This is a genomic window from Endomicrobiales bacterium (assembly GCA_023228045.1).
Classification (GTDB): domain Bacteria; phylum Elusimicrobiota; class Endomicrobiia; order Endomicrobiales; family JALOBY01; genus JALOBY01.
This window is the reverse complement of record JALOBY010000001.1, coordinates 1-57517: the sequence shown is the minus strand read 5'-3', so window position 1 is coordinate 57517 and position 57517 is coordinate 1. Positions and strand designations below refer to the sequence as shown.

At 37.9% G+C, this 57517-nt stretch carries 60 protein-coding genes, 1 tRNA gene and 2 pseudogenes (1 of these 63 cut by a window edge); all 63 read left to right on the top strand.

The features are described from left to right. Nucleotides 1–2305, top strand: partial view of a translation initiation factor IF-2 gene (gene infB / locus M0Q46_00315; GenBank protein ID MCK9582062.1) — the 3' portion only. It extends 41 nt beyond the left edge of the window; the window shows 2305 of its 2346 coding nt (coding positions 42–2346); its start codon lies off the left edge, out of view; its stop codon occupies nucleotides 2303–2305. A gap of 5 nt (nucleotides 2306–2310) precedes the next feature. Further along, complete coding sequence (gene rbfA, locus M0Q46_00310) at nucleotides 2311–2706, top strand: 30S ribosome-binding factor RbfA (GenBank protein ID MCK9582061.1); 396 nt, start codon at nucleotides 2311–2313, stop codon at nucleotides 2704–2706. Then, nucleotides 2699–3118, top strand: a pseudogene (locus M0Q46_00305) (DHH family phosphoesterase). Before rbfA ends, M0Q46_00305 begins: the two are co-directional and overlap by 8 nt. Before the next feature lie 393 nt (nucleotides 3119–3511). Then, a pseudogene (locus tag M0Q46_00300) lies at nucleotides 3512–3607 on the top strand (DHHA1 domain-containing protein). 58 nt (nucleotides 3608–3665) lie between these two features. Beyond that, nucleotides 3666–4379 (top strand): tRNA pseudouridine(55) synthase TruB, encoded by a 714-nt coding sequence (truB, locus tag M0Q46_00295; protein ID MCK9582060.1) that lies wholly within the window; start codon nucleotides 3666–3668, stop codon nucleotides 4377–4379. Continuing rightward, nucleotides 4372–5271, top strand: a complete 900-nt coding sequence (ribF, locus tag M0Q46_00290; protein MCK9582059.1) for a riboflavin biosynthesis protein RibF — start codon at nucleotides 4372–4374, stop codon at nucleotides 5269–5271. The genes truB and ribF overlap by 8 nt, the downstream gene beginning before the upstream one ends. A 75-nt stretch (nucleotides 5272–5346) precedes the next feature. After that, on the top strand, nucleotides 5347–5604 hold the full coding sequence (gene rpsO, locus M0Q46_00285; protein MCK9582058.1) for a 30S ribosomal protein S15: 258 nt from the start codon (nucleotides 5347–5349) through the stop codon (nucleotides 5602–5604). A gap of 117 nt (nucleotides 5605–5721) precedes the next feature. Continuing rightward, nucleotides 5722–7815, top strand: coding sequence for a polyribonucleotide nucleotidyltransferase (locus M0Q46_00280; GenBank protein MCK9582057.1), 2094 nt, complete (start codon nucleotides 5722–5724; stop codon nucleotides 7813–7815). A 22-nt stretch (nucleotides 7816–7837) separates the two neighbouring features. Further along, nucleotides 7838–8278, top strand: coding sequence for a hypothetical protein (locus M0Q46_00275; protein ID MCK9582056.1), 441 nt, complete (start codon nucleotides 7838–7840; stop codon nucleotides 8276–8278). Between the two features lie 219 nt (nucleotides 8279–8497). Continuing rightward, on the top strand, nucleotides 8498–9259 hold the full coding sequence (locus tag M0Q46_00270; protein MCK9582055.1) for an undecaprenyl-diphosphate phosphatase: 762 nt from the start codon (nucleotides 8498–8500) through the stop codon (nucleotides 9257–9259). A 43-nt stretch (nucleotides 9260–9302) separates the two neighbouring features. After that, nucleotides 9303–11594: a DNA translocase FtsK gene (locus M0Q46_00265; protein MCK9582054.1), complete on the top strand. Its 2292-nt coding sequence runs from the start codon at nucleotides 9303–9305 to the stop codon at nucleotides 11592–11594. Beyond that, complete coding sequence (locus tag M0Q46_00260; GenBank protein MCK9582053.1) at nucleotides 11584–12291, top strand: hypothetical protein; 708 nt, start codon at nucleotides 11584–11586, stop codon at nucleotides 12289–12291. The genes M0Q46_00265 and M0Q46_00260 overlap by 11 nt, the downstream gene beginning before the upstream one ends. 290 nt (nucleotides 12292–12581) lie before the next feature. Further along, entirely contained in the window at nucleotides 12582–13514 is a 933-nt protein-coding gene (locus M0Q46_00255; GenBank protein MCK9582052.1) for a DUF4115 domain-containing protein, read from the top strand. Continuing rightward, complete coding sequence (gene rimO / locus M0Q46_00250; protein MCK9582051.1) at nucleotides 13504–14844, top strand: 30S ribosomal protein S12 methylthiotransferase RimO; 1341 nt, start codon at nucleotides 13504–13506, stop codon at nucleotides 14842–14844. The genes M0Q46_00255 and rimO overlap by 11 nt, the downstream gene beginning before the upstream one ends. Further along, nucleotides 14837–15463, top strand: a complete 627-nt coding sequence (pgsA, locus tag M0Q46_00245) for a CDP-diacylglycerol--glycerol-3-phosphate 3-phosphatidyltransferase (GenBank protein MCK9582050.1) — start codon at nucleotides 14837–14839, stop codon at nucleotides 15461–15463. The genes rimO and pgsA overlap by 8 nt, the downstream gene beginning before the upstream one ends. Next, the gene (locus tag M0Q46_00240; GenBank protein ID MCK9582049.1) at nucleotides 15460–15918 is read left to right on the top strand and encodes a phosphatidylglycerophosphatase A; all 459 of its coding nucleotides are present in this window, start codon (nucleotides 15460–15462) and stop codon (nucleotides 15916–15918) included. Before pgsA ends, M0Q46_00240 begins: the two co-directional genes overlap by 4 nt. 6 nt (nucleotides 15919–15924) lie before the next feature. Further along, complete coding sequence (locus M0Q46_00235) at nucleotides 15925–16548, top strand: MBL fold metallo-hydrolase (GenBank protein MCK9582048.1); 624 nt, start codon at nucleotides 15925–15927, stop codon at nucleotides 16546–16548. A gap of 77 nt (nucleotides 16549–16625) precedes the next feature. Next, the gene (gene xerD / locus M0Q46_00230) at nucleotides 16626–17507 is read left to right on the top strand and encodes a site-specific tyrosine recombinase XerD (GenBank protein ID MCK9582047.1); all 882 of its coding nucleotides are present in this window, start codon (nucleotides 16626–16628) and stop codon (nucleotides 17505–17507) included. 136 nt (nucleotides 17508–17643) lie between these two features. After that, nucleotides 17644–18345, top strand: a complete 702-nt coding sequence (locus M0Q46_00225) for a CpXC domain-containing protein (GenBank protein MCK9582046.1) — start codon at nucleotides 17644–17646, stop codon at nucleotides 18343–18345. Between the two features lie 98 nt (nucleotides 18346–18443). Further along, nucleotides 18444–18593 carry a hypothetical protein gene (locus M0Q46_00220; protein MCK9582045.1) on the top strand — a complete coding sequence of 50 codons (150 nt, stop codon included), beginning with the start codon at nucleotides 18444–18446 and terminating at the stop codon, nucleotides 18591–18593. A 78-nt stretch (nucleotides 18594–18671) separates the two neighbouring features. Beyond that, nucleotides 18672–18995, top strand: coding sequence for a hypothetical protein (locus M0Q46_00215; protein MCK9582044.1), 324 nt, complete (start codon nucleotides 18672–18674; stop codon nucleotides 18993–18995). Then, a complete protein-coding gene (locus M0Q46_00210; GenBank protein MCK9582043.1) occupies nucleotides 18985–20013 on the top strand; it encodes a hypothetical protein in 1029 nt (342 codons plus the stop codon). The genes M0Q46_00215 and M0Q46_00210 overlap by 11 nt, the downstream gene beginning before the upstream one ends. Before the next feature lie 123 nt (nucleotides 20014–20136). Beyond that, nucleotides 20137–20775 carry a site-2 protease family protein gene (locus tag M0Q46_00205; GenBank protein MCK9582042.1) on the top strand — a complete coding sequence of 213 codons (639 nt, stop codon included), beginning with the start codon at nucleotides 20137–20139 and terminating at the stop codon, nucleotides 20773–20775. Further along, on the top strand, nucleotides 20772–21752 hold the full coding sequence (gene trpS, locus M0Q46_00200; GenBank protein MCK9582041.1) for a tryptophan--tRNA ligase: 981 nt from the start codon (nucleotides 20772–20774) through the stop codon (nucleotides 21750–21752). The genes M0Q46_00205 and trpS overlap by 4 nt, the downstream gene beginning before the upstream one ends. 3 nt (nucleotides 21753–21755) lie before the next feature. Further along, nucleotides 21756–22547 carry a segregation/condensation protein A gene (locus M0Q46_00195; protein MCK9582040.1) on the top strand — a complete coding sequence of 264 codons (792 nt, stop codon included), beginning with the start codon at nucleotides 21756–21758 and terminating at the stop codon, nucleotides 22545–22547. Between the two features lie 3 nt (nucleotides 22548–22550). Further along, the gene (gene scpB, locus M0Q46_00190; GenBank protein ID MCK9582039.1) at nucleotides 22551–23153 is read left to right on the top strand and encodes an SMC-Scp complex subunit ScpB; all 603 of its coding nucleotides are present in this window, start codon (nucleotides 22551–22553) and stop codon (nucleotides 23151–23153) included. Beyond that, nucleotides 23150–24067, top strand: a complete 918-nt coding sequence (locus M0Q46_00185) for a sugar phosphate isomerase/epimerase (protein MCK9582038.1) — start codon at nucleotides 23150–23152, stop codon at nucleotides 24065–24067. The genes scpB and M0Q46_00185 overlap by 4 nt, the downstream gene beginning before the upstream one ends. Nucleotides 24068–24146: 79 nt before the next feature. Beyond that, a complete protein-coding gene (galT, locus tag M0Q46_00180; protein ID MCK9582037.1) occupies nucleotides 24147–25142 on the top strand; it encodes a galactose-1-phosphate uridylyltransferase in 996 nt (331 codons plus the stop codon). 39 nt (nucleotides 25143–25181) lie between these two features. Next, nucleotides 25182–26645, top strand: coding sequence for a glycogen synthase GlgA (glgA, locus tag M0Q46_00175; GenBank protein MCK9582036.1), 1464 nt, complete (start codon nucleotides 25182–25184; stop codon nucleotides 26643–26645). Between the two features lie 53 nt (nucleotides 26646–26698). After that, nucleotides 26699–27412: a permease-like cell division protein FtsX gene (locus M0Q46_00170; protein ID MCK9582035.1), complete on the top strand. Its 714-nt coding sequence runs from the start codon at nucleotides 26699–26701 to the stop codon at nucleotides 27410–27412. Beyond that, on the top strand, nucleotides 27412–28554 hold the full coding sequence (locus tag M0Q46_00165; protein MCK9582034.1) for a peptidoglycan DD-metalloendopeptidase family protein: 1143 nt from the start codon (nucleotides 27412–27414) through the stop codon (nucleotides 28552–28554). Before M0Q46_00170 ends, M0Q46_00165 begins: the two co-directional genes overlap by 1 nt. 363 nt (nucleotides 28555–28917) lie before the next feature. Then, nucleotides 28918–30180: a S41 family peptidase gene (locus M0Q46_00160; protein ID MCK9582033.1), complete on the top strand. Its 1263-nt coding sequence runs from the start codon at nucleotides 28918–28920 to the stop codon at nucleotides 30178–30180. A gap of 3 nt (nucleotides 30181–30183) precedes the next feature. Then, nucleotides 30184–30651, top strand: coding sequence for a hypothetical protein (locus tag M0Q46_00155; GenBank protein ID MCK9582032.1), 468 nt, complete (start codon nucleotides 30184–30186; stop codon nucleotides 30649–30651). A gap of 15 nt (nucleotides 30652–30666) precedes the next feature. After that, the gene (gene tsaD, locus M0Q46_00150; GenBank protein MCK9582031.1) at nucleotides 30667–31686 is read left to right on the top strand and encodes a tRNA (adenosine(37)-N6)-threonylcarbamoyltransferase complex transferase subunit TsaD; all 1020 of its coding nucleotides are present in this window, start codon (nucleotides 30667–30669) and stop codon (nucleotides 31684–31686) included. Then, the gene (gene dusB / locus M0Q46_00145; GenBank protein ID MCK9582030.1) at nucleotides 31687–32694 is read left to right on the top strand and encodes a tRNA dihydrouridine synthase DusB; all 1008 of its coding nucleotides are present in this window, start codon (nucleotides 31687–31689) and stop codon (nucleotides 32692–32694) included. It begins immediately after the preceding gene. Further along, nucleotides 32678–33331 (top strand): nickel pincer cofactor biosynthesis protein LarB, encoded by a 654-nt coding sequence (gene larB, locus M0Q46_00140; protein ID MCK9582029.1) that lies wholly within the window; start codon nucleotides 32678–32680, stop codon nucleotides 33329–33331. Before dusB ends, larB begins: the two co-directional genes overlap by 17 nt. Nucleotides 33332–33338: 7 nt before the next feature. Beyond that, nucleotides 33339–34436, top strand: a complete 1098-nt coding sequence (locus M0Q46_00135) for a LarC family nickel insertion protein (GenBank protein MCK9582028.1) — start codon at nucleotides 33339–33341, stop codon at nucleotides 34434–34436. Beyond that, nucleotides 34436–34885: a ribosomal protein S18-alanine N-acetyltransferase gene (rimI, locus tag M0Q46_00130; protein ID MCK9582027.1), complete on the top strand. Its 450-nt coding sequence runs from the start codon at nucleotides 34436–34438 to the stop codon at nucleotides 34883–34885. Before M0Q46_00135 ends, rimI begins: the two co-directional genes overlap by 1 nt. Continuing rightward, nucleotides 34872–36308 (top strand): hypothetical protein, encoded by a 1437-nt coding sequence (locus tag M0Q46_00125; protein MCK9582026.1) that lies wholly within the window; start codon nucleotides 34872–34874, stop codon nucleotides 36306–36308. Before rimI ends, M0Q46_00125 begins: the two co-directional genes overlap by 14 nt. A 76-nt stretch (nucleotides 36309–36384) precedes the next feature. Then, on the top strand, nucleotides 36385–37239 hold the full coding sequence (ispE, locus tag M0Q46_00120; GenBank protein MCK9582025.1) for a 4-(cytidine 5'-diphospho)-2-C-methyl-D-erythritol kinase: 855 nt from the start codon (nucleotides 36385–36387) through the stop codon (nucleotides 37237–37239). A gap of 32 nt (nucleotides 37240–37271) precedes the next feature. Then, on the top strand, nucleotides 37272–37550 hold the full coding sequence (locus tag M0Q46_00115) for a SpoVG family protein (GenBank protein ID MCK9582024.1): 279 nt from the start codon (nucleotides 37272–37274) through the stop codon (nucleotides 37548–37550). A 24-nt stretch (nucleotides 37551–37574) separates the two neighbouring features. Then, nucleotides 37575–37645, top strand: a tRNA-Gln gene (locus M0Q46_00110). An 84-nt stretch (nucleotides 37646–37729) separates the two neighbouring features. Continuing rightward, complete coding sequence (glmU, locus tag M0Q46_00105) at nucleotides 37730–39097, top strand: bifunctional UDP-N-acetylglucosamine diphosphorylase/glucosamine-1-phosphate N-acetyltransferase GlmU (GenBank protein MCK9582023.1); 1368 nt, start codon at nucleotides 37730–37732, stop codon at nucleotides 39095–39097. Between the two features lie 171 nt (nucleotides 39098–39268). Beyond that, nucleotides 39269–40216 (top strand): ribose-phosphate pyrophosphokinase, encoded by a 948-nt coding sequence (locus M0Q46_00100; protein ID MCK9582022.1) that lies wholly within the window; start codon nucleotides 39269–39271, stop codon nucleotides 40214–40216. 27 nt (nucleotides 40217–40243) lie between these two features. Next, nucleotides 40244–40945 carry a 50S ribosomal protein L25 gene (locus tag M0Q46_00095; GenBank protein MCK9582021.1) on the top strand — a complete coding sequence of 234 codons (702 nt, stop codon included), beginning with the start codon at nucleotides 40244–40246 and terminating at the stop codon, nucleotides 40943–40945. Nucleotides 40946–40953: 8 nt separating this feature from the next. Further along, nucleotides 40954–41544, top strand: a complete 591-nt coding sequence (gene pth / locus M0Q46_00090; GenBank protein MCK9582020.1) for an aminoacyl-tRNA hydrolase — start codon at nucleotides 40954–40956, stop codon at nucleotides 41542–41544. Then, nucleotides 41516–42160, top strand: a complete 645-nt coding sequence (locus M0Q46_00085; protein MCK9582019.1) for a methylenetetrahydrofolate reductase C-terminal domain-containing protein — start codon at nucleotides 41516–41518, stop codon at nucleotides 42158–42160. Before pth ends, M0Q46_00085 begins: the two co-directional genes overlap by 29 nt. A gap of 2 nt (nucleotides 42161–42162) precedes the next feature. Continuing rightward, nucleotides 42163–43029, top strand: a complete 867-nt coding sequence (locus M0Q46_00080; protein ID MCK9582018.1) for a methylenetetrahydrofolate reductase — start codon at nucleotides 42163–42165, stop codon at nucleotides 43027–43029. Between the two features lie 14 nt (nucleotides 43030–43043). Beyond that, complete coding sequence (locus M0Q46_00075) at nucleotides 43044–44090, top strand: DUF1646 domain-containing protein (GenBank protein MCK9582017.1); 1047 nt, start codon at nucleotides 43044–43046, stop codon at nucleotides 44088–44090. Between the two features lie 89 nt (nucleotides 44091–44179). Continuing rightward, a complete protein-coding gene (gene dnaE, locus M0Q46_00070; protein MCK9582016.1) occupies nucleotides 44180–46822 on the top strand; it encodes a DNA polymerase III subunit alpha in 2643 nt (880 codons plus the stop codon). Then, complete coding sequence (locus M0Q46_00065; protein MCK9582015.1) at nucleotides 46819–47700, top strand: OB-fold nucleic acid binding domain-containing protein; 882 nt, start codon at nucleotides 46819–46821, stop codon at nucleotides 47698–47700. The genes dnaE and M0Q46_00065 overlap by 4 nt, the downstream gene beginning before the upstream one ends. Nucleotides 47701–47796: 96 nt before the next feature. Continuing rightward, a complete protein-coding gene (locus M0Q46_00060; protein ID MCK9582014.1) occupies nucleotides 47797–48492 on the top strand; it encodes a hypothetical protein in 696 nt (231 codons plus the stop codon). Between the two features lie 2 nt (nucleotides 48493–48494). After that, nucleotides 48495–49484, top strand: coding sequence for an acetyl-CoA carboxylase carboxyltransferase subunit alpha (locus M0Q46_00055; GenBank protein ID MCK9582013.1), 990 nt, complete (start codon nucleotides 48495–48497; stop codon nucleotides 49482–49484). Between the two features lie 54 nt (nucleotides 49485–49538). Next, the gene (locus M0Q46_00050; GenBank protein ID MCK9582012.1) at nucleotides 49539–50531 is read left to right on the top strand and encodes a ketose-bisphosphate aldolase; all 993 of its coding nucleotides are present in this window, start codon (nucleotides 49539–49541) and stop codon (nucleotides 50529–50531) included. A 13-nt stretch (nucleotides 50532–50544) separates the two neighbouring features. After that, nucleotides 50545–50964 (top strand): acyl-CoA thioesterase, encoded by a 420-nt coding sequence (locus M0Q46_00045; GenBank protein ID MCK9582011.1) that lies wholly within the window; start codon nucleotides 50545–50547, stop codon nucleotides 50962–50964. Next, nucleotides 50945–51169 carry a NifU family protein gene (locus M0Q46_00040; GenBank protein MCK9582010.1) on the top strand — a complete coding sequence of 75 codons (225 nt, stop codon included), beginning with the start codon at nucleotides 50945–50947 and terminating at the stop codon, nucleotides 51167–51169. Before M0Q46_00045 ends, M0Q46_00040 begins: the two co-directional genes overlap by 20 nt. Before the next feature lie 2 nt (nucleotides 51170–51171). Then, nucleotides 51172–51663 carry a metallophosphoesterase gene (locus tag M0Q46_00035; GenBank protein ID MCK9582009.1) on the top strand — a complete coding sequence of 164 codons (492 nt, stop codon included), beginning with the start codon at nucleotides 51172–51174 and terminating at the stop codon, nucleotides 51661–51663. Between the two features lie 240 nt (nucleotides 51664–51903). Then, on the top strand, nucleotides 51904–52485 hold the full coding sequence (locus M0Q46_00030) for a hypothetical protein (GenBank protein MCK9582008.1): 582 nt from the start codon (nucleotides 51904–51906) through the stop codon (nucleotides 52483–52485). A gap of 106 nt (nucleotides 52486–52591) precedes the next feature. Next, on the top strand, nucleotides 52592–53494 hold the full coding sequence (locus tag M0Q46_00025) for a transporter (GenBank protein MCK9582007.1): 903 nt from the start codon (nucleotides 52592–52594) through the stop codon (nucleotides 53492–53494). Nucleotides 53495–53513: 19 nt separating this feature from the next. Then, complete coding sequence (locus M0Q46_00020; GenBank protein MCK9582006.1) at nucleotides 53514–54431, top strand: hypothetical protein; 918 nt, start codon at nucleotides 53514–53516, stop codon at nucleotides 54429–54431. Between the two features lie 136 nt (nucleotides 54432–54567). After that, entirely contained in the window at nucleotides 54568–55902 is a 1335-nt protein-coding gene (locus M0Q46_00015; protein ID MCK9582005.1) for an NADP-dependent malic enzyme, read from the top strand. Continuing rightward, nucleotides 55899–56744: a fumarate hydratase gene (locus tag M0Q46_00010; protein MCK9582004.1), complete on the top strand. Its 846-nt coding sequence runs from the start codon at nucleotides 55899–55901 to the stop codon at nucleotides 56742–56744. The genes M0Q46_00015 and M0Q46_00010 overlap by 4 nt, the downstream gene beginning before the upstream one ends. Continuing rightward, a complete protein-coding gene (locus M0Q46_00005; protein MCK9582003.1) occupies nucleotides 56741–57265 on the top strand; it encodes a FumA C-terminus/TtdB family hydratase beta subunit in 525 nt (174 codons plus the stop codon). The genes M0Q46_00010 and M0Q46_00005 overlap by 4 nt, the downstream gene beginning before the upstream one ends. Nucleotides 57266–57517 lie beyond the last annotated feature (252 nt).

Genomic DNA, 57517 nt, shown 5'->3' with positions numbered 1-57517 from the left:
GAAAGTGACTGCGAAAGTTGCCGATACAGATAAAAAAACTGCAAAGCCCCCAAAAGCAGCTGTTGCAAAAGTTGGTGTGGCTGTTATTTCTGATGCTAAAAAAAAGGTTAAAAAAACTACCACCTCTTCAAAGGTTTCATCGGCCAAAGCAACTGTAGCTAAAAAAACAAAAGCGGCAGTGCAGCCAAAAAAAGAGCAAACCGGCGAGGTTATAAAAATATCTGCAGTTGAAAAAGTATCTGCTAAGAAAAAAGTTGCAGCGAAAAAGGAAGACCAAAGCGTAAAACCTGATGTGCCAAAACCACAAGAACCCAAAGAACAAAATAAAAAAGCACATAAAGGGAAAAAGATTGTTTTAAATATTCAAAAAGAGGTGGTTAGTAAACCCGTAAAGGCAGTTGTTGTAGATGTTGCAACACCAAAGCAAGAAACTAAAAAAGCAGTTCCAAGAACCGCGGAAGAAATTAACAAAGCGGTTGAAGAAAAACTTGCCGAATTGAATGCGCCAAAAAACCCAGCCGAACAAACTCAGAATGCCCCAGAGATAGAAGAAGAAAAAAAGATAAAGAAAATTTCAATAAACGAAACCATAACTGTGCGTATTCTTGCTGAGAAAATGAACCAAAAGCCCGTAGATGTTTTAAAGAAGCTTTTGACCATGGGTTCTCTTGCCACAATAAACCAAAAAATTGACACTGACACTGCAGAATTGCTTGCCACAGAGTTTGGCTACGAGGTTTCATTTGTTTCACTTTATGAAGATGAAGCTGAACACGAAGTTATTGAAAACCCCGCAAAGTTGTTGCCGCGCGCTCCGGTAGTTACAATTATGGGCCATGTTGACCATGGAAAAACCTCATTACTAGACGCGATTAGAAAAAGTAATATAGCAGGTGGTGAGGCGGGTGGTATTACACAGCACATTGGTGCTTACAAAGTAAAAACCGCAAAAGGTGAAATTGCGTTTTTAGACACTCCAGGCCATGAGGCATTCACGGCTATGCGCTCAAGGGGTGCAAAAGCAACCGACTTAGTAGTGCTTGTTGTTTCCGCAACAGACGGAGTTATGCCCCAAACAATTGAAGCAATCGACCATGCAAAAGCTGCCAATGTGCCGATTATAGTTGCTATAAATAAAATAGACCTTCCAGGTGCAAATCCCGAACAAATAAAGCAAGAGTTATCAAAATATAAGTTAGTCCCTGAAGATTGGGGCGGTGATACAATTACAATAAATGTTTCAGCTAAAAAAAGTATAAACATTGACCTGCTTCTTGAAATGATTTTGCTTAAAGCCGAGCTTATGGAGCTAAAGGCTGACCCAAACAGTAATGCTTCAGGAGTGGTGATTGAAGCAAAGTTAGATCCTCGGCGAGGGCAAGTTGCAACTGTTTTAATTCAAAGGGGAACTCTGAAAGTTGGCGATAATTTTGTTATCGGTAACACTTATGGCAAAGTACGCGCAATGCAAGATGAACATGGCATTAGAATGCAAAGTGCCTGCCCAAGCACACCTGTAGAAGTACTTGGTATAACTTCCACGCCACAATCTGGTGATAAGTTTGTGGTTGTTGAAAGTGAACGCATTGCAAGAGATATTGCACAAACCAGAGCATCAAAAATTCGTGAAAATCATCTTAGGCCGCTCCACCATCTGTCTTTGGAAGATGTAAGTGCAGGTAAAATAAAAGATTTGCGAATTGTTGTTAAAGGCGATGTACAGGGTTCAATAGAAGCTATACGTGACTCATTAGAGCGTTTTCCATCACAAGAAATAAATTTACGCATAATTCATTGTGGCGTTGGTAATGTAAATGAGTCCGATGTAATGCTTGCGGCCGCTTCAGATGCGTTGGTGATAGGTTTTAATGTAAAGTTAGAACCTGCGGCGGAAAGAATTGCTGAACACGAAGGTGTAAGCGTAAGAAATTATAAAATCATATATGATTTAATAGCCGATGTTAAGGCCGCTATGGAAGGTATGCTTGAACCTGAAATAAAAGAGGTTTTAGTAGGAAAAGCACAAGTTAGGCAGGTTTTTAAGGCATCTAAAATTGGAACCATAGCGGGAAGTATGGTTTTAGAAGGCAAAATAATTAGAGGCGCAACTGCCAGAGTTATGCGTGACGGTGTTATAATTCACGAAGGTTCTATAGTGTCGCTTAAAAGATTTAAAGATGATGCAAAAGAAGTTGAAAAGGGTTATGAGTGTGGTATTGGTATAAGCGATTTCATTGGAATGAAAGTAGACGATGTAATTGAAGTTTTTGAGCAGAAAAAAGTGGCAAGAAAACTTGCGGAGTAATTGAAATGCTGGCATATAAGCGTTCAACTAGAGTGGCTGAACTGATTTTACAAGAACTTTCTAAAATTATTTTGGAGTTTAATAAACCTGGACTTGGTTTTGTAACTGTTACTGGTGTAAAATTGACCGATGATTTATTAGATGCTCGTGTATTTTACTCAGTAATAGGAACGCCTGAGGTTGTTGAAAGTTCTAAAATAATACTTCAGAAATCCATAGGCCATTTGCGCCACGAATTGGCCAGCAGAGTAAATCTGCGCAGAACACCAACACTTTTTTTTCAGTACGATGACACTTCACAAAAAGCTCAAAAGATATTTGAATTGCTTCATAAAATTGAGCAGGAAAAAATAGAACCAAAAAAAACCCGCCGAAAAACAACCAAGAAAAAAAATGCTTGAAGAAAAAAACGAACCAACAGCCATTGCGCAAGTAATAAAACAAAGCCAGAGTGTTTTTATTGCAGGTCACTTAAAGCCAGATGGCGACACAATTGGCTCGGCGCTTGCTTTGGCGTCTTTATTAAAACGATTAGGTAAGTTGCCAAGTGTTTTTAGCAAAGACCCAATACCCGATTACCTGATGTTTCTCCCTGGCGCAAAAGACATTATAATTGCACCCAAAACAGAATCTTCCTATGATTTGGCAATTATTTTAGAGTGCTCCGACCTTGAGCGCATGGGCGCTATTATTTCTTCAAATCAGGCAAAGGTAATAATAAATATGGATCATCATATTAGTGCCGGCACATTTGGGCATATAAATTATGTAAATTCAAAAAGCTCTTCAACCGCCGAACTTGTGGCAGATGTTTTCTATGCCTTAAACGAAAAAATTCAAACCTCAGAAGCCGTTTGTTTGTATGTTGGTGTGCTTACCGACACAGGTAAATTTCAGCAGTCAAACACAAACTCCAACTCATTGCGTTTTGCCGCCAGAATGGTTGACTCAGGCGTAAGACCTGTGGAGCTTTATGAAAAAGTTTATGCAAGTATGTCGCTTTCAACATTAAAACTTTTTGGTGAGGCATTTAACTCGCTTAAAGTAGAGTGTGGTGGAAAATTTGCCTATATGGTTGTAACACCCGAAGTATTGGTTAATGCAGGGGCTAAAGACAGCCAAACTGAAGGGCTTATAAATTATACGCTTTTATTGCCGCAATGTGTTGTTGGGGCGCTGTTCCGTCAGGATGCGTCCGGTAAAGTCAAGGTAAGCTTTAGGTCAAAAGATTATTTTGATGTTAACGAAGTAGCAGGGCACTTTGGCGGCGGTGGGCACAAAAATGCAGCTGGGTGCAGTATTTTAGGCAGCATAGATGATGCAATTAAAGTCGTTAGCAGTTATTTAGTAGAGAAGTTTAATGTTTCCTGAAAGCGGCCTTTTAAACATTAATAAACCCAAAGGCATAACATCTTTTGCAGTTGTTCATCGTGTAAAAAAAGTAATTGGCGTAAAAAAAGTGGGGCACTGCGGCACATTAGACCCAATGGCGCAAGGTGTTCTTTTGGTAGTATTTGGAAAAGCAACAAAACTGCAAGACAAACTGATGCGGTGCGAAAAAACATACCTTGCTAAAATTCTCTTCGGTACAACTACAGACACAGACGATATTACAGGAACTATTATTGAACAAAAACCCTTTGAACCTTTTGGTGTTTCAGAGGTAAATATGGCACTTTCTACATTTGTAGGTGAGCTTGCTCAAATACCACCAATGTTTAGTGCAATTAAAGTGCAAGGCAAAAAACTTTATCAGCTGGCGCGTGCCGGTATAAGTATTGAGCGAAAAGAGCGGTTAGTAACTGTAAATAGTATTGAAACAATAGAGTGTGATGGCAAAAGTGTGCTATGCACAATAAAATGTTCAAGTGGAACTTATGTAAGAAGCATAGCACGAGACCTTGGGCAAAAGCTTGGTTGTGGGGCAACATTAGAGTTTTTACGCAGAGAAAGCTCAGGAGTTTTTAGTTATGCAGACTCCATTGATATGCAAGAAATAAATAAAGACAATATAGAAAATCTTATGCAAAAAGTAATTTCAATAGAAACTTTAATGAGTTTAACAAATGCATAAACCAAGTGCTGTGTCTATTGGCACATTTGACGGTTTCCATAGAGGGCATAAGTATCTTATAAGCCGTTTAATTTCTATAGCTCGCCAAAAAAAACTCAAAAGCGTTGTAATTGCTCTTAGCAAACCTGTAAGGTCGGTAAGCGGTTTACTTACACTTGCGGAGCAAAAACAAGAGCTTATTTCAAAGCTTTGCGTTGATGAGGTTATTTTTTTAGAGGTAGACCCAAGTATTATACAAATAACTCCGGATGAGTTTGTAAAAGAATTCTTAAGAAAAAAACTTAATATGCGTTACCTTGTTGTTGGCACCAACTTTGCACTTGGTTATGCGCGGCACGGAGATATAAACTGGCTTAAAAAAAATCTTGTAGTGTTTGGCTCAAAGCTGGTTGCCGTTAAACCGCTTGCATACAGGAATATGGCAATATCGTCTTCAAGAATACGCACTCTTATACACAATAGTCGTGTTTACTATGCCGCAAAACTACTTGGCAGGCCTTATGTTGTGACTGGTCTTGCATATAGAGACAGAGGGATGGGAACTAAGATAGGTTTTCCTACTATTAACATCAAAACGCACAATGAAATAATATTGCCACAAGGTATATTTAGTGGTTTTGTGCAACTTGCATCCGATATTGTACTGCGCAGAGCTGTGATTAGCGTGGGATACAGGCCAACTTTAATGTCAAATGGGTCTTTGTGTCTTGAGGCGCATCTGGTAGGTTTTAGCGGAAATTGGCCAAACAAGTTAACAAAAGTACATTTTTGCACTCATTTACGCTCTGAAAAAAAATTTAAAAGTATTTTGGAGTTAAAAGGTGCGATAGCCTCAGATATTGAGCGTGCCAATAAACTTGTAGAAAAAGATATAAAATTATTTACATTATGAGATATTTTTGTTAAAATCCCCAAAGGCAATAAAGCAGTAAATAAAATAAATTAAGTATAAAAATGAGGAGCGAAGATGCTTAACAAGAAGCCGATTGTTGAGAAGTACAAAGTACACCCCACAGACACAGGTTCGCCGGAAGTTCAGGTAGCGTTATTGACAGGCAGAATCAATCTTCTTACAGAACATTTTAAAAAGTTTCCTAAAGATTTTACTTCTCGTCATGGGTTCCTTAAACTTATTGGTCAGCGTCGTCGCCTGTTGGAATATCTTAAGAAAAACTCTAAAGAAAAATATCAAGAGTTAATTCAAAAATTAGAGTTGAGAAAATAAATAATAATAAAAACAGTCGTTCCCAAGATGCAAAGGATGCAAAAAGTTTCCTAATGGGGAGCGTTTTTGGATCTTTTGTGTCTTTGTTTTTGGGGCGTCTAAAAAGGGAAGGTAGTTATGAATGAAGTTATCGTAAGTAAGTTTGATGTTGCAGGAAAGACATACACGGTTGAAATTGGCCGCATGGCAAAACAGGCAAGTGGTGCTTGTCTTATAAGTGTTGGGGAAACAGCTGTATTGGTTAGCGCGGCTTCGGCATCAAAGCCAAAGGCTTTTATAGATGGCAATGTATTTCTTCCATTAACTGTCGATTACAAAGAAAGAACTTATGCCGCCGGTAAAATTCCTGGTGGGTTTTTTAAAAGAGAAGGTAGATCTCATGAAAGCGAAATTTTAACAAGCCGTTTAATTGATAGAAGCATCAGGCCAATGTTTCCGGAAGGTTGGGACAGAGAAACACAAATTAGTGCAATGGTTGTTTCCTCGGACGGAATTAACGACACTGATGTTATTTCAATGATAGGCACTTCAATTGCGTTAATGATATCCGATATTCCTTATGACACTCCAATTGGCGCCGTACGCATTGGTAAAATTGACGGCAAACTTGTTGTAAACCCAACAACTGAAGAGCAAAAATTATCATCACTTGACCTTGTGGTTGCAGGAACTATGGATTCACTTTCAATGGTAGAATCTGGGGCAAAAGAGCTTTCAGAAACAGAAATGATTGAAGCACTTTCTTTAGCGCAAAGTGAAGTTAAAAAAATATGTGAGTTTCAATTGTCATTGCCCAGAAAACAAAAGGTTGCAGTTTCTATTCCTCAAGTAAACAGTACCCTTGTTAATGATGTCTGTGAATATGCAAAGCCTTTTATGGGTGAAATAATAAGCCGTAAAGGAAAGTCGGAAAGAGATGAAGCATGGGGTGATTTTAAAAAAGAGACCATTGTAAAATTTTCAGAAAAATATCCTGAAAGCGCGGTTTATATAGTAGGCGCATTGGAAGATCTTTTTTATCAAAGTGCTAGAGCATTAGTGCTTGAAAAAAACATTCGTGCCGATGGTAGAAAATTAGATGAAATTAGACCGATTGAATGCTTGAGTAGCATTTTACCCAGAGCTCATGGAAGTGCGCTTTTTACTCGTGGGCAAACACAGGCATTAGCTGTTGTAACACTTGGCTCACCAGGAGATATGCAGATAATGGATGAGCTAAATGGAGAGTATAAAGAAAGATTTATGCTCCATTATAACTTCCCTGGTTTTGCAACCGGTGAACCAAAGCCTGAGCGTTCCCCAGGCAGAAGGGAAATTGGTCATGGTGCGTTAGCAAAAAGAGCCCTTTATCCTATTTTGCCATCACAAGATGTTTTCCCGTACACAATAAGAATTGTTTCAGATATACTTGAATCAAACGGTTCATCATCAATGGCCTCGGTCTGTGGTGGTTCACTTGCGCTTTTTGATGCCGGCGTAAATGTAAAAGCAAGCTGTGCCGGCATTGCCATGGGGCTTGTAAAAGAGGGTGATAAGTACGCAATTCTTTCTGATATTATGGGTATGGAAGACCATTTAGGCGATATGGACTTTAAGGTTGCTGGTAGCAGGAATGGTATTACCGCGCTTCAAATGGATATCAAAATCAAAGGTTTAACAGTTGAGATAATGGCAAAGGCTCTTGAGCAGGCAAGACAAGGCAGAATAAAAATTCTTGATATAATGGATGCGGCACTTGGTAAGCCCAAAAGTACAATGTCTGCTTATGCTCCAAAAATGGTTACAACTCAGATATCACCGTCTAAAATAGGTGCTCTTATTGGGCCTGGCGGCAAAAATATCAGACGCATTCAAGAAGAAACGGGTGTTAAAATTGATATTGAAGAAGATGGCCGTGTGTTTATATCAAGCACCGATTCTGCCGCAGTTGACAGTGCAAAAACCATGGTTGATTTTTTAACAGCAGAAATTGAGATTGGCAAGATTTACAAAGGCAGAGTTACAAAAATAATGAACTTTGGTGCTTTTGTAGAGGTCCTTCCGGGTAAAGAAGGTCTTGTTCACATCTCTCAGTTAGATAAAACACCTGTTAAAAATGTGTCGGATGTGGTTTCTGAGGGTGATGAGATAACAGTTAAGGCAATTGAAATTGACAGCCAAGGCCGTATAAATTTAAGCCGCAAGGCCGCACTTTTAGAAGGTCATAAATAACAAAATTATCGGAGAGTTTTGTATGACAAAGCAGAACGGAACATCAAACCCCATAAAAGAAAAAGTTGATGCTCTTTATAACCTCATGAAAAATGAAGGTATAGAGCGTTTAGAGTTGAAAGATGAAAACTTTCAAATTTCGCTTAAAAGAAAAACAAAAGAAAATAGAGTTGTTTATGTGCAAGAACAAAAGGAAACTGCTCCTGAGAGTTCTGCTGTCGTAGGTCATAGCATAAAATCGCCAATTATAGGTATGTTTTATAGATCGGCATCTCCATCATCTCCGGCTTTTGTTGAAGAGGGCGATGTGGTAGAAGTCGGTAAAACTCTTTGCATAGTTGAAGCTATGAAAGTTATGAATGAAATAAAAGCTGATGCTAGGGTAAAGATAGTTAAAATACTTGTAGAAAATGGTAAAGCAGTTAGTGTTGGTCAAGATATTTTTGTAATTGAAAAACTATAAATATGCACGATTTGATTGGTTTTTGCGGGAAAATAAAGTTTTAATTACAAACTCCGGCCCTGTGGTAACTGTAGCACTTAAGAAATAATTTGCAGTTTAATTTATCGGCTGGTGGTTTGCTCAAAATAATTTGGGCAGGCAAACGGCCGGCATTTTTATTTTGTGCAAATTCAGGGTTGAATACACTTTAACGTATAGTAATTTTGTTAAAGGATATATATGGCAGAAACATTAACTACGGCAATATTGGGTTTTGTTCAGGGGCTGACTGAGTTCCTGCCTGTATCATCCAGTGCGCATCTTGTATTTTTTCAACACTTTCTTGGCTGGAATAAGCCTGAACTTTTTTTTGACATAATGTTGCACTTGGCAACCGTTATAGCCGTTCTCATTTATTTCCGTAAAGATATCCCCGCGCTTTTTACAACTGATAAAAAAACACTTTACCTACTAATACTTGCATCGGTACCCACTGCCGTTATTGGTTTTGCCGGCAAAGATTATTTTGAACAGACATTTTCATCGGTAAGCTCAGTAGCTGTTTTTTTATTCTTTACCGGAATCATACTATTTACTGCCCAATTTTTTGGAAAAGAAAAAAAAGCGTTTAATAGCTTTGGCATAGGCGACGCTTTGCTAATTGGTATTGCTCAGGGTTTAGCCATAATGCCTGGCATTTCAAGGTCTGGTTCAACAATTGCTGTGGCAATGTTGTTAGGGTATAAGCGTTCCGATTCAGCCCGCTTTTCTTTTCTACTTTCTGTGCCTGCTGTGCTTGGCGCAGCTTTATTAGGTTTTAAAGATTTTTCTGGTGATATTGGCGTGTCTTATAGCTCTGTGGCAGTAGGTATGCTTGTTGCTGTTATAGCTGGCTTATTTGCAATCCATTACCTCATTAAACTTTTAAACAATAACAAACTTTATATTTTTGGGTTTTATTGTCTTGTTGTAAGTGTGTTGGTTTTTCTGTTTGCAAAGTAAGCTGTTTGTGTTTATGTAATTTAATAGGGCAATGTGCTTAATTATGAGAGAGAACTTTTACAGGTCTAAAGTTAAAACAAAACCAATAAATGAAGCCCTCCGCGGAAAATTAAAAGGTATATTTCTGCTTGTTTGCTCAATTGCTATTTTATACTGCATTTTATTTCCAGCTCAGTTTGGTGTTTTTAGCGGTGCGATAAGCTCAGTGGTTAATGGCTTGTTTGGCTGGGCGGCAATATTACTTCCTTTGCTAATTTGTTGGCAGGGGTATGTCTATCTTAAAAATGAGTTTAAATTACATTTGAGAATTGATCTCTTTCTATCGGCATTGTTGCTTTTGTTCGCAACAAGTTTTCTGGATTTGATTGGGGATATTAAATTTGGCAAAGATATAGAACAACTTGGCGGATGGATAGGCAATGCAAGCCCGTTTTTTTACAAGATATTACTTAACAATTATTATCTTTCACTTTCTGCTTTGTTTATTCTTTTTGTTTATTTTGGCGCAATGCTTATGCGTATTTCTATGCGGGAAGTATTAGAGGCATTTTGGAAAAACATAGTGTTAGATTATCATCAATGGGTAGAGGCAAGAGAAGAGCTTAAAAAGAATAACTCATCTGTGCCAAAAATATTTTTTCCAAATGAGCCACATAGTTCTAAAGAAGACACAAAAGCTCCTCAGATGATTCTGCCAAACATTCCACAGTTACAAAAGAAAGAGTTGCCAAGAATTATTTTAACTACAATAAAAACCTATGATATTTCTAAAAAGCGTGATGAAAAACCGAAAAATTTGCAAAATAAACCGGAAGCTGATGCAAAAGAACTTGAGTTGTTTTCTAACGGTTCTGCTGCAGATTATATATTGCCAAGTGTTGACTTGCTTTCTGAAGTAAAGCAAGATTTGATTGCGGGCAATTCTGCACAGGACTTTACAAAAAATGCCCAAATATTAGAAAAAACGCTTGAGAACTTTGGAATAAGCGCAAAGGTTAAAGATATTATTCCTGGTCCTGTAGTTACGCGTTATGATATGGAGCTTGCTCCGGGAACAAAAATTGAAACTGTTTCAGGCCTTAGTGAAAATATTGCGCTAAACATGAAAGCCGTTTCTGTGCGTATTGTTGCTGTGCCGGAAAAGTCCGCTGTTGGGGTAGAGGTTCCAAATGAAAAGCGTTGCATAGTTAGTTTCCGTGAGATTGTTGAAAGCCAAGATTTCCAAAATTCTAAATCTTTGCTAACTTTTGGCCTTGGTAAAACAACCGACGGTCGCCCATCCGTAACTGACATTAAAATAATGCCTCATTTGTTAATTGCGGGTGCTACAGGTTCAGGTAAAAGTGTTGGTATTCATAGCTTAATTCTATCAATGCTTTTTAAGGCAAAACCCGATGAAGTAAAGTTTTTGCTAATAGATCCAAAACGGGTTGAGCTGACATGCTACAGGGGCATACCTCACCTATACGACCCAAGTGTAAAATGCACAGATGCTGACATTATAACTCAGCCAAAAGAAGCTGCTGCAGCACTTAAAAAGCTTGTGCGTGTTATGGAAAAACGCTATGAAAAGTTTGCAAAAGAGTCGGTGCGCAATATTGAAAGTTATAATCAAAAAATGACAGAGACTGGTGGGTCAAAAGAGTTTTACATAGTTATAATAATTGACGAGCTTGCCGATCTTATGGTTGTGCAGAAAAAAGAAGTTGAAGATTCAATTCAGCGGCTCGCGCAAATGGCAAGAGCAGTTGGTATACACCTTATACTTGCCACACAAAGACCGTCGGTAGATGTTATAACAGGAATTATTAAATCAAATTTACCCGCGCGTATCGCATTTCAAACAACATCTCAGGTTGATTCTCGCGTTGTATTGGATACAATTGGTGCTGAAGATTTACTTGGACGTGGGGATATGCTTTTCCTGCCATCCGGTGCCTCAAGGCCTGATCGTCTTCAGGGCGCGTATGTGCCAGAAAGAGACCCGAACAAAGTAGTTGATTTTATTTTGAGTCAAAACATTAAGCCATTTTATGAAGATGTGCTTATTAGTGCTGCAACGGCAAATTCAAGTTTTGATGCAAACGATAATAAAGAAATTGAAGAGCTTGTACGCGCACTAAAGCTTATGCAGGAAAGAAAAAGGATCTCGCAAGATTTGCTTAAGGCTCACTTTGGTTCTTCATCTCGGGCAACAAACATTTTAAGTATACTTGAAATGAAGGGTTTTATAAATAAACCGGAGGGCACAAACCGCTGGTCAATAGATTTTACGCGTGTTGATGAGTACCTGAAAACATTTGGTAACATTGGCGACAACCCAAATGAAGAGTAAAAACTTATTTTTTGTTTTATTGGTATCGGTAACTTTATTTATAAACTATTCAACCTTAACCGCAGAAAATAATGCACGAGCCGCCAAGAATAAACTTTTTACACAATCTAAAGAAGCTGAAATCATTACAAGTTCAAGAGTATTGCTTTCAAAAATAAAAGATGTTTCTTTTGAATTTAAGCAATTTAGTAGCAACGAAAGTGCCACGAATTCAGATGCTATTGTGGGCTCTGTATTTTACTTGGCGCCTGAAAAATTTGTGATAAAACAAAAAAAAGGCGATTTAGAGCAGAGTTTTTATTGTAATGGAAAAACTTTGTTTGTTTATACACCATCGCAAAAACAGGCAATTACAGATAAACTTTCAAATTGGAACAAAAATTCGCCACTGCCTTTAGATTTATTTTCACTGGATAAGTTTTGGAATGTGCTTGATAGAGAATTTTTATTTAGCGCTAAAAGTTTAATTGGCGAAAACGCTTGCCTTGTAACATTTGCATCAAAGAAAAATAATGGCTATTTTATAGATGTATTAATTGATGCAAAAAGCTATTTGCCTGTTTTGATTAAAGTAAGGAACAGTTCGTTTGCTCAAAACACGCAATTTTCAAATTATAAAATAAACGCAGGTATTCCGAAGAGTAGTTTTGTTTTTAAGCCTGCTAAAGATGTTGATGTTATTGACCTATCAGAGTAAATGTTCTTTTGAGAGTGCCCTGGGCACTCGAAGTGGTTGATGAAGTGGTCAACCGTTGGTACCGAGCCAGAACAACGAAGTAAGTCCCGCCAGAGGCGGGGATGCGACATAGATGTTTTTTACAACTGGGGAAGGGTTCAGTGAGGCAAATCCCGCCGTTGGCGGGATGAGCCGAACGCCGAAGGGAAACAAGGTTTCCCTCGGGGAGCATTCTGGCGAGAGGACTCCCATCCGAGCCAGAACAACGAAGTAAGTCCCGCCAAAGGTGGGGATGCGACATAGGGGGAAGCATGAAAGATTTTGGTAAAAAACTTAAAAATGCAAGAGAAACCAAGGGTTTTTCCTTGGAGTTGGTTCATAGCCGTCTTAAAATTACGCCCTATCAATTAGACGCATTAGAAAACATGGAATCAGAAAAATTTCATGCTACGGTGTATTTTATTGGTTCTTTAAGAAGGTATGCGCTTTTTCTTGGAATAGATCCAAATGAAATAATAAACTCATATACTCAAAATTTAGAGAGTGTGGCACAAAAAAGTCAGTTAAACATAGCAAAGAAACAGCAAATAGTTTCAGAAAAAAAACAAAACAATAAAAAACCATCAAGTTCAATGACACTAATTGTAATTTTTGCACTTACAGCATTACTTGTTCTTAGTGTACCAGTTGCATTTTTTATTTTTGGTAAGATGAAACCATTAATTTTAAGCCATGATGCATTTACATCAGTTAAAACTTCAACATCAACTTTAACGCAAGTTTCTGAGGGTGTTCCTTCTTGTGACACAGTTAAAAATATTTCAGTATTTGATACGAAAGAAAATGAGGAAAATATAACAAAGAAAGCACCTTTGGACCCAGTGCAAGGTATCAAAGTAAACTTGCAAAATGCACTTTTAAAACGGCACAATCAAAAGAATTATTCGCTCAATCAAGGTTTTGGCATTGCAAAAGCTATGCAATTAAAAGTTGTAGGGTTAGATAACACTTGGGTAAGGGTAATATCAGATAAAAAGGCATTGTTTGAAGGGACTATTAACAAGGACACCCAAAGATTTTTTAACGCAAATGAGAAATTTTATCTTAAACTTGGAAATGAGTCAGGAGTTGAGGTTTACCTAAACGGGCACAAAATAGAGCTTGTTAGCGAAGGGGAAAAAATAGATGGTAAAGTTAGAGAGCTTGAATTAACACTTAAGGATATAAACGCAGGTGCAAAATAATAAGAAAGTTGCTTTTGTTGCGCTTGGGTGCCCAAAAAATGTTGTTGAAGGCGAAAGTATGGTGGCAATGTTGCTTGAGTTTGGATATGTTACAATCGATGATATTGACTCTGCAGACATTGTAATAATTCACACTTGTTCTTTTATTGAAGATGCAAAAACAGAGTCGGCTCAGTGGATAGCTTCTGTTTGCAAACAAAAAAAACAAAACCAGAAAATATTTGTTAGTGGCTGCTTAGTCCAGTCGGAAAAAGAAAAACTGCTCGGCAGATTTCCAAAAGTGGATGGTTTTGTTGGTACAGGCCACTTGGATAAAATAACAGAGCTGGTCACTGAGCGCAAAGCACTAAAAAGTAAACTGTTAGTTGGTGCACCTGGAGGCCTTTTAGAAACATCTCTTGAAAGGCCAATTTCGTGGACGTTTCCAAGTGCGTATTTGCGTGTTTCCGAAGGGTGTAACCATAAATGTTCATTTTGCATAATTCCAAAGCTTAGGGGAAAGTATAAAAGCAGAACTATCGAGTCGCTTGTTGCAGAAGCCGCCCGTCTTGCCAAAAAAGGCGTAAAAGAAATAATTTTAATTGGGCAAGATACAACAGCTTATGGTAAAGATATTTATGGCACATTTGCTATAAGTAAACTTATACAAGAAATTTCAAAAATTAAAGATATTCGTTGGATTAGAGTTCTTTACGCATTTCCCAACTCGGTAACTCAGGAGTTGCTAAAAGAGATTGCCACCAACAAAAAAGTTTGCAAGTATATTGATATTCCGCTACAGCACACAAGTGATAAAATTCTAAAACTTATGCTTCGCCCAAAAGGTGCACTTGGTGTTCTTAAAAAAATAAAATCCGAAGTGCCTGGCATATTCATTCGCTCAACACTAATTGTTGGTCTGCCAGGGGAAACTTCTGAGCAATTTGCAGAGCTTAGAAAAGTAGTTAAAGATGGGTGGTTTGACCATCTTGGGGTTTTTGAGTACTCAAATGTTGACGGTGCAAAAGCACAGAAAATACCAGGTAAAATTAGTGCAAAAACAAAAAAAGCTCGCAAAGATGAATTGATGCTGTTGCAAAAAAAAGTTATAAGTAAAAAAAATGCCATGCTAATTGGCAAAGTTTTTGAAGCAGTTGCCCATGAATCGTGTGAGTTTATAAATGTTGACGGTAAAAAAGTTAGGGGATGGAAAGGTAGAACTGTTTTTCAATCAATAGAAATAGATGGTTGTGTTTTTTTCAAAGGGCATGCGAGTGTTGGTGAATTTTTGAAAGTTAAAATTAACGGATATAAAGATTATGACTTATTAGGGGTTGTCATTAATGAGTAAAACAATGAACCTTGCAAACAAACTTACACTGCTTAGAATTTTTTTGGTGCCATTTTTAATTTTATTTCTTTATATAAACGATTTTACAACTCGTGTGTTGGCCTTATTTATTTTTTCAATTGCAACTATTACAGATATTTATGATGGAAGAATTGCCCGCAGGCAAAACACTGTAACCACTCTTGGCATATTTTTAGACCCGCTGGCAGATAAGTTAATAATTTCTGCCGCCTTAATATCTTTTGTTGGTATGAGGGATTTAAATGTTCCGGCATGGATGGTAATTCTTATAATTTCCAGAGAGTTTATTATAACAGGTTTGCGTTCAATCGCGGCCACGCAAAATATTATTATTCCGGCAAAAACATCTGGCAAGTTTAAAACCACATCGCAGGTTGTTTGCATAGTAACAATTATTGTCATTTTAATTATTAAATCAGCTCTTTGGGAATACTATCACATAATGCCGCAAGCTTTGTTTGCGCACTTTGGAATTGGCCCTATACTTGCATGGTTTTTATTGAAAGCCCCATATTGGATAACCTTTGTAACAACTGTTACAACAATAAGTTCCGGTGTTGCGTATATGTATGCCCACAAGGAACTGCTTAAGCAATGAAGAAATTAATTGATAATTTTATGCTTGTGTTAGGAACGGGGTTTGGTAGTGGTTATTTGCCGCGCTTGCCGGGCACTTCTGGCACAGTTGTGGCATTTTTTATTTGGTATTTCTTGTTTCCAACAAATAATATTTCATCGTTTTATCTAACTGTATTTGTTGCTTTGCTTGCAATAAGTGTTAGTTGGCACTGTGAAGCAATTTTTAAAATAAAAGATGACCAAAGAATAGTAATTGATGAGTTTGCCGGTTTTTTTGTAAGTGTTTTGTTTTTGCCAAAAAGTTTGTTTTTTGGTGTGTTGGCATTTGTAATGTTTAGGTTTTTTGATATAAAAAAACCTTTTGGTATAAAGAAACTGCAGACAATAAACGGTGGTGTTGGAGTAGTTGCTGATGATATTGCCGCAGGCATTTTAGTTTGTGCCATATTAAATATATGGCATTGGTTTTTTTAAGGTGCCATGAGCTATATTTTAAAAACAATAATTGTTGGATATTTAGAAACAAACTGTTACATTTTGGTTGATAAAGATACTAATCTTGCTTGCGTAATAGACCCTGGCGGCGAGGCCCAAAAAATTATTGCAGAAATAGATTCTTTAGGGGCAAAACCAATCTACATAATAAACACCCACTCGCACGGCGATCATATAGGTGCAAACACAATCATTGCACAAAAGTATAACGCGAAAATTTGCATACATAAATCAGAAGCACCGAATTTATTAGACCCGCAAAAAAACCTTTCAGCATCAATTGAAAACCCAATTGTTTCAATGCCGGCAGATATTTTGCTTTCTGATGGTGATATTTTAAATGTGGGAAACCTCTCGTTAAAGATAATTGCAACTCCCGGGCACACAGAAGGTGGCATATCATTAGTGTGTGAGAACATTCTTTTTAGCGGTGATACACTTTTTTGTGGCGCTGTTGGCAGAACAGATTTACAGGGTGGCAATGAGTATGTGTTAATGAACTCACTGAAAAAATACTTAGACCTTCCAGAAAATACAACAATACTCCCGGGCCATGGCAAAGCTTGTGTGCTTATGCATGAAAAGAAGCATAACCCATACCTTTGTTAAACAAATATTTATGTTATGGTTTAACACACATCAACTGGATAAAACGGCTATAATTTTAGTTTAAAGATCTGGGTAAAATGCAAGAACACATAAAGAATTTTTTAAATTATTTGTTAGCCGAAAAAGGGCTTGCTAAAAACACACTTGATGCTTACGGATCAGACCTTAAAAATTTAAGTGCTTATCTTATTAACCTTTCAAAAACTCCCGAAACATTAACACACAAAGATCTTACTGAATATCTCTGGCAAAGAAAGCTTTCTGGCTTAGGCCCGCGTTCAATATATCGTTTAATGGAAACTTTGCGTCACTTTTTTAAGTTTCTGACTGCAGATGGTATAATAAGTTCAAACCCAAGCACCAATTTGCTTGCGCCAAAAATACCATCTAAATTACCAAATAAACTTAGTGTTTCAGAGGTAGAAAGGTTGCTTAATGTTTTCTGTGGTGAAAAAGAGCTTTCTGTGCGAAACCGCGCAATGCTTGAACTAATGTATGCTAGCGGTCTTAGGGTATCAGAACTTGTTGGCTTAGATGTTAACAATTTAGATACCGATCTTGGTTTTTTAAGAGTAGTTGGAAAGGGTAATAAGGAAAGAATAATACCTGTTGGCAAAACTGCGCTTTATTGGGTTGCAAAGTATATGCTTTTCAGAGATAAGAAAAAAAATGTTTCTATGGAGCGGGGGCTTTTTTTAAGTAAGTTTTGCAAAAAAATATCTCGTATTGAATTTTGGCGACAACTAAAAAATGCTGCTAAAAAAGCTGATATACAAAAAAACATAACGCCTCATATGTTACGCCATTCTTTCGCTTCGCATATGCTTGCTGGTGGGGCCGATTTGCGCTATGTGCAAGAAATGCTTGGGCACAGCTCTATAACAACCACACAAATTTATACTCATATAGACAAAGACCATATAAAGGAACTGCACAAAAAGTTTCACCCAAGAGGATAAGTTTGATAGTTTATATGTGTTGCATGGGAAGTTGCCTTTTTTTTCTTGAAAATTACAGTGCAATTTGTTTAAATAACAACCTAAAGTTATTTTTAATAATTAATAAGAATAAGTACTGCCGCAAAATGGAGAAAATATGTCGTTTGCAAAGTTGGAAAGTGTTAAGTGTGCCTGTGGTCATGAGTTTGAAGTAGAACTTTTAAACTCTATTTGTGTTGGAGAGAATCCTGAGCTAAAAGATGCGCTTTTGTGCGGCGAAATAAACATTGTACAGTGCCCTAATTGTAAAAGTATTTTTTATGCCGAGCAATTTTTATTTTATCAGGAAAGCGCAAGAGAGCTTGTTGCATTTGTTTACCCTGAAAGCTTTAAGGATAATGCTCAAAGGCTTGCATTGAATATGCGTGGCACTTTTGAGCAAGCTGTGGGTGCTATAGATGAGGAAAACAAAATAAACTACGAGCCAATTTTAATTTTTGGTCTTGACTCACTTGTTGAAATAGTGCGCTTGGAAGATGATATAAAAGATGAAACAGAAATTTTGCGCTACTATGCGGATGAAATAGGTGTTAGTACAATTGAGCTTTCATGGGCATATGCAAGAGAAAATAAAATTGTACCTTTGTTACCGTTAAAAAACACTAAAAGTGTATTGCAAAGAACATCTGTTATAGATGGTATAAAAACACTTCTTGATAAAAACCCAAACCTTGAAAACTACAGAAAAACACTTAGTAAAATAGAGATGGATACAAATTGGAATTTTGATCAAAGTAAAATAAAGAAAAATATTCGGTTACAACTTAGGAAAGGGTTCAGCGAACGGAAGGGTACTTGAGCCCTTCGGCAAGCTCAGGGTAAACTCCCGACGAAACGGGAAAACCTAAGGTTTTCCATTGTTAGCGGTTTGGCGAAATCATCTTAGCCAAACCAAGTATGAACGAAGCAACCATAGACCTTGCAATAGGTGTTAGGAACGAGACGGGCGAGGTCGTGGGTTTTACAACTCAAAAAGCAAGAATGATGTATGAACATCGGGCGAGCTTTTTGAGGAAGGAAAAGACCGTCATCGTCCGTCGAATCTAGCAATCTATTGCAAATTCTATGGTTTAAATACTAAGTCCGCCTACAGGCGAGACGCGATATTAGGAAACATAATAAACAATGAATACAGACTTTTGGTTTTATACAGGCGTAGTTTTGTTAATAATAAACGCACCTATCGGCTGGGTTGGTGTTATTTTATTTTCGTATCTTGCAAAAAAAACAGGTAAAAAAAAATACTATGCTTTTGCAACTGCAATATACGCTTTTTCATGGGGTTTACTTGCCGCAGGTGTCGCTCTTGCCGGCCCAAAGGGTGTTGCCTTATTTAAGCAATATGGCAAAGAGTACCCGATTATATATTATGTAGGTGTTGCCGGTATTTTGGCGATTCCAATTTCAATTTGGTTAATGCATCGCAATAAAAAGAAAGATGAAAATTAAAATAAACCCAAAGTTTAAAAGTCAACTTAAAACCATAGGTTTGATAGCTCAAAAAAATGGTGTGCGCGCATACCTGGTTGGTGGCCCTGTGCGCGACCTGCTTTGTGGAAAGCAATTATTCGATTTAGATATTGCCATAGAAGGCAATGTGGCAAAATTTATTAATGAGTTTTCAAGAACACTTAACGCGAAAGTTGTTTCTCATAAGCGCTTTGGAACTTTTGTGCTAATACTTCCAGATAACTCGCACATTGATTTTGCAACTGCTCGTAGTGAAACTTACGCAAAACCTGGGGCATTGCCTGATGTTGAGTTTTGCAGCATAGAAGCCGACCTTTCAAGAAGGGATTTTTCTTTAAATGCAATGGCCATTAGCTTAAACCCGATAAATTTTGGGAAAATAATAGACCCATTTGGTGGCGCACTTGCGGTAAGAAAAAAAATACTGCAGGTTTTGCACGCTTTAAGTTTTCGAGATGATCCTACAAGAATATTTCGCTTGGCGCGGTTTGCCTCGCGCGGTTTCTTTGTTGAGAAAAGTACCCTAAGCCTTGCAAAAAAACACAGTATATTTATTAAAAACATATCACCGCAAAGAATAAAAAACGAATTGCTTGCATTACTTGAAGAAAAAAATTCGGGGTATGCGTTTAGTTTACTTTCACACATTGGCGCAATTTCAAAATTTTCTGCTGATGTTGCAGTTATAAAAAACTTTAATTTTCTAAATCGCGGTAAAGATACAAATGAAAGGCTTTATTTGCTTATAAATGCTATCGGTTTACAAAAAGGTGAAAAGTTTTTGCGAGGACTTTGCTTTTCAAAAAAAGAAATGGCAAATTTACTCGTGACACTTAAAAAAACTAAAAATATCTCTGTGCTAAACGGTGAAGATCTTAAAAAACTTAATATAAAACCAGGGCCTTTGTACAAACAAATCTTTTCTGAATTATTAAAAAGAAAAATTAAAATAAAAAAGGAAGCTATAAAGTTTGTTAAAACTAATTTTTGTCAATAGTTTGTAAGTTTAAGTTTCAAAGTTTGCGCATGCGCCTTTTGCTTAACAAATAATTGACAATATACGGTAAATGAATTAAAATTACACTCAAAATTCACTTGTTAATTCAATAATATTTTAATTATGCCATTAATCGTTCAACTTGTTGTTTTAATGTTTTCTGTAATTGTGCATGAAGTTGCGCATGGCTGGGTTGCAAGTTTAAATGGCGACAATACCGCAAAGGCGTATGGTCGCATTACTTTAAACCCAATTCCTCATATTGACCTATTTGGAACAATAATTCTGCCATTGGCTTTTTTGCTTTCAGGCAGTTCTATGTTTATTGGCTGGGCAAAGCCAGTGCCAATTAATCCTTCGATGTTTCGCAATTATAAGTTAGGTTTAATAACCGTTTCTCTTGCGGGCCCGTTCTCAAATGTGTGCTTAGCACTTATTGGCTCACTAACATTATATTTTCTAAAAAGCACTGGTTTAATGCATTCTGCATTTGGTGTGGCAGCATATCAGTTTGCGTTTATAATCATCTTTATAAATGTATTCTTGTTTATTTTAAATTTAATACCAATACCTCCTCTTGACGGTAGTAAGGTGTTAGAAAATTTCTTACCACACTCTGTAAGAATGCATTTTAGGCAGTTTGAAACATATGGTATAATTCTAGTTATTATATTGTTTTTCTCTGGTATTTTTTCAAGGGTTTTTATGCCATTGATAGCTTTTATTATCAATATTTTAACAGGTGGGGCTTATAGCTTATGAACAAAAAACGAGTTCTTTCCGGTATGCGCCCGACGGGCAAACTGCATTTGGGCCATCTTTTTGGAGCAATAGACAATTGGGTTGCTATGCAAAACGAATATCAATGTTGCTATATGGTTGCCGACTGGCACGCCCTTACCACCGACTACGCGAACACAAAAAATATCTTGCCAAACTCAAAAGAGATGGTTCTTGACTGGCTTGCCTGCGGAATAGACCCTAAAAAAGCTGTAATATTTCGCCAATCGGAAGTACCAGAACACGCCGAATTAAATTTATTGCTTGGTATGATAACACCATTAGGTTGGCTTTTCCGTTGCCCAACTTACAAAGAACAGCTTGGCGAACTTAAAGATAAAGACCTGCACAACTTTGGGTTTCTTGGTTACCCGGTTTTGCAAGCTGCGGATATTTTAATTTACAAGGCGAATGTGGTTCCGGTTGGCGAAGACCAGCTTGCACACCTTGAACTAACACGCGAAATTGTCCGTCGTTTTAATGGCCTTTACGGCGATGTTTTTCCTGAGCCGCAGGCATTACTAACGCCATCAAAAAGGGTTCCTGGCTTGGATGGCCGCAAAATGTCAAAGTCGTATGGCAATGCAATTACGCTGGATGAAAAGCCAGAAACCATAAAACAAAAAGTTATGCAAATGTTTACTGACCCGCAAAAAATTCGTGCAAATGACCAAGGCCACCCGGATGGTTGTGTGGTATTTGCGTTTCATAAACTTTATAATACAAACTTTTCACAGATAGAAAATGCTTGCAAAAAGGGGCAAACCGGCTGCGTACAGTGCAAAAAAATGCTTATTGAACTGCTTTGCGCGGCACTTTTACCCTTGGCGCAAAAAAGAGAAGAATTAAAAGGGCAGAAAGGTCTTGTTGAAAACGTGCTTGAGGCAGGTGCAAAATCTGCGAAAGAACTTGCTTTTCAAACAATGGAAGAAGTGCGCAAAGCCGTACATTTAAAATAAATTATGGTTTACTCAATCAATCTTGATGTTTTTGAAGGGCCGCTTGATTTGCTTTTACATCTTATTAAAAAAAGCGATATGGAAATTGCCCAAATACCAATCGCCGACATTACGGAGGAGTATCTTAAATATCTTGATGTTATGCAAGAGCTGAATTTAGAAATTGCCGGTGAGTTTTTGGTAATGGCAGCTACGCTTATGCAAATAAAAGCGAAAATGCTTTTACCGCAGGAAGAAGGGGAAGAAGAAGGGCCCGACCCGTTGGAAGATTTTAAAGCCCGGTTGCTTGAGTATCAAAAGTTCAAAGAAGTTGCTGGTACTCTGTCTGATAGTGAGGTTCGCAACGCCGATTATTTTTACCGCAGCACACCGCTTGTAAACAAAGAAGATTTTGTGCTGGATGTTTCGCTATTTGATTTGATAGAAAACTTTAAACGCGTGCTATCTGACCTTCCTTCAGGTGAAGTAAAAGAAGTTATTTACGAAGAAATACCAATTGAAAAAAAGATACGAGATATACTTGACATTTTAGAAGAAAAACAATTTATAACATTTGACGATTTATTGTGTTTAGAAAAAAACCGCCGCGGTTTAATTTTATGTTTTTTGGCATTACTTGAATTAATACGTCTTAAACAAATTGCTGTGCGCCAAAAAGATATTTTCGGTGAAATAAGAATATATGCGCTAAGTGAAAACGAGAATCAATTAAAGCTTATAGATCCGCTAAGCGATGCCGATAAGGTACAAGAAACTAATGGCTTCTTAGAGAAGCCGAAAGAAGAAGGTAATTAAAATATGGAAAAGAATGATGTAAAAAAAATTATAGAAGCATTGCTTTTTGTGGCAGATCAGTCATTACCTTTGGTGGCAATGAAAGATGCTTTAGGTGAAGCCGCGCAAGGGCACGATTTAGAAACTCTTGTACAAGAACTAAGTGAAAATTTAAAAGAGCGAAATAGCCCCGTTGAAATTAGGTTTGTGGCAGGTGGCTGGCAGCTTTGTACTCGCAGGGAGTATAGCCCATGGGTACGCCGCCTTTACAGAGAAAAATCTACCCTGAAACTTTCACCGTCCGCTGTAGAAACGCTTGCAATTATAGCTTATAAACAGCCGATAACACGCTCAGAAGTAGAGGAAATAAGAGGTGTTGAGGCCTCAGGCGTTTTAGAGACACTGCTTGAAAGAAAGCTAATAAAAATTGCTGGCAGAAAAGAAACTCTTGGCCGGCCGTTGCTTTATGGTACAACACAAGAATTTTTGGCACATTTTGGTTTGGCCAACTTAAGCGAATTACCGGTTATAGAAGAACTTGCTCCACAAGAAGAGCCGGCGGAAGAGCTTGGGCCACAAGAAGAAGCGCTTGAAGCAGAGACACAGCAAAAATTGGAGTTGGAATGACTTTGGCGCTTTCAACAGCATATGGTGCTAAAAATGCATCTTCTTGGCAGCCACTTTTAGAGAGTACGCAAAGAGCTGGGTTTAAAGCAGTTGAACTAAATGTTGAAATACCAGATTCTTGGCTTAGTGAAATTGAAAAATCTGTTACTCGTGGTGAAGTAAGTGTTTTGAGTGTGCATAATTACTGCCCAAAAATTCAAGAGCTTCCAAAAGGGCGCACAATATACTCCGGATATCTCTTAACCTCCGACGATGCACAAGAGCGTTACAATGCAATCACTTATACAAAAAAATCTATAGAAACAGCCAAACACGTTGGCGCGAAATTTGTTGTTGTGCACTGCGGCGAAGTACCTTCTTCTCCGGATGGTCACGAATTATTAAAAAAGTTTACACTTTTTGGGGCAAACCGTGAGTACCTGAAAGATTTAGAAGATTTGCGCATAAGGCGTGCTGCGAATGCAGGTAAATATTTAGAGCGGCTTTATAGTTCTTTAGACGAGCTTGCAAATTTTGCGGCTAAAAATGGCATAGCACTCGGCCTTGAAAACCGTTTTTACACGCATGAAATACCTTCCACTCAAGAGCTCTGCGATATATTTGATAAATTTGTTGGAGCTCCTTTATATTATTGGCATGATAACGGCCATGCTGAAGTTTTTTCAAGAATACTTTGGAGCAAAAACCATATTGAGATAATAGCTCCGCTTGCAAAGCACATTGGTGGTTTTCATTTACACGATTTGCGCAAAATTGTGGACCATTACGCTCCAGGTAGCGGTGATTTTGACTTTAAATGTTTGTTGCCTTACATAAAAAAAGAACATTGTTTGGTAGTTGAGGCACACTCTAAATCCACATTTGACGAACTTTCAAACAGTATTAAATACTTAAATAGTATAAGCATTGCTTAGTTTTTCTGTTAAATAATTTTATACATTATACAAAAGCACATATATTTATTTTATTTAATTAACTTCTCGGAGGGTTCAAATGTCGGAGTTAAGGAAAGATCCGGTAACAGGCAGGTGGGTAATAATTTCGCAAGAACGCGGGGGAAGGCCGTTACAAGAAGAAAAACCTGCGCAAAAAACAGATCATAAATCATGCCCGTTTTGTGAAGGTAACGAAAAACTTACCCCAAGTGAAATATACGCGGTAGGTAAAGTTGGCCGCCATAAAAATTCAACAGGGTGGGATATTCGCGTTATACCAAACAAGTTCCCCGCTCTTAGGGTAGAAGGTGAGGTGCTTACTCGCGGTGAAAATATGTATGACAAAATGAACGGTATTGGCGCACATGAAGTGATAATTGAAACACCAGAGCATTCTAAAAGCGGTGCATTGCTTTCAGTTGAACAGTACAAGAGCATATTGCTTACTTACGCGGAACGAATTAACGACTTAAAAAAAGATTTGCGTATGGAATATATTTTGATTTTTAAAAATCATGGTTTATCAGCAGGTGCAACGCTAGAGCATCCACACTCTCAACTAATCGCCACCCCAATTGTTCCTAAAAAAGTGCTTGAAGAGCTTAGCAGTGCAAAAAAATATTTTGAGTTTAAAGGGCGTTGCGTTTTTTGCGATATGATTAACACGGAACTTAATTCAAACAGCAGAGTTGTTTATGAAAATGATAATTTTATTGCATTTTGCCCATTTGCTTCGCGCTTTCCTTTTGAGATTTGGGTTTTGCCAAGGTCGCACGATAGTGCTTATGAAGACATAAGTGAAAAGGAAGCATCTGAGCTTGCCAGAGCGCTAAAAACGGTGCTTGGTAAGTTAAATGAAGCATTATCTAACCCCGATTATAATTACATATTGCACAATTGGCCGCATAAAAATAATGACAGGAACATCTTTCACTGGCATATAGAAATTATGCCAAAACTTACAAAGATTGCCGGCTTTGAGTGGGGCTCTGGTTTTTATATAAACCCGACAAGCCCTGAAGATGCGGCGAAGTTTTTAAGAGAAGTGTTGTAAGGTACAAAATATAACTTCAATTAAATTGAAAACAATCAAATGAAAATTCTTTTTGTTACTGCTGAGTGTTCGCCTTTTGTAAAAGTTGGAGGGTTGGCTGATGTTGCCGGCTCGCTTCCACCTGCTCTTAAAGCAAAAAAGCATGAAGTTTGCGTTGTATTGCCAAAGTACTCAAGTATAGATGAAAAAACATATCATTTAACAAAACTTCCCGGCAGGTTATTAATACCAATAGGTAAAACCATAGAATACGCTTTTATTAAAACTACCGTTTTAAATGGTGTGTGCTACTATTTTCTGGAAAATCAAAAATATTTTTCAAGAAAAGATGTCTATGGCGAAAAAGGCAAAGATTACCCGGACAACAGAGAAAGGTTTATATTTCTCTCTCGCGGCGCGCTTGAGTTATCAAAATTTCTGGGTTTTCAGCCCGATGTTATACATTGCAATGACTGGCAAAGCGCTTTAATTCCGGCATACTTAAAAACTGTTTATACAACAGACAATTATTTTGCACAAACAGCATCTGTTTTTACCATCCATAACATCGCCTATCAGGGAATTTTTGCACCCGATACAATTGATGCGGCAGGGTTTTCTTGGCTTGATTTTACCCGGGAAAAGTTTGAGTTTTTTGGAGCTTTTAACTTTATGAAGGCGGCGCTTGTTTATTGTGATGTAATAAACACAGTAAGCTCGTCTTACGCGCAAGAAATTTTAACTTCTATGTTTGGCTGTGGTATGGAAAAGATATTGCAGTATCGCAAAGATGATCTTTACGGTATTTTAAACGGTATTGATTACCAATACTGGAGCCCAAAAACCGACTCGCTTATAGCCAGTAATTATTCAAAACAAGACCTCAGGGGTAAAGCTATATGTAAAAAAGATTTGATTAAGTATTGCAATTTAGACGCATCAGATAATGATTTAGTTGCCGGTGTTGTTTCCCGTCTTGACTCGCAAAAAGGTTTAGACCTATTAATTTCGTGTGCGCAAGAATTACTTAACCGAGGCGTTTATGTTGTGGTGCTTGGCAAAGGAGGCCAATCGTTGCAAAAAAAGCTCAATGCAATTATGAAAAAACACAAAAACAAATTTTATGCGCATTTTGAGTTTAATGAAACATTAGCGCATCAGATTTATGCAGGGTCCGATGTGTTTTTAATGCCGTCGCGTTTTGAACCCTGCGGTTTAAGCCAAATGATATCTCTTGCATACGGCACAATACCTGTTGTTTTTGCAACTGGTGGCCTTAAAGACACAGTTAAGCAATACAATCCTCAAAATTCTTCTGGCAACGGCTTTGTTTTTGATAATTTTAATCAGAAAAGTTTTATCGATGTTGTAAGCAGATGTGCTGAACTTTATAAAAATAAAGCTAAGTGGCAAGACCTTATGCGCTCGACCATGTCTTGCGATTATTCGTGGGAAAGCTCAGTTTTAAAATACATTGACATTTATTCCATTGCTATGCGTAAAGTTCAAAATAAAATGCCGTGAAAAAACAGTTTCTTTACAGGTGTGTTAATTTAATATAAAATCTACCTTAATTTATGGGTAATTTTATTAAAGCTGTTTACATTTCTTTACTGCTTGTTTTAGCGGGTTTTTTTGTTAATGCGTTTGTTGGTGTTAAGGCCGCGCATAACGAATTTGTAAAAAACTCTGTAATATATGTTTTTGTTTTACCACAATCTAATCAACAAGAGATATCCCAACGCCTATCCGAATTTCCACAAATATCTTCCATAGAGTTTATAACCAACGAACGAGTTTTTGAAAGCGCCATAAATGAAAAACCTGAACTGAAAAATATACTTGATGGTAGTCAAAACCCATTTTTTTCATACTTTGTTGTAAAACCCATAGATGTTACCGATGAAAGCGCCAAATACATAAGCAAGTTTGCCGCACAGCTCTCAGGTGTTATATCAATAAAATACGACACGCAGATTTTTTTGTACACCCAGAAAATGGGTGATTACGCAAGGTATTTTTCACAATTTTGTCTTTGGTCTATTGTTGTTGCGTTTATTGCTATGTTATTTTTTTATTTTTGGAAACATCGCTTTATCAGAGCGGATTATAAAAACTATATTTTTTATAAATTGTCGGGTATGCTGCTTGGCGGATTGGTTTCGCTGGTGTTTTACCTCTTAGCATTATATGTTGGTGGTATATTTAATTTATGGCCAAGCTGGTACTATTATGCCGCGCCGGTTTTGCTTGGTGCAATTTTTGCCATAATGTTTTTTGATATAGAGTGATGAAAAAAAACAAAAAATTATTAGCTATATTTACACTTTTAGTTACATTTGCGCTTTGTGCGCAGGTAAGATCATCAGGTGAGTATGACGATGAAATTAAAAATAAAAACTCATCGCTATCTCAAATAAAAGATACCATAAACCAAAAAAAAAGTGAGCAAAAAATAATAAAAAAAGAAGAAGATGTTTTGAGAAAAGAGTTAAAAAGAATTCAAAAACAGTTTGATGCCTCCGCGAAAAAAATATTTGTTCTAAATAGAAAGATAGTAATTGCTCAGGCAAATTTAAGACAGGCAGAAAGTCAGGTAAATCAGGCATCACAAGAAAAAGCAATGTGGGGTTCATCGTTAAACTCGGCCGCACTGTTTTGGCAGGAAAATTTTTTCACACCCAAAACCCTTTTTAAGCAAATAGCATCGCAAGAAGTTGTGCTTAGTCAGCTTGCGAAAGATAAATCTGAACTTGTTGGTGCAAGTATTAGGGAAAAAAAATATCAACAGACATGTTTACAATGGCAGAGTGCGAAAAAAACTCTTGCCGTTTTAAAAGAAGAACAACAGGGAACCCTTGATCAAATAGAAATAACAAAAAAACAAAGACAAGAAATATTAAGCACAACTACCGGTAAACGTATTGAGGCCGAAGAGGAAATAAAACGGCTTACCCAGTCGTCAAAAGAGTTAGAGTCGCTTATTTCAAAGCTTGATAACGCAAGGCGCGCATCTGCAAAGAAAAATAAAGAAGTGCTTAAAGTCGCAAAGGCCTATGCATTGTTGCCATGGCCAATCTCGGGTAGCATAGTTGTAAAATTTGGCAAAAATAAGCACCCACAATTAGATACCTATATAATCAGTAACGGTATAAAAATTAAGTCAAAAAATGATATTTTGGTAAAAGCTGTTGCTAATGGTCAGGTAATGTTTGCAGGTGAATTTAGGGCTTACGGTAAAATGATAGTTGTTGATAACGGTGGTTCTCTTTATACAATTTATGGTGGTTTTGATTCTATAAGTGTCCAAGAAGGTTCAAAGGTAAAAGGTGCGCAAGAGATAGGACTTCTTAAAAAAAGTGATCCGATTCTTTACTTTGAAGTTCGCTTAGACAACAAGCCGCAAGACCCTGTGTTGTGGCTAAAGCAATAAATTGTTCAATAATTTCAAAATGTTCTTTTCAACTCAGGAAAGGGTTCAGCGAACGAAGTGAGCGACGACGAAACGGGAAAACCATAGGTTTTCCATTGTTAGCGGTTTGGCGAAATCATCTTAGCCAAACCAAGTATGAAACGAAGCAACCATAGACCTTGCAATAGGTGTTAGGAGCGAGACGGGCGAGGTCGTGGGTTTTACAACTCAAAAAGCAAGAGCGATGTTGTGTAGACATCGGGCGAACTTTTTGAGGAAGGAAAAGACCGTCATCGTCCGTCGAATCCAGCAATCTATTGCAAGTTCTATGGTTAAAAATACTAAGTCCACCGATAGGTGAGACGCGATATAGGAGTTTTGCAGATGAAAAAAAGGAATTTATTAATTGGTGTTTTGCTTGTGTGCTTTGGGTTTCTTATTTTAAGCCCAAAGGTGCGAGCGGAAGCCGATAAAACTTATGATCAGCTAAAATTATTTATAGATGTTATGTCTATAATACAAGATAACTATGTAGAAGAAAGAAATGGGAAAGAGTTAATAGTTGGCGCGTTAAAGGGCATGGTTAAAACATTAGATCCATTCTCACAGTTTATGGAGCCAGATGATTATAAGGAGCTTAAAACTGAAACTGAGGGACAATTTGGCGGTTTAGGCATAAGAATATCAATTAAAAATGAGTGGCTTACTGTTGTAACGCCTTTGCCCAGAACACCTGCTTATCGGCTTGGCATATTGCCCGATGATAAAATTATAAAAATTGAAAATGAAAGCACACTGGGTATAACTGTTAACGATGCAGTAAAAAAACTACGCGGCATGCCCGGCACTAAGGTTAAAATAAGCATTGCGCGCGAAGGTGTGGTTGAACCGATTGACTATACCATCACAAGAGAGATAATTAAAATTGAAACAATAAAAAGCAAGATGCTAACTGACAATATTGGTTATATTCAGCTAAGTGAGTTTAACTCAAACTCTTACAGGGATATGTCAAAAGCTCTTGAAGATTTAAGCAAGGCGGGTATGGGTTCTCTAATATTGGATTTGCGTAATAACCCCGGCGGTCTTTTGGATATTGCAGTTAGTATTTGCGAGCTTTTTGTTGGCGACGACAAACTTGTTGTATATACACAGGGCAGAAAGCAAGAAAGCAGGCGCGAATACAGGGCAATAGGTAAAGCGCTTTATGGTAAATTGCCAATGATAGTGCTTGTAAACCGTGGTTCGGCTTCTGCTTCTGAAATTGTTTCCGGTTCAATGCAAGACCTAAAAAGAGCACTCATTATGGGCACAACAACTTTTGGCAAAGGCAGTGTTCAAACAGTGCTCCCACTGCCCGACGGCAATGCTCTTCGTTTAACTACCGCAAAATACTATACTGCATCTGGCAGGACAATTCATAGAGATGAAAAAACAGGAAAAGGCGGAGTAATGCCAGACATAATAATTGATGTGCCAAAAGAAATAGAGTCAAAATTATATGCCCAATCAGAAGAGATTTATAACTTAAAGCGTTCAACTGATAACGCCAAGAAAAATGAGGAAAGAGTTTCCGATACTGTTTTAGAGCGGGCAATTGACATACTTAAAGCAAGAACACTTATAAATAGTTTAAAAGAGGAATAAACGATGCCGAAAGGTTCTATTGCAAAAGAAAAAGGTGGTTTAAGGGTTCTCCTTTATGCATTATTACTTTTTATTGCGGGTGTTGCTCTATGGCAATCACTTGAAAATAAAATGTCAGACATAACCAGCGTTTCCTCAAAACTAAATGACAAGGTAAATAGTATTCTTTTACGCTCGGGGTTTAGTGATTCCGATATAGTTTCGCAGGTAAGCCGTGAGAATAAAAATAATTCTTTTAAATGGATATCATTTGAGAAAGAAATTAAGGTGCCAAAAACTGTCGATTTTGGCTTGATGAGCGAGCAGTTAAATGCTCTTGCAAAACAATATAATTTTAGTATTGTTTGGCAAAAACTTGATTCTTCTCAAAAAGCAGAAATTCTAAAGCAAAACCATTGCATTATCTCAATATTATTTAACTTGCCGAAAAGAAATATAAGCTTCCGTGTAAAAAACAAAAAAGAAAAGTAAAACTCATAAAAAATAATGACAAAGCCAACAGTTGTGCTTGCCATAGAAAGTTCCTGCGACGAAACATCGGCCTCTGTTGTAAAAGATGGCAGGCAAATACTTTCCAATGTAATCTCTTCGCAAATAAAAATTCACACTAAATACGCTGGTGTTGTGCCGGAACTTGCAAGCCGCGCGCACTTGGAAAATATCAACAGAGTTATTGCCATTGCGCTAAATAAAGCCGGCAGTTCTGTGCGGGAACTTTCAAAAACAATTGATGCAATCACTTACACACAAGGACCTGGTCTTGCCGGTGCTTTACTTGTTGGTCAAATTGCGGCACGCACTCTTGCTTTTGCAAGCTCTATAACGCTTGTTCCAATAAATCATTTAGAAGGCCATATTTTTTCTGCAATGTTAGAACATAAAGGCCTTAAACCACCTTACTTATGCCTTATTGCATCAGGGGGGCACAGCGAGCTTGTAATATTGCGCGATTATGGTGTTTATGAATACCTTGGAGGCACTTGCGACGATGCTGCCGGCGAGGCATTTGATAAAGTTGCTAAACTTTTGGGTTTATCTTACCCTGGCGGACCTTCAATAGAAAAACTTGCTGCGACCGTAAAAAGCGCAAACATTAAGTTTCCACAGGCAAAGTTAAAAAACGCATGGGATTTTTCTTTTAGCGGGTTAAAGACTGCAGTTCTTTACTATCTTAAAGAAAATCCAAACGCAAGTGCGCCAGAGGTTGCTTATGCTTTTCAAAAAGCCGTGGTAGAAGCACTAAGCGTGAAAACATTTAAGGCGGCGCGCAAGTTTAAAATTTCAAAAGTTGCCATTGGTGGTGGGGTAGGTGCAAACTTAAGTTTACGCACTACTTTTAAGGCCTTAGGTAAAGCAAATAATTGCAAGGTATTCTTGCCATCGCTTGAGCTTTGCACAGACAATGCTGCAATGCTTGCCTGTGCGGCGTATTATAAAGTTAAACACTCAAAAGATAAATTTATTGACGGTAGAATTGAGCCATCAATGCCGTTACGGAATTGGTAAATGCGCGAAAATTTTATAAGCGAACTTACAATTGGTAATTTAAAAGTTAAAAATAACTTATTCCTAGCGCCAATGGCTGGCATTTCCGATTTACCATTTAGGGTTTTAGCAAAAGAAGGTGGCGCAGGTGTTGTTTGTACCGAGATGATATCGGCTAAAGCTCTGGAAATGGGGCACAATAAAACAAAAAAAATGCTCGAGGTGCAAGAATATGAAAAGCCGGTTTCTGTGCAAATTTTTGGCTCAGATCCAACAGTAATGGCAAATGCCGCAAAGGAATGTGAGCAGGGTGGCGCGCAGATAGTAGATATTAACCTTGGTTGCCCGGTGCAAAAAATTAAAAGGTCTGGCGCGGGCATAAAACTAACTGAAGATGAAATAATGCTTGCAAAGGTAATTGATGCGGTAGTAAAAGCAGTTTTGATACCTGTAACTGTAAAAATGAGAATTGGTTTAATAATAGGCCAAAATACATCGCCTCACATTGCAAAAATTGCGCAGGAAAGTGGAGCAAAGGCTGTAATTTTGCATGGTAGGTCCGCGGCACTAATGCACTGCGGTCCGGCAGATTTACAAGCAATAAAAACCACTGTTGAGTCAATAAAAATACCAGTAATTGCAAACGGTGGAATAGATACCCCTGAAAGCGCCTTAGAGTTTGTAGAAAAAACCGGCTGTGCTGGTTTGATGGTTGGCAGGGCTGCAATTGGCGATCCGTTTATATTTTCAAGAATAATAACCTATTTTTCAACAGGCGAAATTACAAAGCCACTAAACTGGGAAGAGCGCCTTAAGGCACTCCAGCGGCATTGCCAAATATGCGCGGAGTATTATGGGGAAAAAAGTGGACTTATGCGTATGCGCAAGGTTGCCCCGTATTATCTAAAGGCAATGCCTGCGGCGGCGCGTTTAAGAAAGCACTTTAACACATTAACAAAAGTCAGCGATGTTGCAGGGTTAATGACAAAATTAAAAACGGCGGAATGTTTTAATGAAGAGTACGACTAAGTTTGTTGCCGATGGAGCCCGTTATAGGCGGCAGGGTTTCCCTGAAGCCATATACACCCCTGGCAAAACTAATGAACAGCTTGTAAAAATTGCAAAAAAATTATGTCTTGGCGTAGGTCCTGTAATGGCAACAAGGGCAGATGAAAAACACTTCCGTTTTGTGAAAAAATATTTTAAAAATGCCAAGTACTTTAAAACAGCAAGAATTATTTTGTTTAACAACTCAGAGAAACCCAAAAACACAACTGCCTATATTTGTGTTGTTAGTGCCGGAACTTCCGATATAGCCGTAGCTGAAGAAGCGGCTGTAACCGCGGAACTTCTTGGTGCTAAAGTAGAAAGAATTTACGATGTAGGTGTATCTGGAATACACAGAGTGCTTGAGCGTTCAAAAGAAATAAAAAATGCAAGAGTTGTTGTTGTATGCGCTGGTATGGAAGGCGCTCTTGCGAGTGTTGTTGGCGGCTTAGCCACATCACCTGTAATAGGTGTTCCGACATCCATTGGTTACGGAGTTTCATTTGGTGGCATTAGTGCGTTACTTACAATGCTAAACTCTTGTGCGGCGAATGTAAGTGTTGTAAACATAGATGATGGTTTTGGCGCAGGCATAATAGCCGCTTTAATTTGCAAATGAGGTTTATGTGTCAAATGTAGCTTACTTTAACTTTTCCGAAGGTGTTTCAGGCGATATGGTTTTTGCCGCATTGCTTAGTGCGGCAAAAATTTCTGAAAAAACTTTTGAAAAAGAGCTGAAAGCAGTGCTTGGTTTTAAGAACTTCTCTTTAACAGCCTCAGAAAGTAAGAAAATTCATTTTCCGTGTATGAAAGTGTGTGTAAAAGGTAATTGGCGCTTTAAAAACCCTTATGAAATGCGTGCGATTATTTCCAATTCAAAACTTTCTAAAACAGCAAAAAGCTATTCACTTCGCGCGTTAGATAATTTAATTACAGCAGAGGCAAAAGTGCATAATGTTCCAAAAACAAAAGTGCATTTTCATCAAATAAATGCGGTAGATACGCTAATAGATTTAACGGCTCCTTTTCTATTATTAGAAAAACTCAATGTTAGTGAAGTTTACGCATCTATAATAAATATAGGTAAAGCCGCACCTGCCACATTGGAAATACTTTGCGAACATAAAATGCATTTTAACTCAACAGATTGCGAGTATGAACTTGCAACGCCAACTGGAGCCGCAATTGCGTCGGTTTTTAAAGTTACAAACACTATGCCAGCTTTGCTTTGTAATTGTTTTGGTTATGGTTGTGGAAGTTCTATAAGCTCAGACGGGGTAAGTGTTTTAAGAGTAATTATTGGCAGTAAAGTTTCATTTTTTAAAAATAATAACTTTTCAGAAACAATCTGCCTGCTTGAAACAAATATTGACGATATGGACCCGCGAATTTTTCCTTATGTTATAGAACTGGTGCTTAATGCAGGTGCAAATGATGCATGGTTAACGAGCATAGTTATGAAAAAAGGGCGTATTGGCACGCAACTTTCAGTTTTATGTGAAGAAAAACTTGAAAATAAAATGTGCGATATAATTTTTAAAGAAACAACAACACTTGGTATAAGAAAAACCAATGTTTTGCGTACAATTTTGCGCCGTTACGCAAACGGTAAGGTTAAAACCGCCTACTTGCAAGATGGCTCAACGCGCAAAAAGAGTGAGTTTGAATACGCAAAAAAAAACGCCCAAAAACTTAGGGTATCGCTTAAGGAGCTTTTGCGTTAATGGCTTTAGATGTTAGCTTTGTAAAACTTGAAGATAGATATATTGATGAACTTTGCCTTATTGAAAGTGTTTCAAACCCTTCGCCGTGGAATAGGCGAATGTTTGAGCAAGAGTTACAAGTTGGCTCATCAACTTTTTTTGTTGCCATATATGATGGAAAGGCAGTTGGTTTTGCTGGTTTGCGCATACATGGTGATTTTGCAGAGCTAATGAACATTGCGGTAGATCCGCGTTTTAGGCGTTTGGGTATTGGCGGCGGTGTGCTAGACTTTCTTATTTCTATAGCTGTCAAAGAAAAACTAAACGGTATTTTTCTTGAAGTGCGCCAAAACAATGTTTCGGCGCAGAATTTGTACCTTTCAAGAGGGTTTATCAATGTTGGCAGAAGGGTAAACTACTATGGCAGCGAGGATGCGCTACTAATGGAGAAAAAAATTGAAATGGCATAAAATAATTTCAATGTTTGTCGCTTTAATTGTGGTTGGTTGTTTTACAACATCACTTTTCTCGGCTTCTAAGCATGAGCCCTATAGTGCATTCATAGCAGCGTTACTTGCAGAAAAAAGTGGGGCATTACAAACCGCCAAGGAAAACTTAGAGTTCATAGTTTCTATAGATTCTGCCGCTCAGTTACCTGGGGAACACTTAGCGGCAATAAACTCTTGGCTTCTTGCTGTAGAACAAAAAAACACTTTAAATTTGCAAGCTAGTAATGTAACTACTGGTAATAAAGTGGCAAACGATCTGCCCCAAATTCAAAGTGAGTCGCTGTCCTATATGAAAATGTATTTAGAAGCTCTTTCATTATTTGAAAATAAAGAGTACGGAAAAGCCGAAAAAATATTAAAAGAACTTATTGATGTAAATGCTATATTGGCTCAGTCAAACTTTACACTAGGTGTGCTTTACGATAGAACAAACCGTAGTGCTTTAGCAGAAAAATTCATTGAACGCTCAATAGAAATAAATCCGTATTATTCAACAGCGCTTAACTATCTTGCTTACCGTTATGCAGAGCAAAACAAGAATATTTCAAAAGCTATGGATTTTGCAAATCGCGCAATCAGTATTGAAGAGCAAAACCCTGCTTTCTTTGATACTTTGGGGTGGGTGTACTTCCGTATGTCAGAGTACAGTGCCGCACTTGAGCTTATAGAGCTAGCATCTCAAGGGTTAGAAGATCCTGTAGTATTTGAACATTTAGGTGATGTAAAAACACAACTTGATGATTTACAAGGAGCATGGGTTGCTTACACTCACTCATTGCTTTTGGCACCCGATAATAAAAATGTAAGAAAAAAGCTCTCATCAGTTTCTTCCAAGCTCCCGAGGGATGTTTATGCGTTAAAAGTAATAAAAACAGCTAAAGAAATATCGGGCAAAATAAGCAGTGTTAAAGCATTTTTTATATTCAATGGAGATTATCAAAATAAAAACTTACGCATAAGTGGGAAACTCCTGTACAAATCACCGCAAAAAATAAAAGTTGAATTAATCTCTGGTCCGTTTGCCGATAGCCCGGTTGTAATAAAAAATGGACAATCTTTAAAAACAAACTTTTCTTCTGCAGAAAACTCATTTGAGTTAGAAAATGTTGCTGAATTTTTAGAGAAATATTTTAGTGGTTCTTTGCTAAGTGATAACTCATCCGATGCTATTTATAGCCACAAAGGTAAAGAGCTTTCAGTTTTGTCAAAAACGCAAAAGAAAATTATAAATACAGACAACTTTTCACTTCTTGAATACTCTAGGTTATCCGACGATGTATTTTTGAAGTTTGCAAATCATTCTCCAAAATACAGCTCTTACCTGCCTGAATTTAACTTTGCTTTTCCAACAAGAATTTATTTAATAATGAAAAAGAGAGTTTAGTGGGCAAATAAACTTTAAAAATATAAAGCTAAATGAACCAATTAATGACATTGAGTTTGAACAAAGGTAATATGAAATGCTTACTCTAAAGGCGCCGGCGAAAGTAAATTTATTTCTTGAACTTATTAAAAAGAGAGCTGATGGTTATCATGAGCTTGTAACCGTTTTTCATGCGATAAACCTTTGCGATATTTTGCGTTTTAAAAAAACAAACGATGGTAAAATAAAATTAACTTGCAGCGACAAGTCACTGCCACTTGGCGATAAAAACCTTGTAGTTAAAGTCGCAAAACTTTTGCAACAAAAGAAAAATGTTAAATATGGTGCCACAATATATCTTAAAAAAAATATACCATCAGGCGCTGGCCTTGGCGGCGGTTCATCCGATGCGGCCACAACTCTATGTGCGCTTGCAAAACTTTGGGGTACTAATAGTTCAATAAGTGAACTTCACAAAATAGGGGCCGCAATTGGTGCCGACGTGCCATTTTTCATCTCACCTGGCACGGCTGTGGCTAAGGGTATTGGTGATAAGTTGTTTCAAATCAATAAGGTCACACCGGCTTGGTTTATAGTTGTTTCACCATCATTTGGTATTTCTACGGCTATGGCCTACTCCAAAGTTAAATTTCCATTGACAAATATACGGAAAGTTAATAAAATAATCGCTCATATAAAAGCAGGCCGTACCCTTAGTTCGCTAAATGAGGCGCTTTTTAATCGCTTTGAAGAGTTTGTCTTTGATTCATTTTCAGAGTTGGGAGATATTAAACAAAAGTTAAGTAGTTTTGGTTGCCCATCGTTGATGTCTGGTTCAGGGTCTTGTGTTTTTGCTATAGCCGCGTCAAAAAGTGTGGCACAAAAAGCAAAGCTAAAAATGCAAAAATACGGTTATAAAATCTGGATTGTTAGTTCTTTTGCAAATAAATGAAATAGTGCAACGCAAAGAGCATAGGGGGGCGTATGAAAATTACCGAAGTGAGAGTTTTCTTAAGAGAAGATGAGAAGCTTAAAGCTTATGCTGCCGTTATTTTTGACGGAGTTTTTGCGGTGCACAATCTAAGAATTGTAAAGGCAGAAAAAGGTTTAATTGTTTGTATGCCATCGCGCAAAAAAAATGATGGAAAGTTTATAGATATAGCCCACCCAATTACAAATGATTTCAGAGATGAATTAGAAAAAGCAGTTCTTGCAGCGTATGAAGCAAAGCTTAAAGAGCCGGTTCCGACTCCGACGGTTTAAAATTAGCGTAAAATCAGCTTTTATTCCGGGATAGTGTAAAGGTAGCACAAGGGAATTTGGATCCCTTCGTCTAGGTTCGAATCCTGGTCCCGGAGTTTTTTATTTGACAATAAGAACACTTTATTTTTGCGGTTATATCCATTAGCCAGAAACAAGTGGTGGCCGCGACCTTGAAAATTATGAAAACAAACAATCCAATCAGTGTTGTAATACTTGCCGCTGGCGAGGGGACAAGAATGAAATCGTCCCTTGCGAAGGTTTTACATAAGGTGGCAGGTAAGCCAATGGTTGAATGGGTAGTTAGTGTTGCTCAGGTATTAAAGCCGTCAAAAACTGTTGTTATTTCAGGCAGAGATGCTGATGCTCTTAAAAGCGCGCTATCAAGCTCAAATGTTCTTTTTGCGAGTCAGGAAAAACGACTTGGTTCGGCTCATGCAGTCCTTCAGGCAAAAAAACTTCTCGGTAACTTTAGTGGGGATATTCTTGTTCTTTGTGCCGATACACCTTTAGTGCGCAAAGAAACTCTTTTGCAGTTTGTAAAAGAACACAACGACTCTGGTAATTGCGCTTCTGTACTTTCCTGCATAAGGGACAATCCTTTTGGTTATGGCAGAATTATAAGAGATAATTCTGGTGTTTTTAAATCGATTATAGAGGAAAAAGACGCCAACGCAAACCAAAAGGCAGTAAAAGAAATAAACAGCGGGATTTATTGTTTTAATAGCCCATTAATGTGGCAGTTTCTCTCTAAAATAAAAACAAACAATGCCAAAAATGAATATTATATTACTGACTTAATTGACATTTTAAGAACTGCCGGCAAAAAAGTTGGAGCTTTTAATCTTGTCGGAATGGAAGAATTGCTTGGCATAAACACAAGAGTTGAGCTTGCGCTTGCGGAAAACATATTTACAGAAAAAACACTTGCATTGCTTATGCTCGGCGGTGTAACTATTATAGATACAAAAAATACTTATATAGAGCCGGGCGCAAAAATTGGCAATGATACGGTAATACATCCCGGCTGTGTTATTTGTGGGCAAACCGTTATTGGCAAAAATTGTTCTATCGGTCCGTTTTCTCAAATAAGTGCTTCAACAATTGGCGATAATTGTAGTGTTAAATTATCTTGTGTTGACGGGGCTGTGCTTAAAGTTGGTGTTAAGGTTGGGCCTTTCTCAAATATAAGGCCAAAGACTATATTAAAAAATAATGTAAAGGTTGGCAACTTTAGCGAAATAAAAAAGGCCGTTATAGGTGAGGGTTCAAAAGTTAACCACTTATCATATATTGGTGATGCGCTTTTAGGTAAAAATGTTAATGTTGGCGCTGGCACAATAACTTGCAACTATGATGGCAAAAATAAACATGTTACTGAGATAGCAGACAATGTTTTTGTTGGCTCAAATGTAAATTTTATAGCTCCTGTAAGCGTTGGTAAAAATGCGTTAATAGCTGCCGGCTCTACTGTAACGGTAGATGTTCCAAGCAAAACTCTTGCAATTGCAAGAGCGCATCAGGTAAATAAAAAAAGAAAAAAAATTTAACCCGCATTTTGCAATAGGTTTGCGAACCGAGGCGAAAGAGATGGCGGTAGTTTTGACGCAAAAGTTGCAGCCAATGGTAATTCCATTCGCAAGGGTTTTGCGGAAAAAATGTCCCGTATCTTTTGACGAATTCCAAATTCTATTGCAAAATTCGGGTTCAAAAGAGGTTCTATGGATATGCGCTTAAAAGTATTTTCTGGTAATGCAAATAGGTCCCTTGCCGAAGCAATAGCAAAAGAGCTTAAAATTGAGCTTGGCAAAGCACTTGTTGGTAGGTTTAGCGATGGAGAAATACAGCTAAAGGTTGAAGACAATGTTCGTGGTGCCGATTGTTTTATTATTCAGCCCACCTGTGCTCCTGTAAACGAAAATATAATGGAACTTTTAATTATGGCTGATGCTTTAAGGCGCGCTTCTGCTTCAAGAATTACCGCCGTAATGCCATACTATGGATATGCCCGCCAAGACAGAAAGGCAGAACCGCGTGTTCCAATTTCATCAAAACTTGTGGCAAATATAATAGTTGCATCGGGTGTTAACAGAGTTTTAGCTATGGACCTGCACGCAAGCCAAATACAAGGTTTTTTTGATATCCCGGTGGACCATCTTTATGCAACACCTGTTTTGCTTAGCTATTTTCGTGCTAAAAAGTTTAGCGACCTGGTAGTTGTATCTCCTGACGCAGGTGGTGTGGAAAGAGCCAGAAATTTTGCCAAAAATCTAAGTGCCGATCTTGCAATAGTTGATAAGCGTCGTCCAAGGGTAAATGAAGCCGAAATAATGAATGTTATAGGTGAAGTAAATGGCAAAACAGCTATAATACTAGACGATATGGTAGATACCGCAGGCACACTTGTAAAAGTTGCCAAAGCCATAAAAGATAAAGGTGCTGTGCGAGTGATGGCTGCCTGCTCGCATGCCATACTTTCTGGCAATGCAAGAGAGAAAATTTTAAACTCTGACATAGAAGAGCTTGTAACTACCGACTCTGTTCCAAGGGAGCAAAATGGCAAAGACAAAATTGTAACACTCTCAGTTGCCGCATTGCTCGCGGAAGCTATTAGTCGGGTTCACAATAACGAGTCTGTAAGTTCACTTTTTGTAAAAGAAAGAGAATAAATATAAAAAAATAAACGGAGGCCTTAAATGAATGAAGTTTTGCTTGAAGCTCAAGTGAGAGAAGTAGGCACAAAACACAAAATTGCGGAAATTAGAAACCAGGGCGGTATCCCATGTGTTGTTTATGGAGTAGGTGAAAAAAACATTGTTATCACAATAAATGCAAAAAGTTTTGATAAACTTTTGCACTCTGGCGCTGGTAGAAATACAATTATCAATTTGAAAATAGGTTCAATAAGCAAAACTGCGATTGTAAAAGAAATTCAACGCGATATGCTTACACAAACGCCAATTCATGTAGATTTCCATGCAATCTCTCTGCAGAAAAAAATTGAAGTTAGTGTTCCTGTGCATGTTATAGGCATTGCTACGGGTGTTAAGCTTTCAGGTGGAGTTATGGAACATGTATTGCGTGAAATTAAGGTTAGCTGTTTACCAACAGAAATACCAAAGTCAATAAATGTAGATGTTTCTGCCTTGGAAATTGGGCAGTCTATTACTGTTAAAGATCTTCCTGAAATGAAAGGTGTTGATTTACTTGAAGATGCAAGCGGTATATTGGTTAACATTGTTGCTCCTACCATACTGGAAGAAAAACCGGTTGAAAGTGTCGCTGGTGTTCCGGAACCGGAAGTTATTACAAAAGGCAAAAAAGATGAAACTGCCGAAGGTGCTGCTACAGTTGATGACAAAGGCAAAAAACCAGCTGAAACACCTGCTAAGAAGTAATAAATTGTATGACACAAATAAAGGCCATTGTTGGCTTGGGCAACCCTGGTGCTAAGTACGAAAAAACAAGGCACAACATCGGCTTTGTGGTTTTAGATTTATTTGCTCAAAAAAATAACCTTAGCTGGCAAGATTGGTTTGATGTTGCACAAGTGGCAAGGCTTGGCTCTATTGTTTTAATAAAGCCAGTTACTTTTATGAACAACTCAGGACTTGCTGTAAAAAAAGTCCTAAAAGATTTTTCTTTAACTCCAAGTGAGTTGCTTGTGTTAACTGACGATTTTGCAATTAACCTTGGCAACATAAGGTTTCGTTCTTGCGGTTCTGCTGGCGGGCATAACGGTCTTTCTTCTATAATTGATCATCTTTCCACAACAGAGTTTAGCCGTTTACGAATTGGCATTGGTCCTTTACCGCTAAACTGTGACCCTGTTGATTTTGTGCTTGGCAAATTTATGCAATCGGAGTATGAGAATTTGCATAAGGTCGCAGAAATTTCCTGTAAAACCATTGAATGCTCCATTGAATTCGGCACACAAAAAGCTGCTAACCTTTTATCCCAACTATTAAATGATAATAACAACAAAGAAGCCAATTAAAGAACTTGTAGATAAGTTAAAGAATACTGGGCATATTTACCTTGTCGGTTGCAACGCTTGTGCCGCAAAGTGTCAAACCGGCGGTCAAGAGCAAATAAATTTAGCAACCAAAGAGCTTCAAAGTTATGGTTTAAGTGTTTGTGGTTCTTTTGTGCTTGATAGTGCTTGTGATGCCCGCCTTGCAAAAAGAGATTTGTGTAAAGATCCAAATTTTACCAATGCAGGCGCGGTTTTAGTTTTTGCCTGCGGCGGCGGGGTACAAACAGTTGGTTTGCTAACTGAAAAAATAGTTTTGCCGGCTCTTGACTCGGTTTTTGTTGGAGCTTTAGCGCGGCTGAATACTTATAACGAATATTGTGTACTTTGTGGTACTTGCATATTAGATAAAACATTTGGTATTTGCCCAATTTCCCGTTGTGCTAAATCATTGCTTAATGGCCCATGTGGTGGTGTTGTAGATGGTAAATGTGAAATAGATCCTCAGAAAGATTGCGCATGGTACCTTATTTATCAAAAGGCAAGCAAAGTTGAGGGCGGCCTTTTAGCATTAAAGAGTATCTACTCCGTGCGCTCAAATAATAAAACAAAAAAAAATAATAAATTAAAGGAAGTTTAGTTATGAAATTTTGTGAAAAACTAAATACAAAAAAATTTGTTATTACCGCCGAGCTTTTTCCGGTAAAGGGTGTTGACACAACAGATTTGATGGCAAAAGCCGAAAAAATTGGACATCTTGTAGATGGTATAAATATAACCGATAATCAACGCGCCTCAATGCGCCTTGGCTCATTGGCGGTATCTGCGTTATTAAAACAAAAAGGCTATCAGCCAATAATGCAAATGACTTGCCGCGATAGAAATAGAATTGCTCTTCAATCCGACTTAATGAGTGCCTATGCTCTTGGCATAGAAAATGTTTTGATACTTAGCGGCGACCATCCTTCTGTTGGTGAATACAGCGATGCAAAACCTGTTTATGACTTAGACCCAGTTCAGCTTTTATCGGCGGCAAAGCTTCTTGAGTCAGGTGTTGATCTTGCCGGTAAAAAATTAAAAGGAGCTCCGAGCTTTTGCCTTGGCGCTGTAGTAAATCCAACATCAACTCCATTGGAACTTCAACTTATAAGTTTTGAAAAAAAGGTTGCAGCGGGAGCTCAGTTTTTTCAAACCCAAACAATTTTTGATGTAAATGGTTTTAAGGATTTTTTAAATAAAATCTCTCATACGCCCGCAAAAATTCTTGCCGGAGTAACATTAATAAAATCGCTTAAGTTCCTTGAGTTTTTAAAAGCCCTACCTGGTGTTAACATACCAGTTGAGACAATTGAAAGAATGCAAAAAGCAAAAGACCCATTGCAGGAAGGAATAGAAATTTGCGCGCAAACAATTACTGAACTTTCAAAGTTTGCCGATGGTGTACATATAATGGCAATAGGTGCCGAAGAGCTTATACCTGAGATATTAAAGCGCAGTAAGATTATTTAAATAAAAGGTAAAAGATGCTTGAAGCGGGTTTATTTTTAATTGTAGTTGCTGTTTTGGTATTACCAATAACACTGCATTTTGTTGAGCGCAATCTTGAGATATTTTTATTTGCTATGGGGTTGCTTGCGATGAGCATATCTCATTTTTTTGGCCCAAGCCCATTGTGGTCTTTTCATATTATAGAGCAGGCCTTTGTGGAACCAATAGTAATCACACTTGTTGTTTTAGTTGTAGGGTTTATATTACATTTTTACTCAAGTAAAATAACTCATTTTATTGTTAAGTATGAAGCTAAATTTGGCGCAAAACTTTTTGCTTTTTTAATAGTTGTTTTACTTGGAATATTTTCAAGTTTAATTACAGCTATAATGGCGGCAATATTGCTTGTAGAAATAGTCAGTGTTTTAAAATACAACAGGGACTTTGAGGTAAAACTTATAGTACTTGGCTGTTTTTCTATCGGGCTTGGTGCTGCTTTAACACCGGTTGGTGAGCCGCTTTCGACTATTGTTGTTGCAAAGTTGAGAGGTGTTCCTTACAATGCCGATTTCTTTTTTCTGCTTAAGGCAATTGGAGTTTATGTAATACCCACAATAGTTGCAATTGGCGCTTTTGTTTTCTTTTTAAAACCAGTTAAAGGTCGTGGTTTGCATGATAAAGATGAGGGGAAAGAAAAGATAAATGAGGTGTTTTACAGGTCAATTAAAGTTTATGTTTTTATAATGGCTTTAATATTTCTTGGCACTGGTTTTAAACCAATAGTTGATATGTATATTGTAAAAATGTCTGATATGCTGATTTACTGGATAAATACGCTTTCTGCTGTTGTGGATAATGCCACACTTGCCGCTGCAGAAATAAGCCCACAAATGAAAATGCATCAAATTGTATCAGCACTTATGGGATTGCTGATTGCTGGTGGTATGCTCATCCCTGGTAATATACCAAATATTATCGCTGCTGGCCGCTTAAAAATAACAAGCAAAGAGTGGGCAAGGTTTGGTTTACCATTTGGTTTTGCAGTAATGATAATATACTTTGCTGTTCTTTTTGTTTTTTAACTTAGACCTTTAGTAAAGTTAATTTTGCATCTACACAAATATAAATTCAATTTTATCAGCTTACCGCGTTTAATTTTAAAATAAATAATATGACTCATAGTGAATTTGTTCACCTTCATAATCATACCGAGTACTCCCTTTTAGATGGAGCATGCAAAATAGTTGACGATCAAGGCAAACCTGCCGAACTTTTACGCATAATTTCTCATCAATTTAAAATGCCGGCTCTTGCGATTACCGACCACGGTAATATGTATGGCGCTATTGAATTTTACCGTGCCTGCCACGAAGTTGGCGTAAAGCCAATTATCGGCTGTGAACTTTATGTGGCAAATGGTTCGCGTTTTAAAAAAGAAAAATCCGACAGAAATTACTTTCATCTCACATTGCTTGCAAAAAACAATGAGGGCTATAAAAACCTAATGAAACTTTCGTCGTTGGGTTTTTTGGAAGGTTTTTATCATAAGCCAAGAGTAGATAAAGAATTGCTTGCAAAATACTCAAGCGGACTTATAGCTCTTTCGGGTTGTTTGCTTGGCGAGGTGGCTCAATCTCTATTGGCAGATAACAAAAAAAATGCGCTAAAAATTGCTTCTGAGTATAGTGATATTTTTGGAAAAGAGAATTTTTATATTGAGCTTATGGACAATGGCATTGATGAGCAAAAAAAAATAATACCCGGCTTACTTGAAATAGCAAAGGTGACTGGTCTTTCTCCTGTTGCAACCAATGACTGCCACTTTTTAAGAAAAGAAGATTCTTTTGATCACGATGTGTTGCTTTGTATTGGCACCAACAGTGAGCTAACCGATGAAAACCGTATGAAGTTTTCAACAAACCAGTTTTATTACCGTAGCCCGCAGGAAATGACTGAGCTTTTTTCATTTGAACCGCGAGCTATTAAAAGCACTATGGAAATTGCAGATAAAGTAGCCCTTGAAATAAAGTTTGACCAAATTCTCTTGCCTCATTATCCGCTTGAGAAAAATGAAACACCAGATATTTATTTAGAAAAACTTTGCCAGGAAGGCTTAAAAACCCGTTATTTGCAACCAACGGCGGTACATCAAGAACGTCTAAAGTATGAGTTAAGTGTAATTAATAAAATGAACTTTGCCTCTTACTTTTTAATTGTTTGGGACTTTATAAATTACGCAAAACAAAATGGTATCCCAGTTGGTCCCGGCCGTGGTTCTGGTGCTGGTTCAATTGTCTCATACACACTTGGCATAACCGACATTTGCCCTATTAAATACGGTCTTTTGTTTGAAAGGTTTTTAAACCCCGACAGGCGTTCTATGCCCGACTTAGATATCGATTTTGCCGACACAGGCCGCGAACGCGTAATTGAATATGTACGCAATAAATATGGGCAAAGGAACTGCGCGCAAATAATTACATTTGGCTCTATGCAGGCGCGCCTTGTAATTAGAGATGTTGCGCGAGTTATGGGTTTTACGCCAGCCGAATCAAACAAAATAGCTAAACTTATTCCTTTTGGTGCCAACATATTTGCCGCAACGCAGAGTGTTCCTGAAATAAAAGCCTTAATAAGTTCAGACCAAAAAATAAAAAAGTTGTTTGAAACCGCAAAAAAACTTGAAGGGTTGAAACGCCATACTGGAGTTCATGCCGCTGGTATGATAATTGCCAAAGAAGAAATAACAAACTATGCGCCACTTGCCGTTAAAAGTGAAAAAAATTCTGAAAATGAAAAAAATATAGTTGTAACTTCTCAATATAACGATGAATCTATGCTTGCGCTTGGTTTGCTAAAGGTTGACTTTCTTGGTCTGCGTACACTTACAATTATTGATGACACAATAAAATTGCTAAAGCAATCTAAAGAACCAAACTTTTCATGGCAGAATGTTTCTTTAGACGACACTAAAACATTCCGTCTTTTCCACGAAGCAAAAACAATGGGTGTGTTCCAGTTAGAATCGCGCGGTATGCGTGACCTGATGTACAAGCTAAAACCTACAAATATAAACGATATAATCGCACTAATATCGCTTTACAGGCCTGGCCCTATGGGTGCAGGTATGCTTGATGACTTTGTTTCAAGAAAGCATGGCAAAACTGCTGTGGTTTATGACCACCCTATGTTAGAGCCTATTCTTAAAGACACCTATGGTATTATTCTTTATCAAGAGCAGGTTATGCGCATTGCTCGTGATGTTGCGGGTTTCAGTGCTGGTCAGGCAGATACGCTGCGCAAGGCAATGGGCAAGAAAATTCCTGATGTTATAGAAAAACAAAGGGAAAATTTTATAAACGGTGCCAAAAGCAACAACATTACACCAAAACTTGGGGAAAAACTTTTTGAGCAAATTATGCACTTTGGCGGCTATGGTTTTAACAAATCGCACGCGGCCGCTTACGGCATTATCGCTTACCGTACGGCATACCTAAAAGCCAACTATCCGCTTGAATATATGACTGCTGTTTTAAACTCCGAAATTGGCCGCTCGGCTGTTTCAAACGAAGAAGAAAATAAACTTGTCGGGTATTTGCGCGATGCTGAGTCACTTCGCATAGAAATACTTCCTCCTGACATTCAAGCATCAGATGTCAGGTTTAGTACGGAAAATGGAAAAATAAGGTTTGGTTTACTTGCAATAAAAAATGTTGGTGAGGCGGCTTGTTTGGATATTATTTCAGAGCGCAACACAAATGGAGCATTCAAAAGTTGGACGATTTTATATCAAGGGTTGGCGCAAGTGCTGTGAGTAAAAAAACTATAGAGTCGCTTATAAAAGCCGGCGCCCTTGATACTTTTGGCAGTGATTATAAGACATTGCGCGCGGAGCTATTTGCAAAAATTGAGGACTCAATAGATGCACTTGGCAGTAAAAAAGATGATATTTCATCTGGTCAGGGTTTTTTGTTTGAAGCAGGCGAGGTTACCCTTAAACCGTCAGTTACGCAAAATGCTCAAGCTTGGTCTGAGCATAACGCGCTTTCATACGAAAAAGAGGTGCTTGGGTTTTATCTTTCAGGCCATCCTTTGGCAAACCATATGCAAGACATAGTTGCATACTCGCATTTTCGTTTAGACAAAATACCCACACCAACTGCCGACCCCAGAACAGCTCCATTAACTCGTGTTGCCGGAATTATAACTTCGGTTAAAAAACTTGCAACCAAACAGGGTAAAGAACCCTATGCTCGTTTTAAACTTGAAGACCCTTATGGTGAAATAGAGGTTGTGGCATTCCCAAAAAGTTACGCAAGATTAATGAAGTATATAACACCTAATAATTTAGTTGTTGTAAAAGGTAAACTTGCCGGCGATGAGTTACAACCAGAGTTGCTTTTAGAAGATATTAAAACACTTAAAGAGGCGAAAGTGCTATATACTCCAAACTCCGGAGCGTTACATATTAAGCTTTCAAGTGCAGGGCTTGAGGATGAGATGCTTGAAAAAGTTTCAGAAATATTGAAAAAATACCCAGGGAAGTCAAAAGTTGTTTTTGACATAGATACCCCGGGACATGGCAGTTATACGGTTGAAACCGATTTTTCGGTTACACCAGAGGCAAATTTCTTTAAAGCAATAGAGAAAGCACTTGGCCCTGAGTGTTGGCAATTTCAAAGAAGCAAGTGATGGGTAAAATTGTTATTTTGTTTTTTTGACAATGCTTTAGACAATAAAGTAAAATGCCAAAAGTAGGTTGCAAAAGCTGGGTTAAATGGGGGATTAATGCGTAAGTTAGCAGTCGTTATATTTTCAATGCTTATTTTTATAGTTGGTGTTGCCAACTCAAAGGAAAGCGCCATAGACCTCATCGATGTTCCTACTGCAGGAATACTTGATTATGGCTCTTATAATGTCAACTTTCGTCTTTTTAGCAATGGAGGGGTTCTTTCTCGTTTAAATTTTGGTGTTTTTAAGGTTGTCAATCTTGGTTTTGCCTGGGAAGTACAAAAACTAATAGGTGATCAAGACCCTTCTGTTGCGCCTCCCGCGCTTTACCTTAAAGTAAGGCCATTTTCTGGCACTATGTCAATGCCTTCTTTTGCATTTGGTTACGATGGACAGGGTTACTTTTACAATAGCTCATCGGATGAATTTACTCAAAAGGGCAAAGGTGTTTTTATAGTGTTTACAAAAGAGATGTTTTTCCCAAACCTTGAAATGAATTTTGGTGCGAATATAAATGACTTTAAAAAAAGTGAGGTTAATGCTTTTACTGCGGCAAGTTTTAATATTGAAGAAAAATTTATGTTAATTGCCGAGTACGACAACATACATTATTCACCCGAGAACCGTTTTAACGCCGGTTTGCGTTTAGCTATAACAGATGATTTAAGTATTGACCTTGCCGGTCGTGATCTGATAGCAAAAGATCGCAGTAGTGAAAGAATACTTAAAATAAATTATGTAGGAAGGTTCTAAATATGTCAGTAAAAGAAGAGCCTATCACAGCACTTGATTTTGAAAAACCCATATACGAATTAGAACAGAAAATAGTTGAACTTAAATCTTCGGCAAGTGATCTCGGTGCAGATATTGCCCAACAGCTGCTTGAGCTTGAAGAAAAAAGCAATAAGCTAAAAGTGGAAATTTACGGTGCGCTCACTCCATGGCAAAAAGTTCAAATTGCCCGCCATCCAAAAAGGCCCTACACCCTTGACTACATAAAAAATTGTTTTACTGATTTTGTTGAACTTCATGGCGACCGCGCTTTTGCCGATGATAAGGCAATAATTTGTGGTATGGCAAAGCTTGACTCTCAACCGGTTGCCGTAATTGGTCATCAAAAAGGCAGAAGTTTGCACGATAACATAGAAAGAAACTTTGGCATGGCAAACCCGGAAGGTTATAGAAAAGCATTAAGAATAATGAAACTTGCTGAAAAGTTTAACAGGCCAATAATTACATTTATAGACACATCTGGCGCATACCCCGGCATAGGCGCAGAAGAGCGCGGACAGGCAGAAGCCATAGCAAGGAACTTGCGTGAAATGTCAGTTTTGAAAGTTCCTGTTATAAGCGTGGTAATTGGTGAGGGCGGTTCTGGCGGTGCGGTTGGAATTGGTGTTGCTAATTACCTGCTTATGCTTGAAAATGCTTACTATTCAGTAATTTCACCCGAAGGTTGCGCGGCAATTCTTTTTCGCGATGCTACAAAAGCAATTGATGCTGCAAATGCCCTAAAAATTACGGCAAAAGACCTTTATGAATTAAAAATAGTAGATGAAATAATTGCGGAGCCACTGGGTGGAGCACATAAAGATATGGCGCTGGCTACTGCAAATGTAAAAGAAGCACTTGAAAAAACCCTTGCAAAACTGCTTTTACTTGATAAGAAAATGCTTTGCCAGGCGCGGTATGAAAAATATAGAAGTATTGGTGTATTCACACAAGAAAAACTTACTATAAACTAAAGTTGGCGTTACATTGTTGTACGCCTAAAAATAAAAAAATAGGGAGAAAGCAAAATGTCATTAGTTCCAATGAAACAAATTCTTGAAGAGGCAATGAGGAAACAATATGGTGTTGGCGCATACAATGTAAACAATATGGAACAAATTCAAGCCATTATGGCGGCGGCTCAGGCAACACAGTCGCCGGTTATTATTCAGGCAAGCCGCGGCGCGTTAAAGTATTCAAACTTCACATACCTTGGGTATTTGATGATGGCTGCCTCAAAAGAAAACCCAAGCATTCCAATTGCAATGCACCTTGACCATGGCAACTCACTTGATACAGTAAAAAAAGCCATTGAGCTTGGTTTTACATCAGTTATGATAGATGGTTCTTTGCTTGAAGACGGCAAAACACCATCTGACTACGGCTACAATGTAAAAGTAACAAAATCGGTTGTTGAATATGCTCACAAATATGGTGTTACGGTTGAAGGTGAAATTGGTTGTTTAGGTGGAATAGAAGACGGAGTTGGCTCTGGTTCAATTCACATTACCGACCCGGTTCAGGCAAAGCAATTTGTTGATGATACAGGTCTGGATGCCTTGGCAATAGCAATTGGTACATCACATGGTGCGTATAAATTCAAGGGTTCAAGTGAGCTTGCGTTTAATGTTTTAAAAGAAGTTCGCAAACTTGTAAGCATTCCAATTGTTCTGCATGGTGCTTCCTCAGTTCCGCAGGAATTGATAGACAAAGTGAATAAATTTGGTGGTAAAATGCCAGGTGCAACCGGTGTGCCAATGAAAAGCTTGCAAGAAGCAATAAAACTTGGCGTAACGAAAATAAATGTTGACACGGATGGCCGCCTTGCTATAACTGCCGCAATTAGAGAAATTTTTGCTACTGCGCCGGAGAAGTTTGACCCAAGAGATTATCTTGGGCCTGCAAGAACAGCATTGCAAAAACTAATTGAAGGCAAAATGAAAGATTTTTGGACTGCAGGCCATGCAAGTGATTATAAACAAATAACAATTGAAGATATGAAAAAGGTTTACGCTAAATAAGTTAGTTCAATATATGCACCAAACAACACTTCGCGTTTCCTATGCTGACACCGACCAGATGGGTGTTGTATATTACGCAAACTATCTGGTGTATTTTGAACGAGCAAGAACTGAATGGCTTAGGTCGCTTGGCATAACTTACAAACAGTTAGAAAGCGATGGGTATTATTTACCGGTTTGCGAGTGTTCAATAAAGTATCACTCATCGGCTAAGTACGATGATTTACTTACTATTTGCACAACGCTTTTAAAGCTTAATACTGCAAGTATTATTATAAGTTACGAAATATTGTGCGACGGTAAAAAAATTGCTGCAGGTTTAACTACACACCCTTTTGTAAACAGGGTTTTTAAACCGGTAAAAATACCGCAAAAAGTTAGACAAATTCTAACGGACAATAAGGTGGAAAACAATGAAAGAAAGAGTTCTTAAAGCACTTGATAAAATTCGCCCGCATTTACAAGCCGATGGTGGCGATGTTGAGTTTGTTGGCATCTCAGCCGATGGCATTGTGACAGTAAAATTAAAAGGCGCTTGCGGGTGTTGCCCTATGGCGGCAATGACACTTCAAAACGGCGTAGCGCGCATAATAAAACAAGAAGTTCCCGAAGTTAAAGAAGTAAAGGCAATAGATTAATTATGGCATTAGTTGGCATAATATCTGACTCTCATGAAAATGTGAACGCAATACAAAAAGCTGTTGCGCTTTTTAATGAACGCAAAGTGTCGGTTATGTTGCACGCGGGTGATATTATATCACCAATGGTGGCAAGCTACCTTCAAAAAATTCAAACAAGCTTTTATGCTGTTTTTGGCAATAATGACGGCGAACGCTTTGTGTGGCGTCAAAGGGTTAATGGTTGGGGACAAATATACGAGCGGTACTTTGAAACAACAATTGACGGCAAAAAAATACTTTTAATGCATGAACCATATAATTTGCAAGCACTTGCCAAAAGCCAAGAGTATGATATTTTAATTTATGGGCACACCCACAAAGTTGATAATAGGCTTGTTGGCAAAACATTGGTTTTAAACCCTGGTGAAAATTGCGGCTTTCAAAGCGGAAAGTGCACAGCGGCAATATTAGATACAGATTTGCTTAAAGCAGAGATAGTTGAGCTTTATTAATAGGTTTTTGTTGAAAGTTAACAATTATTTAACAAATTATTGACAAATAATTTATTTATTTGTAAAATGCCGCCATGGACACAAGAACAATGATGTTTTTGTTTTTGCAAACAGTTAAATTGTGTTTTGCTACAGATAAGAGTTTTTCTATAAAATATATTACCTTGGGTTTTTAACTAAACCCAAGGTTTTTTTATAAAGAATACGGCAATAGTTACCGTAATGAAAAAAGGAGGTAGAATGAAGAGGCTGCTTTTAGTTGCGTTAGCAGTTGCAATATGTATTGCCCCGGCAATGGCGGCAAAAAACAGTAGCAAGGTTGATGGTGAAGATAGCTACAGCAGCAATGGTATGGCAGGTAAGGTGGGTTTAGGCAACAGAACATTTAGTGCTGTCCAACCTGATTTTATAGGTGTTCCACCTATGAATGGCGCCGCTGTTCGTGTTTGGATAAATGATGATACTTCTTTAGATACCGGCCTTGGTTTTGCAAGCGCGAAAGATGTGAGCGGTTTTGCAATTGGCGGTAATATGCTTTTCACAATTAAAGAAACAAAAAACATCAAGCTTTCGATTGGGCCTGGAATACAATATTATAGGTGCGATCTTGGAGACATAGTAATATCAGAGGTTGGATTAAACGGTTCCTTTAATGCCGAATTTTTCTTCTCTGAGTTGCCTGAACTTGGTTTCAATGCCGGTCTTAGCGGTTTAGGACTTGGTTTTGGCGATGTTAAACCAGACAATGTTGATGCCTTTTCAAGCACAAGTTTCAAACTTGGGCCTTCAATAAATTTTGGAATTAGATACTATTTTAACTAACTTAAACAAAAGCTTTGCAACATTTTTTACTGATTTGGTTTAAAATTTAATTTAAAACTACTCATTAATTTTTTTGCAAAGCCCTTATAAAACAGGAGAAAAAAAGATGAGAAAAGCCATCGTTTCATTGTTGTCGGTAACATTTCTTGCATCTGGCCTTTTTGCTCAACCATTACTTTTAGAGCAGGCAACAAATGTAGTTCCGCAAAAAACGCTTGAAGTTGGCATAGATAACCTTTCATACCAAAGTGATGTAGCAGAAATAACAAACAGCACCATAAAGCTTACAAACACAGCATTGATTATTCCTGTTGTTGCAAGGTATGGTGTAACTAACGATATAGAAGCAATGCTTACAATTCCATATATGTCGTTAAGCCAAAAGCTTGAAATTGGTGGCAACTCTGCCACAACTGAAGATGCACAGCTTGCCGATATTCACATTGCCGGCAAAAAAACTATTGTTTTGCCAGAAAGCTGGGGCCTCACAGGATGGAACCTTGGCGCAATGTTAGACTTATCTCTTCCCACAGGTTCTCAAAGTGATAAGTTCACAACAGAGTTTAGAAATGGTATGAATATTAAACCACTTGTTGCTGCTTCAAAAAACTTCTCATCCAATGTGTCATTTGCAAAAGAATTAACTTTCAATGCAAATATATCGTACAATTTAACAGGCGAATATGAACCAAAATCATGGGGTGTTAAGCTTGACCCGGCTGATGTTTTGGAAATAGGTGTAGGTGCTGAAAGTCCATGCGTTTTGGTAAATGGTTTAAATAGAATTTTAGAGTTAAACTACAGAACTTTGTCAGAGCAAAAGGTCGCGGGCACTGCAATAGCCGGTACCTCTGGTTCACAAATGGACTTGGTTCTTGGCGCGAGATATACTTTCCTTTCAGGTTTGCTTAAATCAAAGCTTGGTTTTGTTCTTGCTTTGGGTGATGAAAAGTACAGAACTTATGATTACAAAATTGTCGCTGGCGTAACCTATCTTTGGAAAATATAATAAATTAAGGGGAAAGAATATGAAAAAAATTGCATTTCTGTTTTTAGCAGGTATTCTCGCTCTTGGGCTTTCATCTTGCGGTGACAATAAAACAAAAGAAAAGGTAATAACAGGCGGCATTTTAGATGCAAGTGCTGGCATACCTACAACTGTAACAGCAGGGCAAACAGTTTCAGCGGTGCAAACATCGGTAGCAAATGTTAACACAATGATTGCAAATGCTTTAACTTCTGTTAAATTAGCCGGCACTAGCATTTTTGCAATGCCATATGGCAAAGGGGCTCCAAAGCTTACTGAGTACGAAGGCGACATAACAGGCCCTGACGCAAATGGTTGGATGTCATGGGATTATACTGCAACAAATTTGTATAATTATTATGACTATTACGCATGGAAGTACAGATACAGATTATTAAACAGCGCAGGTACGCCAATAACTGGGACTACAAGATCTGATCTTTGGGATGCAACAGACATAAAAAAGTACGAGTACACTTATTACTACAAAGTTGTTCTTTCAACTTCAGCGTATTGGGAAGAAGGGGGTTCTGTTGCAAACCCAGTAAAATCGTATGAGTCAAATGGCGACTCTTCTTTTGAGTACACAACAGCAAACACATGGGCCGATGGTGGAACTTATAATGGAAATTATAATTATATTTTAAATTATAATGATGGTGCTACTCAAATCTTCACAAGTACAATTAAAAATCTTGTAATATCTCCAACAACAAGTTATGGATATGGCTATTTCTATTGGAAATATACAGGTGGAAGCATTGATTGCAATTACTTCAGCTGGTCATATCATATGCAGTATAACTCTGATGGCACTGGTACTGGTTATATGAAAGGTCCTGGCTATTCCTACACTGTAAGGTGTGACACAAACGGTACATATACTTGGACTGATGATGCCACGGGGCAGGTGCTGTAAAGTTTTAAACAGTAGCTGTAAAGTTAGTCAATAAGTGAATTAAAAGAAGCCCGCGATAATGCGGGCTTCTTTTTTTATTGCGGTCATTTTGTTATAATAGCCGAGAAATATAGAAATATCTTTTGGAGAAAATGCAATGAAATCGGTAAAGAAATTGCTTGCCGCAGCGCAAAAACCATCAATCCGTTCAGAAAAGCTGCACCCTTTTTATAGAGGAAAAATGGAGGTAGTTCCAAAGTGCAGAATAAAGGACTACACCGATTTTGCCCTATGGTATACACCTGGTGTTGCAAAGGTTTGTAAAAACATTTTTGATAAACCTGAACTGGTTTATGATTACACAAATAAGTGGAACAACGTTGCTGTGGTTAGTGATTGCACCAGAGTGCTTGGTTTAGGTGATATAGGGCCCGAGGCAGGCCTGCCAGTAATGGAAGGCAAAGCTTTGTTGTTTAAATATTTAGGTGGTGTTGATGCTTTTCCTATTTGCCTTGATACAAAAGATAAAAACAAAATAATTGAAACAGTAAAGCTTATTCAGCCGTCATTTGGTGGTATAAACCTTGAAGATATTGAACAGCCAAAATGTTTCCCAATACTTTCAACACTTAGAAAAGAGTGCCGCATACCGGTTTGGCACGACGATCAGCAGGGCACCGCCCTTGTAACTCTTTCAGGCCTAATAAATGCCTTGAAAATTGTTGGCAAAAAAATTGGTAAGGTAAAAATAACACTTGTGGGAGCAGGGGCTGCAAACATCAACATTGCCCGCCTTATAATGATGTATGGAGCAAATCCCGCAAACATTATTATGGTTGACCACAAAGGCATACTCAACAAAAAAAGAAGTGATATGCAATACACCCATCCTGAAAAATGGCAGATGTGTCTTGACACAAATCCGCAAGGTATTAGTGGTGGAATTGCCGAAGCTCTTGAAAATGCCGATGTTTTAATTGCCCTTAGCGCATCTGGCCCGGGAACAATTAAAAAAGAGTGGATTATAAAAATGGCAAAAAAAGCCATTGTTTTTGTTTGCGCAAACCCTGTGCCCGAAATTTGGCCGTGGGAGGCAATAGAGGCAGGTGCCCATGTTGTTGCAACCGGCAGAAGCGATTTCCCAAACCAGGTAAACAACTCACTTGGTTTTCCCGCGGTATTTAGGGGCACACTTGATGTTATGGCTAAAACAATTACCGACGAAATGTGCATTAGCGCTGCTGTGGAAATTGCCGCTTGCATACCTGATAACAAAATAAAACCAGATAGACTTTTACCAACAATGGATAATTGGGAAATATACCCAAAAGTTGCAGTAGCGGTAGGAATGCAGGCAATAAAGCAAAAAGTAGCACAAAAAATAATTTCAAAAGATAAACTTTATACAACAGCTAAAGATATAATTGTTCGCAGTCGCGCAATAACCCAAACAATGATGAAAAAAGGCCTCATTAAACCATCTAAAATATGACAAAAGAAATAAATGTATCAGTAATTTCAAAAGCGGTTGAAGAACTTTGCGCTCAAGCAAATTTTACATTGTGCGATGATGTTTCTTGCTCTATTATTAGCGCTCAAAAACAAGAAACAAATGAAACTGCTAAGGGCATTCTGTCGGAAATTTTAGAAAACTCTAAAATAGCAGATTCCGAAAAAATTGCCTTATGTCAAGACACAGGCGTGCTTGAGGTTTTTGTAACTCTTGGGCAAGATATAAAAATAGTTGGCGGTTCTTTGACCGAAAATATAAATAATGCAGTTGCAAAGGCGTATAGTCAAAATTACTTGCGCAAATCGGTTGTTAATGACCCATTTGAAAGAAAAAACACGCAAGATAATACACCAGCATCTATATATTACGAAGTTGTTGCAGGTGATAAACTTTCAATAATTGTATTGCCTAAGGGGGCTGGCACTGAAAACGCAAGTACACTTAAAATGTTTGCGCCAACGGTTTCATGGGATGATGTTAAAAAATATATTATTGATACCGTCAAAGAAAATGGTGTAAAATCTTGCCCGCCGCTAATTGTTGGCATTGGCATTGGCGGTACTTTTTCAAAAGTGGCATACCTTGCAAAAAAATCATTATTGCGGCAAATAGGTTCTCAAAACAAAAACCCAATTTATGCTATTAAAGAGAGTGAATTGTTAGATGAAATTAATTCAGCCAATGTTGGTCCAATGGGGCTTGGCGGTAATACAACTGCTCTTGCTGTGCATATTGAAACGGCACCTTGCCATATTGCGTCACTCCCTGTCGCTATTAGCTTTTCATGCCACTCTTTAAGAAGGAAAACTGTTCTTTTATGACACAAAAAATATTAACTTCTGAAGTTAAAAAAATATCAAAACTTAGTGCCGGCAGTAAGGTTTTATTATCCGGCATAATATACACTGCGCGAGACGCGGCACACAAGAAAATATCTGAACTTTTAAGCGCAAAAGAAAAGTTACCAATAAATTTTAATGGCTCAATTATTTACTATTGTGGCCCATGCCCCGCAAAGCCGGGTGAGGTTATAGGTTCTTGCGGCCCAACAACATCGTCCAGAATGGACCCATTCGTTCAAGCAATGCATTCCTTGGGTGTAATAGCCACAATTGGCAAAGGGCCGCGCACAAGTGTGGCAGTAGAAAGTATTAAAAAAAATAAGGCAACTTATTTTGTTGCAACCGGCGGCGTTGGTGCGTTGATAAGTAAAAAAGTAATTTCATCGTCTGTGGTTGCTTTTAGTGAACTTGGCGCAGAGGCGATATATAAGTTAGAAATTAAAGATTTACCACTTATAGTTGCTATTGACTCATCTGGCGCGAATATTTTTGACAGATAACAGTACTCGTAGCAAGTATATTTTGCGTTTCTTCCTAACCCTTGCTTGTCACTGCGGATTGTAAGAAGGCTGACCTGCCTATGGCGGTATTAGTGGCAATTTGGTGTCATTGTGCGATGACAACTAAAAAAGCCTGTCATTGCGGGCATAATACTCAAAAAGTGTTGCTATTTTTGATAGTTTTGAAGTAGCAAAACCATTTTAAGTAACTAATTTTATGATTTTCAGAAAGACCACGATGGTTTCTATATT

What these genes read in the sequence shown, in the direction of transcription:
- rbfA (MCK9582061.1), top strand. Translation starts at nt 2,311, where the DNA reads ATGCTGGCATATAAGCGTTCAACTAGAGTGGCTGAACTGATTTTACAA.
- truB (MCK9582060.1), top strand. Translation starts at nt 3,666, where the DNA reads ATGTTTCCTGAAAGCGGCCTTTTAAACATTAATAAACCCAAAGGCATA.
- ribF (MCK9582059.1), top strand. Translation starts at nt 4,372, where the DNA reads ATGCATAAACCAAGTGCTGTGTCTATTGGCACATTTGACGGTTTCCAT.
- rpsO (MCK9582058.1), top strand. Translation starts at nt 5,347, where the DNA reads ATGCTTAACAAGAAGCCGATTGTTGAGAAGTACAAAGTACACCCCACA.
- M0Q46_00280 (MCK9582057.1), top strand. Translation starts at nt 5,722, where the DNA reads ATGAATGAAGTTATCGTAAGTAAGTTTGATGTTGCAGGAAAGACATAC.
- M0Q46_00275 (MCK9582056.1), top strand. Translation starts at nt 7,838, where the DNA reads ATGACAAAGCAGAACGGAACATCAAACCCCATAAAAGAAAAAGTTGAT.
- M0Q46_00270 (MCK9582055.1), top strand. Translation starts at nt 8,498, where the DNA reads ATGGCAGAAACATTAACTACGGCAATATTGGGTTTTGTTCAGGGGCTG.
- M0Q46_00265 (MCK9582054.1), top strand. Translation starts at nt 9,303, where the DNA reads ATGAGAGAGAACTTTTACAGGTCTAAAGTTAAAACAAAACCAATAAAT.
- M0Q46_00260 (MCK9582053.1), top strand. Translation starts at nt 11,584, where the DNA reads ATGAAGAGTAAAAACTTATTTTTTGTTTTATTGGTATCGGTAACTTTA.
- M0Q46_00255 (MCK9582052.1), top strand. Translation starts at nt 12,582, where the DNA reads ATGAAAGATTTTGGTAAAAAACTTAAAAATGCAAGAGAAACCAAGGGT.
- pgsA (MCK9582050.1), top strand. Translation starts at nt 14,837, where the DNA reads ATGAGTAAAACAATGAACCTTGCAAACAAACTTACACTGCTTAGAATT.
- M0Q46_00240 (MCK9582049.1), top strand. Translation starts at nt 15,460, where the DNA reads ATGAAGAAATTAATTGATAATTTTATGCTTGTGTTAGGAACGGGGTTT.
- M0Q46_00235 (MCK9582048.1), top strand. Translation starts at nt 15,925, where the DNA reads ATGAGCTATATTTTAAAAACAATAATTGTTGGATATTTAGAAACAAAC.
- xerD (MCK9582047.1), top strand. Translation starts at nt 16,626, where the DNA reads ATGCAAGAACACATAAAGAATTTTTTAAATTATTTGTTAGCCGAAAAA.
- M0Q46_00225 (MCK9582046.1), top strand. Translation starts at nt 17,644, where the DNA reads ATGTCGTTTGCAAAGTTGGAAAGTGTTAAGTGTGCCTGTGGTCATGAG.
- M0Q46_00220 (MCK9582045.1), top strand. Translation starts at nt 18,444, where the DNA reads ATGAACGAAGCAACCATAGACCTTGCAATAGGTGTTAGGAACGAGACG.
- M0Q46_00215 (MCK9582044.1), top strand. Translation starts at nt 18,672, where the DNA reads ATGAATACAGACTTTTGGTTTTATACAGGCGTAGTTTTGTTAATAATA.
- M0Q46_00210 (MCK9582043.1), top strand. Translation starts at nt 18,985, where the DNA reads ATGAAAATTAAAATAAACCCAAAGTTTAAAAGTCAACTTAAAACCATA.
- M0Q46_00205 (MCK9582042.1), top strand. Translation starts at nt 20,137, where the DNA reads ATGCCATTAATCGTTCAACTTGTTGTTTTAATGTTTTCTGTAATTGTG.
- trpS (MCK9582041.1), top strand. Translation starts at nt 20,772, where the DNA reads ATGAACAAAAAACGAGTTCTTTCCGGTATGCGCCCGACGGGCAAACTG.
- M0Q46_00195 (MCK9582040.1), top strand. Translation starts at nt 21,756, where the DNA reads ATGGTTTACTCAATCAATCTTGATGTTTTTGAAGGGCCGCTTGATTTG.
- scpB (MCK9582039.1), top strand. Translation starts at nt 22,551, where the DNA reads ATGGAAAAGAATGATGTAAAAAAAATTATAGAAGCATTGCTTTTTGTG.
- M0Q46_00185 (MCK9582038.1), top strand. Translation starts at nt 23,150, where the DNA reads ATGACTTTGGCGCTTTCAACAGCATATGGTGCTAAAAATGCATCTTCT.
- galT (MCK9582037.1), top strand. Translation starts at nt 24,147, where the DNA reads ATGTCGGAGTTAAGGAAAGATCCGGTAACAGGCAGGTGGGTAATAATT.
- glgA (MCK9582036.1), top strand. Translation starts at nt 25,182, where the DNA reads ATGAAAATTCTTTTTGTTACTGCTGAGTGTTCGCCTTTTGTAAAAGTT.
- M0Q46_00170 (MCK9582035.1), top strand. Translation starts at nt 26,699, where the DNA reads ATGGGTAATTTTATTAAAGCTGTTTACATTTCTTTACTGCTTGTTTTA.
- M0Q46_00165 (MCK9582034.1), top strand. Translation starts at nt 27,412, where the DNA reads ATGAAAAAAAACAAAAAATTATTAGCTATATTTACACTTTTAGTTACA.
- M0Q46_00160 (MCK9582033.1), top strand. Translation starts at nt 28,918, where the DNA reads ATGAAAAAAAGGAATTTATTAATTGGTGTTTTGCTTGTGTGCTTTGGG.
- M0Q46_00155 (MCK9582032.1), top strand. Translation starts at nt 30,184, where the DNA reads ATGCCGAAAGGTTCTATTGCAAAAGAAAAAGGTGGTTTAAGGGTTCTC.
- tsaD (MCK9582031.1), top strand. Translation starts at nt 30,667, where the DNA reads ATGACAAAGCCAACAGTTGTGCTTGCCATAGAAAGTTCCTGCGACGAA.
- dusB (MCK9582030.1), top strand. Translation starts at nt 31,687, where the DNA reads ATGCGCGAAAATTTTATAAGCGAACTTACAATTGGTAATTTAAAAGTT.
- larB (MCK9582029.1), top strand. Translation starts at nt 32,678, where the DNA reads ATGAAGAGTACGACTAAGTTTGTTGCCGATGGAGCCCGTTATAGGCGG.
- rimI (MCK9582027.1), top strand. Translation starts at nt 34,436, where the DNA reads ATGGCTTTAGATGTTAGCTTTGTAAAACTTGAAGATAGATATATTGAT.
- ispE (MCK9582025.1), top strand. Translation starts at nt 36,385, where the DNA reads ATGCTTACTCTAAAGGCGCCGGCGAAAGTAAATTTATTTCTTGAACTT.
- M0Q46_00115 (MCK9582024.1), top strand. Translation starts at nt 37,272, where the DNA reads ATGAAAATTACCGAAGTGAGAGTTTTCTTAAGAGAAGATGAGAAGCTT.
- glmU (MCK9582023.1), top strand. Translation starts at nt 37,730, where the DNA reads ATGAAAACAAACAATCCAATCAGTGTTGTAATACTTGCCGCTGGCGAG.
- M0Q46_00100 (MCK9582022.1), top strand. Translation starts at nt 39,269, where the DNA reads ATGGATATGCGCTTAAAAGTATTTTCTGGTAATGCAAATAGGTCCCTT.
- M0Q46_00095 (MCK9582021.1), top strand. Translation starts at nt 40,244, where the DNA reads ATGAATGAAGTTTTGCTTGAAGCTCAAGTGAGAGAAGTAGGCACAAAA.
- pth (MCK9582020.1), top strand. Translation starts at nt 40,954, where the DNA reads ATGACACAAATAAAGGCCATTGTTGGCTTGGGCAACCCTGGTGCTAAG.
- M0Q46_00085 (MCK9582019.1), top strand. Translation starts at nt 41,516, where the DNA reads ATGATAATAACAACAAAGAAGCCAATTAAAGAACTTGTAGATAAGTTA.
- M0Q46_00080 (MCK9582018.1), top strand. Translation starts at nt 42,163, where the DNA reads ATGAAATTTTGTGAAAAACTAAATACAAAAAAATTTGTTATTACCGCC.
- M0Q46_00075 (MCK9582017.1), top strand. Translation starts at nt 43,044, where the DNA reads ATGCTTGAAGCGGGTTTATTTTTAATTGTAGTTGCTGTTTTGGTATTA.
- dnaE (MCK9582016.1), top strand. Translation starts at nt 44,180, where the DNA reads ATGACTCATAGTGAATTTGTTCACCTTCATAATCATACCGAGTACTCC.
- M0Q46_00060 (MCK9582014.1), top strand. Translation starts at nt 47,797, where the DNA reads ATGCGTAAGTTAGCAGTCGTTATATTTTCAATGCTTATTTTTATAGTT.
- M0Q46_00055 (MCK9582013.1), top strand. Translation starts at nt 48,495, where the DNA reads ATGTCAGTAAAAGAAGAGCCTATCACAGCACTTGATTTTGAAAAACCC.
- M0Q46_00050 (MCK9582012.1), top strand. Translation starts at nt 49,539, where the DNA reads ATGTCATTAGTTCCAATGAAACAAATTCTTGAAGAGGCAATGAGGAAA.
- M0Q46_00045 (MCK9582011.1), top strand. Translation starts at nt 50,545, where the DNA reads ATGCACCAAACAACACTTCGCGTTTCCTATGCTGACACCGACCAGATG.
- M0Q46_00040 (MCK9582010.1), top strand. Translation starts at nt 50,945, where the DNA reads ATGAAAGAAAGAGTTCTTAAAGCACTTGATAAAATTCGCCCGCATTTA.
- M0Q46_00035 (MCK9582009.1), top strand. Translation starts at nt 51,172, where the DNA reads ATGGCATTAGTTGGCATAATATCTGACTCTCATGAAAATGTGAACGCA.
- M0Q46_00030 (MCK9582008.1), top strand. Translation starts at nt 51,904, where the DNA reads ATGAAGAGGCTGCTTTTAGTTGCGTTAGCAGTTGCAATATGTATTGCC.
- M0Q46_00025 (MCK9582007.1), top strand. Translation starts at nt 52,592, where the DNA reads ATGAGAAAAGCCATCGTTTCATTGTTGTCGGTAACATTTCTTGCATCT.
- M0Q46_00020 (MCK9582006.1), top strand. Translation starts at nt 53,514, where the DNA reads ATGAAAAAAATTGCATTTCTGTTTTTAGCAGGTATTCTCGCTCTTGGG.
- M0Q46_00015 (MCK9582005.1), top strand. Translation starts at nt 54,568, where the DNA reads ATGAAATCGGTAAAGAAATTGCTTGCCGCAGCGCAAAAACCATCAATC.
- M0Q46_00010 (MCK9582004.1), top strand. Translation starts at nt 55,899, where the DNA reads ATGACAAAAGAAATAAATGTATCAGTAATTTCAAAAGCGGTTGAAGAA.
- M0Q46_00005 (MCK9582003.1), top strand. Translation starts at nt 56,741, where the DNA reads ATGACACAAAAAATATTAACTTCTGAAGTTAAAAAAATATCAAAACTT.